This is a genomic window from Pseudomonas sp. DVZ6, assembly GCF_024259445.1.
Taxonomy (GTDB): Bacteria; Pseudomonadota; Gammaproteobacteria; order Pseudomonadales; family Pseudomonadaceae; genus Aquipseudomonas; species Aquipseudomonas peradeniyensis.
This window is the reverse complement of sequence record NZ_JANCLM010000042.1, coordinates 1-54,157: the sequence shown is the minus strand read 5'-3', so window position 1 is coordinate 54,157 and position 54,157 is coordinate 1. Positions and strand designations below refer to the sequence as shown.

At 66.2% G+C, this 54,157-nt stretch carries 41 protein-coding genes; 20 read left to right on the top strand and 21 right to left on the bottom strand.

Going from position 1 to position 54,157, the window contains the following annotated elements; genetic code table 11:
* Window positions 1-94: 94 nt before the first annotated feature.
* Window positions 95-2,185, bottom strand: coding sequence for a TonB-dependent siderophore receptor (locus tag NMG10_RS21695; protein ID WP_232854838.1), 2,091 nt, complete (start codon window positions 2,183-2,185; stop codon window positions 95-97).
* A gap of 654 nt (window positions 2,186-2,839) precedes the next feature.
* Here NMG10_RS21695 and NMG10_RS21690 point away from each other — a divergent pair.
* Window positions 2,840-4,162 carry an OprD family porin gene (locus tag NMG10_RS21690; RefSeq protein ID WP_232854839.1) on the top strand — a complete coding sequence of 441 codons (1,323 nt, stop codon included), beginning with the start codon at window positions 2,840-2,842 and terminating at the stop codon, window positions 4,160-4,162.
* Between the two features lie 30 nt (window positions 4,163-4,192).
* Here the strand turns inward: NMG10_RS21690 and NMG10_RS21685 are convergent, their stop codons facing one another.
* The 18 genes from NMG10_RS21685 to tssA all read right to left on the bottom strand — a co-directional run bounded on the left by NMG10_RS21685 (window position 4,193) and on the right by tssA (window position 27,018).
* Entirely contained in the window at window positions 4,193-5,857 is a 1,665-nt protein-coding gene (locus tag NMG10_RS21685; RefSeq protein WP_232854840.1) for an FMN-binding glutamate synthase family protein, read from the bottom strand.
* A 150-nt stretch (window positions 5,858-6,007) separates the two neighbouring features.
* Window positions 6,008-6,673: a hypothetical protein gene (locus NMG10_RS21680; protein ID WP_050703356.1), complete on the bottom strand. Its 666-nt coding sequence runs from the start codon at window positions 6,671-6,673 to the stop codon at window positions 6,008-6,010.
* A gap of 39 nt (window positions 6,674-6,712) precedes the next feature.
* Window positions 6,713-7,855: an ankyrin repeat domain-containing protein gene (locus NMG10_RS21675; RefSeq protein ID WP_254465104.1), complete on the bottom strand. Its 1,143-nt coding sequence runs from the start codon at window positions 7,853-7,855 to the stop codon at window positions 6,713-6,715.
* A 69-nt stretch (window positions 7,856-7,924) separates the two neighbouring features.
* Window positions 7,925-8,527 carry a hypothetical protein gene (locus NMG10_RS21670; protein WP_232854842.1) on the bottom strand — a complete coding sequence of 201 codons (603 nt, stop codon included), beginning with the start codon at window positions 8,525-8,527 and terminating at the stop codon, window positions 7,925-7,927.
* Between the two features lie 124 nt (window positions 8,528-8,651).
* Window positions 8,652-9,437, bottom strand: coding sequence for a hypothetical protein (locus tag NMG10_RS21665; protein ID WP_232854843.1), 786 nt, complete (start codon window positions 9,435-9,437; stop codon window positions 8,652-8,654).
* Between the two features lie 2 nt (window positions 9,438-9,439).
* Window positions 9,440-13,846 (bottom strand): RHS repeat-associated core domain-containing protein, encoded by a 4,407-nt coding sequence (locus NMG10_RS21660; RefSeq protein WP_254465103.1) that lies wholly within the window; start codon window positions 13,844-13,846, stop codon window positions 9,440-9,442.
* A gap of 8 nt (window positions 13,847-13,854) precedes the next feature.
* Window positions 13,855-14,289, bottom strand: coding sequence for a DcrB-related protein (locus NMG10_RS21655; RefSeq protein WP_232854845.1), 435 nt, complete (start codon window positions 14,287-14,289; stop codon window positions 13,855-13,857).
* A 12-nt stretch (window positions 14,290-14,301) separates the two neighbouring features.
* A complete protein-coding gene (locus tag NMG10_RS21650; protein WP_254465102.1) occupies window positions 14,302-16,239 on the bottom strand; it encodes a type VI secretion system Vgr family protein in 1,938 nt (645 codons plus the stop codon).
* A gap of 11 nt (window positions 16,240-16,250) precedes the next feature.
* Window positions 16,251-18,926, bottom strand: coding sequence for a type VI secretion system ATPase TssH (gene tssH / locus NMG10_RS21645; protein ID WP_254465101.1), 2,676 nt, complete (start codon window positions 18,924-18,926; stop codon window positions 16,251-16,253).
* Window positions 18,919-19,968 carry a type VI secretion system baseplate subunit TssG gene (gene tssG / locus NMG10_RS21640; protein WP_254465105.1) on the bottom strand — a complete coding sequence of 350 codons (1,050 nt, stop codon included), beginning with the start codon at window positions 19,966-19,968 and terminating at the stop codon, window positions 18,919-18,921. Before tssG ends, tssH begins: the two co-directional genes overlap by 8 nt.
* Entirely contained in the window at window positions 19,932-21,794 is a 1,863-nt protein-coding gene (tssF, locus tag NMG10_RS21635; RefSeq protein WP_254465100.1) for a type VI secretion system baseplate subunit TssF, read from the bottom strand. Before tssF ends, tssG begins: the two co-directional genes overlap by 37 nt.
* Window positions 21,791-22,306 (bottom strand): type VI secretion system baseplate subunit TssE, encoded by a 516-nt coding sequence (tssE, locus tag NMG10_RS21630; protein ID WP_038707176.1) that lies wholly within the window; start codon window positions 22,304-22,306, stop codon window positions 21,791-21,793. The genes tssF and tssE overlap by 4 nt, the downstream gene beginning before the upstream one ends.
* On the bottom strand, window positions 22,300-22,740 hold the full coding sequence (locus NMG10_RS21625) for a hypothetical protein (RefSeq protein ID WP_203648718.1): 441 nt from the start codon (window positions 22,738-22,740) through the stop codon (window positions 22,300-22,302). The genes tssE and NMG10_RS21625 overlap by 7 nt, the downstream gene beginning before the upstream one ends.
* Window positions 22,737-23,177 (bottom strand): type VI secretion system amidase effector protein Tae4, encoded by a 441-nt coding sequence (locus NMG10_RS21620; RefSeq protein WP_203648716.1) that lies wholly within the window; start codon window positions 23,175-23,177, stop codon window positions 22,737-22,739. The genes NMG10_RS21625 and NMG10_RS21620 overlap by 4 nt, the downstream gene beginning before the upstream one ends.
* 72 nt (window positions 23,178-23,249) lie before the next feature.
* A complete protein-coding gene (locus NMG10_RS21615; RefSeq protein ID WP_023632508.1) occupies window positions 23,250-23,738 on the bottom strand; it encodes a type VI secretion system tube protein Hcp in 489 nt (162 codons plus the stop codon).
* Window positions 23,739-23,886: 148 nt separating this feature from the next.
* On the bottom strand, window positions 23,887-25,380 hold the full coding sequence (gene tssC, locus NMG10_RS21610) for a type VI secretion system contractile sheath large subunit (RefSeq protein WP_046857484.1): 1,494 nt from the start codon (window positions 25,378-25,380) through the stop codon (window positions 23,887-23,889).
* An 11-nt stretch (window positions 25,381-25,391) separates the two neighbouring features.
* A complete protein-coding gene (tssB, locus tag NMG10_RS21605) occupies window positions 25,392-25,907 on the bottom strand; it encodes a type VI secretion system contractile sheath small subunit (RefSeq protein ID WP_023632506.1) in 516 nt (171 codons plus the stop codon).
* A gap of 73 nt (window positions 25,908-25,980) precedes the next feature.
* Window positions 25,981-27,018, bottom strand: coding sequence for a type VI secretion system protein TssA (gene tssA / locus NMG10_RS21600; RefSeq protein ID WP_254465099.1), 1,038 nt, complete (start codon window positions 27,016-27,018; stop codon window positions 25,981-25,983).
* A 397-nt stretch (window positions 27,019-27,415) separates the two neighbouring features.
* Between tssA and tagH the strand changes: the two genes are divergently transcribed.
* The 15 genes from tagH (at window position 27,416) to NMG10_RS21525 (ending at window position 46,585) form a co-directional block, all read left to right on the top strand.
* The gene (gene tagH, locus NMG10_RS21595) at window positions 27,416-28,789 is read left to right on the top strand and encodes a type VI secretion system-associated FHA domain protein TagH (RefSeq protein WP_232854851.1); all 1,374 of its coding nucleotides are present in this window, start codon (window positions 27,416-27,418) and stop codon (window positions 28,787-28,789) included.
* Window positions 28,790-28,838: 49 nt separating this feature from the next.
* Entirely contained in the window at window positions 28,839-29,339 is a 501-nt protein-coding gene (gene tssJ, locus NMG10_RS21590) for a type VI secretion system lipoprotein TssJ (protein ID WP_232854852.1), read from the top strand.
* Between the two features lie 15 nt (window positions 29,340-29,354).
* A complete protein-coding gene (gene tssK, locus NMG10_RS21585) occupies window positions 29,355-30,689 on the top strand; it encodes a type VI secretion system baseplate subunit TssK (protein ID WP_232854853.1) in 1,335 nt (444 codons plus the stop codon).
* Between the two features lie 157 nt (window positions 30,690-30,846).
* Complete coding sequence (locus NMG10_RS21580; protein ID WP_232854854.1) at window positions 30,847-32,160, top strand: DotU family type VI secretion system protein; 1,314 nt, start codon at window positions 30,847-30,849, stop codon at window positions 32,158-32,160.
* Window positions 32,157-35,663, top strand: coding sequence for a type VI secretion system membrane subunit TssM (gene tssM / locus NMG10_RS21575; protein ID WP_254465098.1), 3,507 nt, complete (start codon window positions 32,157-32,159; stop codon window positions 35,661-35,663). The genes NMG10_RS21580 and tssM overlap by 4 nt, the downstream gene beginning before the upstream one ends.
* Complete coding sequence (gene tagF / locus NMG10_RS21570) at window positions 35,660-36,316, top strand: type VI secretion system-associated protein TagF (RefSeq protein ID WP_232854856.1); 657 nt, start codon at window positions 35,660-35,662, stop codon at window positions 36,314-36,316. The genes tssM and tagF overlap by 4 nt, the downstream gene beginning before the upstream one ends.
* A complete protein-coding gene (locus tag NMG10_RS21565; protein WP_050703375.1) occupies window positions 36,313-37,032 on the top strand; it encodes a PP2C family serine/threonine-protein phosphatase in 720 nt (239 codons plus the stop codon). Before tagF ends, NMG10_RS21565 begins: the two co-directional genes overlap by 4 nt.
* Before the next feature lie 7 nt (window positions 37,033-37,039).
* Window positions 37,040-40,036 (top strand): serine/threonine-protein kinase, encoded by a 2,997-nt coding sequence (locus NMG10_RS21560; protein WP_254465097.1) that lies wholly within the window; start codon window positions 37,040-37,042, stop codon window positions 40,034-40,036.
* A complete protein-coding gene (locus NMG10_RS21555; RefSeq protein ID WP_254465096.1) occupies window positions 40,036-40,740 on the top strand; it encodes an ABC transporter ATP-binding protein in 705 nt (234 codons plus the stop codon). Before NMG10_RS21560 ends, NMG10_RS21555 begins: the two co-directional genes overlap by 1 nt.
* Window positions 40,740-41,942, top strand: a complete 1,203-nt coding sequence (locus tag NMG10_RS21550; RefSeq protein ID WP_254465095.1) for an FtsX-like permease family protein — start codon at window positions 40,740-40,742, stop codon at window positions 41,940-41,942. The genes NMG10_RS21555 and NMG10_RS21550 overlap by 1 nt, the downstream gene beginning before the upstream one ends.
* Window positions 41,935-43,701, top strand: coding sequence for an SUMF1/EgtB/PvdO family nonheme iron enzyme (locus NMG10_RS21545; RefSeq protein ID WP_254465094.1), 1,767 nt, complete (start codon window positions 41,935-41,937; stop codon window positions 43,699-43,701). The genes NMG10_RS21550 and NMG10_RS21545 overlap by 8 nt, the downstream gene beginning before the upstream one ends.
* Before the next feature lie 78 nt (window positions 43,702-43,779).
* Window positions 43,780-44,709: a type VI secretion system-associated lipoprotein TagQ gene (gene tagQ, locus NMG10_RS21540; RefSeq protein WP_198742332.1), complete on the top strand. Its 930-nt coding sequence runs from the start codon at window positions 43,780-43,782 to the stop codon at window positions 44,707-44,709.
* Window positions 44,710-44,848: 139 nt separating this feature from the next.
* Window positions 44,849-45,751, top strand: a complete 903-nt coding sequence (locus tag NMG10_RS21535) for an NAD synthetase (RefSeq protein WP_254465093.1) — start codon at window positions 44,849-44,851, stop codon at window positions 45,749-45,751.
* A 2-nt stretch (window positions 45,752-45,753) separates the two neighbouring features.
* Window positions 45,754-46,167, top strand: a complete 414-nt coding sequence (locus NMG10_RS21530; protein WP_203648664.1) for a hypothetical protein — start codon at window positions 45,754-45,756, stop codon at window positions 46,165-46,167.
* A 4-nt stretch (window positions 46,168-46,171) separates the two neighbouring features.
* Window positions 46,172-46,585: a hypothetical protein gene (locus NMG10_RS21525; protein WP_203648662.1), complete on the top strand. Its 414-nt coding sequence runs from the start codon at window positions 46,172-46,174 to the stop codon at window positions 46,583-46,585.
* Between the two features lie 31 nt (window positions 46,586-46,616).
* On the opposite strand, the gene NMG10_RS21520 is transcribed toward NMG10_RS21525, so the two are convergent.
* Window positions 46,617-47,981, bottom strand: coding sequence for a GTPase/DUF3482 domain-containing protein (locus NMG10_RS21520; protein WP_203648660.1), 1,365 nt, complete (start codon window positions 47,979-47,981; stop codon window positions 46,617-46,619).
* A complete protein-coding gene (locus NMG10_RS21515) occupies window positions 47,974-49,365 on the bottom strand; it encodes a DUF2868 domain-containing protein (protein WP_234561205.1) in 1,392 nt (463 codons plus the stop codon). The genes NMG10_RS21520 and NMG10_RS21515 overlap by 8 nt, the downstream gene beginning before the upstream one ends.
* Window positions 49,366-49,419: 54 nt before the next feature.
* Here NMG10_RS21515 and NMG10_RS21510 point away from each other — a divergent pair, with 54 nt between their 5' ends.
* The 4 genes from NMG10_RS21510 (at window position 49,420) to NMG10_RS21495 (ending at window position 54,123) form a co-directional block, all read left to right on the top strand.
* Window positions 49,420-49,938: a dihydrofolate reductase gene (locus tag NMG10_RS21510; RefSeq protein WP_110735414.1), complete on the top strand. Its 519-nt coding sequence runs from the start codon at window positions 49,420-49,422 to the stop codon at window positions 49,936-49,938.
* A gap of 154 nt (window positions 49,939-50,092) precedes the next feature.
* Window positions 50,093-50,626, top strand: a complete 534-nt coding sequence (locus NMG10_RS21505; RefSeq protein WP_232854864.1) for an RNA polymerase sigma factor — start codon at window positions 50,093-50,095, stop codon at window positions 50,624-50,626.
* On the top strand, window positions 50,623-51,606 hold the full coding sequence (locus NMG10_RS21500; protein ID WP_232854865.1) for a FecR family protein: 984 nt from the start codon (window positions 50,623-50,625) through the stop codon (window positions 51,604-51,606). The genes NMG10_RS21505 and NMG10_RS21500 overlap by 4 nt, the downstream gene beginning before the upstream one ends.
* A 123-nt stretch (window positions 51,607-51,729) precedes the next feature.
* Window positions 51,730-54,123, top strand: coding sequence for a TonB-dependent receptor (locus tag NMG10_RS21495; protein ID WP_254465092.1), 2,394 nt, complete (start codon window positions 51,730-51,732; stop codon window positions 54,121-54,123).
* Window positions 54,124-54,157 lie beyond the last annotated feature (34 nt).

The window sequence follows — 54,157 nt, the reverse complement described above, 5'->3', positions numbered from 1 at the left end:
GACGGCCCCGGCGATCTTGCATGAACGCTGAAATCCTGGGGCCGCCTTGCGGCCCTTTCGCGGCACAAGGCCGCTCCTACAAAGGCCATGTAACTTAGAAACTATACGTCCCGGTCACCACCAGGCTGCGCGGATCGCCCACCTGGATCTGCGCGGCGCTGGTGGCCGAGCTGTAGTAGGTCTTGTCGGTGATGTTGCTCAGCGCCGCGCGCACATCCCAGTCATGAGTGCGGTAGCCCGCCAGCGCGTCCCAGCGGCCATAGCCCGGCAGGATCACGGTGTTCTGGTTGTCGGCGTAGCGGTCGCCGACCAGGGTCAGGCCGGTTTCGGCGTACCAACCCAGCTCCGGTTTCCAGGTGACGAACAGGCTGGCGTTGCGCTTGGCCACGTCGTTGATGCGGTTGCCCTGCTGGCCGTTGTTGTCCTTGACGATGGTCGCATCCTGCAGGCCGATGCCGCCGCGCACATACCAGTTGCCCACCACGTTGCCGGTAGCGGTCAGCTCGATGCCGCGCGAGCGTTGCAGGCCGCTGAGCTGGATCAGCTCCGGGTTGATCGGGTCGCGGGTACGGCGGTTGTACAGCTCCAGTTCGTAGATCGCGAGGGTGGTGCTCAGGCGCTGGTCGAACCATTCGCTCTTGACCCCGATCTCCTTCTGCCGGGTCTGTTCCGGGTCGGTCTGGTTGGTGTTGCCGGCAGCGCCTGGTGTGATGCCGATGAGGCCGCCACCGACCGGAGAGTAGGTCTTGCTCCAGGACGCATAGAAGGAGTGGTCCTGCCAGGGCGTGTACACCACGCCGATGCGCGGGCTGAAACTGTTGTCCTTCTGCTTTTCCGAGATGTCGCGCAGCTTGTTGGTGGTGTCCACCTCGAACTGGTCGAAGCGTACGCCCGCCAGCAGTTGCCACTGGTCGTTGAGGCGGATCTGGTCCTGCAGGTAGATACCGGTGCTCTCGACGTCGGTGTGGTTGTTGCTGGACACCCGCATCGTGCCGTTGTGCTGCTGGCCGGCCGTCGAGCCCTGCACGGGTACCGATGGCACGCCGACGCCCTGGTGCAGCAGCGAGTTGCGGCGTTGCTCGCCCATTTCCAGGCCCACCAGCAGCGTGTGCTCAAGACCAAAGGTCTCTACATGGCCTTCCAGCTCGACGGTGTTGTAGAGGTTGCGGGTGCTCAGGTCCTGTTGCCAGCGCTGGCGATCCACCAGCCCGGCAGCCGGGCGGTAGGCGGTCAGGTAGGTGTTGTCGAAGTCGCTCTCCAGGGTGAACAGGCTGAAGGTGTGGCGCAGTTGCCACTGGTCGTTCAGCTCGTAGTTCAGGCGCGAGCGCAGCGATTCGGCGCGGTCGTTGATGTAGTCGCGCTGGGTGTCGCCGTAGGTGGTCTTGCGGCTGACATCGGCCGGGCGCCCGGTGAGCGGGTTGCCGGGGATGCCGCGATCAGGGGTGCGGTCGTAGCGGCTGTACTCGTACTGCACCAGCCAGTTCAGCTCGGGGGTGATCTGCCAGCTCATGGACGGCGCGAACAGCTGGCGGTGGTTGCCGTCGATGCCGTCGCGGAAGCTGTTTTTGTCTTCGTTGCCCAGGTTCAGGCGCAGGCTGAGGGTGTCGCTGGGGTCGGCGCTGAGGTCGGCGTACAGGCTGCGCAGGTCCTGGCTGCCGCCCTGGGCCTCGATGCTCGAGCGGCGGCCGTGCTCCGGCGCCTTGCTCACCCGGTTGACGATGCCGCCCTGGCTGCCACGGCCATAGAGCACCGCCGCCGGGCCCTTGAGCACCTCGACCCGCTCGATGTTGTGCAGGTCGCGGGTGTACTGGCTGTCGTCGCGGATGCCGTCCAGGTAGAAGTCGTTGCTGGCGTCGAAGCCGCGGATGCGCAGGCTGTCGAAGCGGGTGTCGGCGCCGCTGCTGACGTTGGGGATGCCTTCCAGCGCCTTGCCCAGGTTGCTGCTGCCGTAGTCCAGCACGTTGCGGGTCTTCACCGAGTCGATGGCCTGCGGCACATAGCGCGCCGGGGTCGAGGTGCGGGTCGCGGTGGTCACGTCCTTGACCCGCGGGTTGTCCTCTTCGCGGGTGCTGTCGGCGGTCACCGAGGTTTCCGGCAGGGTCGTGGTGGCGGCACTGGCCAGGCCGGCGCTGAACAGCAGTGACAGGCCCAGGGTCAGGGGGGAAAGGCGGCAGGGGGCAGGCATCGAAGGCGTCCAAGGAATGGAGTGAGAAATTGGGCGCGAATGGTAATGCTTGCTATTTACTGTTGCATCGACATTTGTAAAGGGTTGTCTTTACATATGTTTCAAAATGTTGCTATCTATTCGGATTGATTTTGAATTGTCTTGATATTCATGCGGATGCGCACGGGGATGACCTGTAGGAGCGGGCTTGTCCCGCGATGGCGCCCTGGCTGGACGGTGATGAGGGCATTGCCGACCTTATCGCGGGGCAAGTCGCACCGCCGCTCCCACGCTGCTCAGGGCAATTTCCGACAGGGTATCGAGAGGCCTGCGGAAGCACGGTCGTATGACGGTTTTATGGATTTCGCCCGCTTTCCACAAAAGAGACAAATTTGCGCTGACCCACGGCAGATATGCATGGAAATGCACCAGCGCCGACCTTGTTTTTGGTTATATCAACCTGCATTTCACGTTTTTTTGACATGTATGAGCAGGCAGGGCTAGGATTCGGGCTCTACGCCTGCTGGCCATTCTCTGGCCATGCGGCTGCAAGGCCCGTTGCAGACCATTGGCGGGCCTTCGGCTTGGATCCGCATAGCGTCGAACCTACGAAGGGGCGTTGGTTCCTGGCGTTCTCATGCAGAGCGTTTTTGAATACGAAATAAGGAAAATAACATGTTGAAAACCAGGATCAGCCTGGTCGCCCTGGCGATGATCGCCGCGACCCAGGCACAGGCCAATGAGCAGGCCGAAAGCAAGGGCTTCGTTGAAGACAGCCACGCCAACGTACTGCTGCGTAACGCCTACATCAACCGTGACAAGAAGCACGGTACCGATGACCAGATCGAGTGGGGCCAAGGCTTCATCGCCAACTTCTCCTCCGGTTTCACCCAGGGCACCGTGGGTGTCGGTGTCGATGCCTTCGGCCTGTACGCCGTGCGTCTGGATGGTGGCAAGGGTCACAACGGTGGCGCGGGTGTCGATTTCTTCAAACCGCACAACTCCACGAACGCCGATGGCAACGCCAGTGGTCCGCATGACCTGGCCCGTGCAGGTGCAGCCGTGAAGTTCCGCATCTCCAACACCGTGCTCAAATACGGTGACCAGATGCCTACCCTGCCAGTACTGCAGTACGACGATGGCCGTCTGCTGCCGGAAAGCTTCACCGGTACGCTGATCACCTCCAAGGAAATCCAAGGCCTGGAGCTGAACGCCGGTCGCTTCACCCAGGAGGCGCGTAAGAGTGCCGAACGCCGTGATGGCGGTGGCCTGAAGTCGATCAATGTGCTCGGCGGCAGCTACAAGTTCACCGATAACTTCACCGCGTCGCTGTACACCGCCGACAACGAAGACGTGATGAAGAAGCACTACCTGGGCCTGAACTACGTCTTCCCGATCGCCAGCGACCAGTCCCTGACCCTGGACTTCAACGGCTACAAGTCGGACATCGACAACAAGTACGTGCGTGCGGCCAAGCTCAACGGCGACTCCAACACCATCTGGAGCCTGGCGGCGACCTACGCCTACGGCCCGCACTCGTTCACCCTGGCGCACCAGCGCAGCACCGGCAGCACCGGCTATCAATATGGCTGGTATCAGAACGCGGGTGGCGTGGGTGATGGTGGTTCGACCATCTACTTGGCGAACTCCTACTGGTCCGATTTCAACGCCGAGGACGAGCGCTCCTGGCAGTTGGGTTACGGCCTGGACTTCGGTGCCTTTGGTATCCCTGGCCTGACCTACAAGCTCGCCTACGTGGTGGGTGACAATATCAACACTCGCACCGTCGGCAAGCCTGAGGGTTACGGTGAAGGTAAAGAGCGCGAAATCTTCAACCAGATTCGCTACGTGGTTCAGGAAGGCCCGGCCAAGGATCTGTCGATCAAGCTGCGTAGTTCCTTCCTGCGTACCAACAACGCCGTTCGTTATGCCGACAACTACACCGACGACGGCAACGAAGTCCGCGTATTCGTCGAGTACCCGATCAGCATCTTCTGATCCTGATCTTGCGTGACCCGCAGCCCCGGCCTATGCCGGGGCTGTTTCTTTCCGGCGCACGCTGGCCGCCGCCACCTCGATCTCCCCCGTCTCCGGTGCAAAGCTGTCGCTGCGTGCCATCCGCCACATCCGCGCATAGAACTCGCTGTCGATCGTGCCGCTGAGCAGCTCGCCCGGCTTGAGGAAGGTGTGCAGCTGCGAAAACAGGCCGATCTCGCTGGCGCTGATACGCCGCGCCAGGTGCTTGGGCTTGAGTTCAGAGGGATGGTCCAGGCCGGCGGCGGCAAGCATCTCGGCCAGGGCATGCAGGGTGTTGCGGTGGAAACTGGCGACCCGCTCGGCTTTCTCCGGCACCACCAGTGCGCGCTGGCGCAGCGGGTCCTGGGTCGCCACCCCGGTGGGGCACTTGTTGGTGTGGCAGCTCTGCGACTGGATGCAGCCGATGGCGAACATGAAGCCCCGCGCCGAGTTCACCCAGTCCGCGCCGATGGCCAGCACGCTGGCGATGTCGAAGGCGCTGACCAGTTTGCCCGCCGCACCGATGCGGATGCGCTCGCGCAGGTTCAGCCCCACCAGGGTGTTGTGCACGAACATCAGGCCCTCGCGCAGCGGCACGCCCATGTTGTCGGAGAACTCCCGGGGCGCCGCGCCAGTGCCGCCTTCCTTGCCGTCGACGACGATGAAGTCCGGGGTGATGCCGGTGGCCAGCATGGCCTTGGCGATGCCCATGAACTCCCACGGATGGCCCAGGCAGAACTTGAAACCCACCGGTTTGCCGCCGGACAGCTCGCGCAGGCGGGCGACGAACTGCAGCAGCTCCCGCGGTGTGCTGAAGGCACTGTGGGCGGCCGGCGAGATGCAGTCCTCGCCTTCGCGCACGCCCCGGGTGGCGGCGATCTCGGCGCTGACCTTGTGCCCCGGCAAAATCCCGCCATGGCCCGGCTTGGCGCCCTGGCTGAGCTTGATCTCGATCATCTTCACTTGTGGCGCGCGGGCCTGTTCGGCGAAGCGATCGGGGTCGAAGTGGCCGTCCTCGGTACGGCAGCCAAAATAGCCGCTGCCGATTTCCCAGATCAGGTCGCCGCCGTGTTCGCGGTGGTAGGGGCTGATGCTGCCCTCGCCGGTGTCATGGGCGAAGCGTCCCAGGCGCGCGCCCTTGTTCAGCGCGGCGATGGCGTTGGCGCTGAGGGCGCCGAAGCTCATGGCCGAGATATTGAAGATCGACGCCGAGTACGGCTGGCGGCACTGCGGGCCGCCGATGCGGATGCGGAACGAGGCCGGGTCGGCCATCGGCACCGGCAGCATCGAATGGCTGATGAACTCGAAGCCCGGCTTGTAGGCATCGTTGAGGGTGCCGAAGGCTTTCTCGGCGCTCTCGTTCTTGGCCCGGGCGTAGACCAGCGAACGCTGGGCGCGGGAGAACGGCAGCTTGTCGTCGTCGCCCTCGATCAGGTACTGGCGGATCTCCGGGCGGATGGTCTCGATCAGGTAGCGGATGTTGCCCAGTATCGGATAGTTGCGGCGCACGGCGTGGTGGCGTTGGCGCAGGTCGTTGAGGCCGACCAGGCTGAGCAGGGCGCTGATGACGGTGAAGGGCCAGAGCCAGGTGTGCGCAGGCAGGAACGGAGCGCTGGCGATCGTGAAGACCAGGCACAGGAACAGGCAGGCATAGCGGCTGGGGAGCGAGTCTTTCATGGGTCCATCGCAGGCGGGATGACCCGGCCTAGGATAGGCAAAGGCTGCGGGGGGAAAACCTGGGGTTTCGGTAAAAGACTGTTACTCGACGCGGAATTGCCTGGAGAGCACATGGCCAGGTTTGACTGTAGCCAGGGCCCCGGTCTCCAATCAGGTGAACTGGATGAAGAAGAAGCCGGCTTCATCGCCTTGCTTGCCGCGCCGTGCCTGCCTGTCGACATACAGGTAGCCGATACCGTCCGAGAACAATCCCACGTGCTGCCGGCTGGCGGCGGCCACATCACTGTCGAGCAGTTGCATCAGGAACAGGAAGCGCTGGGGTTCGTAGATCGGGTCCTGCAGCCAGCAAGGCCTGCCGACGGGCTTGCTCAGGTCGATACCGCTGTCCTCGTCCTCCAGTTCCTGTTCTTCTTCCTCATCGCTGAAGGGTTCGAACTGAATGTAGGCTCGGTCCAGCAGTAAGGCCGCGGCGGGCGGGGCGATCGACTGGTCGGCCAGCTCGTGCAGGATGACCCGGGCAAAACGATTGGCGCGCTTTTCGTCGAGCTCGCTCTGCTGATTGACAGTGTAGTGGCGCTGGGTGGACCGGTTGAAGGCGCCGTCTTGCTGACGCGCGGTGATGAACACCGTGATCGCCATGCCGGGTGGAATGAAGGTGACGGGCAGGAAGCGGTCGCTCAATGTCAGCAGCGGGGTCATCGGCTCATCAGTGTCCGGGCTTCGTGGCCATAGCGAGGCATCCTTGAGGCGGGCGCCGCCGCCGATCTGGCCCAGACCGTGATCCTGGCCGGAAAGCACGATTTTTTGCGAGGTCATGGTCAATAGCATCCTTTGCGTCTTACGGGTTGTTCCACTTCAGATCGGCGTCTCCAGCGCCAGGACCTTCCAGCTCGCCTTGCGTTTACGCTCGATGAGCGCGGCCAGGGCCTTGGCGGTCGGAGCACCCTTGCCGGTGAACTTCACCGGTGCCAGGGTCAGCAGGGTGACCTTCTCACGTTCGGGAATCCGCTCGCCTTCACCATGCTTGTTCCAGGGCTTGTCCACTGCCAACAGCGCATCCACCGCGCAAGGCCAGTGCAGGTCGGCAAACTGTGGATCGTCACGCTGGAACAGCATGCCCTCGGCCACCGGGCCCTGCTCGAAGGTTCTGGCGGCGAGGCGTGCCAGCATTCCTACTGGAAAATACCAGGCGTCTGGCACCGGCAATCCGGCCTGGGGCAGTGCCCAGTCACCCGGCAGGCAGAGGAACAACTCGGTCATCGGGGCAACCTGGTACAGGCCGGTGGTGAACAGCAGCTTGTAGTCGGTCTTGCTATCGATCAGGCTGACATGCAGCGTGCCGCGAGGGTCTTCACTGGGAGGGCAGAACGCGGTAGGCAGGACCCACCCAGCGGTATTGTGCACAAAGGTGACAATGGCCTGTCCGGCGCCTTCGGCATCGGCGTCCTCGACATCGTTGATGCTGCGTGCACCGTGTTCGAGCAGCAGATCGACCGTGCGCTGATGCCCCCATTCGCGCGCAGCGTCCAGTGCGCTGTCATTGGCGCGTCGGTGCAGGCGATTGACCTGTGCGCCTCGTGTCAGCAGCAGTGCAACGACCTCGTTGTGGCCCGACTGGGCCGCTGCGTATAGCGGTGGGCAGACGCTTAGTGGCAGGCCGTCGACCCAGGCACCGGCATCGAGCAGGCAAACGCAGGTTTCAAGGTGCCCTTCGCTGGCTGCCAGTTCAAGAGCACTGGCATGACCCTCGTCTACATACGGCTGGTTCGGCGCCAGGCCCAGCTCCAGGAGCAGGCCACAGCTAGCCGCCTGTCCGGCTCGAGCGGCCATGTGCAGCAGCCCCTCCTCGTCGGCCTCGCCATAGCGGGGCAGCACCAGCAGTTCGGGGTATTTCTGCGCGAACGCACGTAGCCGCTCCAGCTTGCCTTCTTCTACATCGTCGTAGAGGCGGTCGAGCTTGGTCTCATGCTTTTCGTAGAGTTGTTGCCAACCGATCATCAAATAGCGGTTCCCCGTCCGAGGGTCTGGTTCAGGTTAAGTAAGACCCTTGTCAGCCCCACGGAAATATCACTTGCCCGGGAGGGGGATCAAGGCGAACTGGAATGCTTCCGGGCAGTGCTGCTCGAGCCAGTTCTTTGCCCGTTCACTGACGAAATAGCCGCCGTGCACATCGGCCTTGAAGAAGTCGGCGTGCTCATCAGCACGGACTACCTGCAGGTAATGAGAGGGATCATTGCTCTTTACACTCTCGTCCATGCGCAAGGCGACCTTGCCAGCGACGTAGGCGCACCAGAACGCCGGCATGCGTGCTGCCAGTTGTGGGGCATGGGGGCGTGACTCGATGATCGATTCGGGCTCGTCATCCAGCTCCAGGTAGACGCTGATGTCCTTGGCCGCGTCCCATTGCTGCCAGTCGAGTTCGACAATATGGGTCTTTTCCAGATGCTCGAAGCGGCTGATGCCTTTCAGGCCAGAGTTCTCCAACGCCTTCTTTGTCGGCTCGGTCAGTACCAGCAGGCCAGAGCGGATGTAGGCGGGCGGTGTGTAGGGGCCGGTACGCTCGATGCTGTCAATGTCGGTGTCTTCGTCCCAGGCGATCATGCCGTAGGCTAGCACCTCACCCCAATCGCCCCAGGGTGCTTGTGCGTTGCTGACAAAATAGATGTTCATATCAGGCTTCACGGCTCTTGCTGTTCTGGTCGCAACGTCTTTCATAGAGCCATTGCCATGAGGGGGTCGCGCAACAGTTGTATTGCCCATGCGGCGCCCAGCGAGCAGATTGGCCGCCAAGGACTTAAACCTTGAGCAGCTCGGGATAGTCACTGAACCAATAGTCCAGGGCATCCTGATTGAGACCATGCTCACCGCGCCAGAAGTCCATCGGGTAGCTCCAATCTGACGAGCGCGCGCTACGTGGCGCCAGGCCGAGGTTGGTGTAGCGGTACAGCAGGCCTGGATGCTCTGGCGTCTGCAGTATTCCGCAGTGTCCCAGCAGGTCGAGGAACCCCCGGCCCTCTTCTTCGCTCATCTTGATACCGGGTAGTTTACGCAGCAGCTTGAGCAGGTCCTTGGGTTTGGTCACGGCAGGCACGTTACGGATCAGGTCCAGGATCGACACCATCAGCTCCAGGTTGCCCGGCTGTTCTTTCGGCCCGGCGTTATGCTCCTGCAACTGGAACGCGATATTGGAGGGGCTGCCGAAAAGCGCTGCGCCGATCAGAAAACGCACCCTGTTGAGGGCAATGAAGTTGACTTCGCGCTCCTTGAAGAAACTGCAGACCTGACAGTTCAGTTGGTCCTGCGCCGTGAAGGCGTGTTGCGGCAGGTGTGTCGCGCAAGCATAGGCCGACAGGGCCGCGCGCAGGTAGGCCTGGTTGCGCTCGACACCGGTGAGAAAGTTGGCGACCACCTCTTTCTTCACCACGGTCTCTCGCGCCTTGAACAGCCAGGTAAGCACCTGGTCATGGCTCATTCTGCGGGTCTCGGTCGCCAGGCCTGTGGCTACCAGCGCCGAGCTTGGTGGCTCGCTGGGATGCTGGGCCTTGAGGATCTTGCAAAGTTGTTCAGGAGTTGCATTCATGTTCATTTCCCGCAGGAGCTTTTGTTGGCCTTGGGGGGCAGGGCGCCACGGCTGTCGAGCACGGGCAGTTGCGTGACTTTGCTGACACCGCGTGCCTTCAGGAAGTCGTTGGCGAGCGCTATCCGCTCGAGGCCAGGGTCTTTTTTCGCCTTGGCGTCGGAGATGCCATAGATCTTGTTGCCTCGCACGTTCGGGTTCTTTCTGCCGAGCACTTCTCGCTCGCGGATCCCTGAGTCCTCGATGCCGCGTATCGTGTCGTAGTCGGTACCAATCGGTGTCACGCGGTTGATGCGGTCACCTTCCTTGAAGCGTGGGCCGTCTGCGCCCTTGGTTTCCATATGTCGGCGTACCACGCCTTCGAGCGTATCGTTGTCCGAGGCTCGCCCGTTGTAATACGGGTTGCCTTTCTCGTCGGAAAGGAAATAGCTCCAGTCCAACCCGTGCGGATCTATCCCGCCGACAGGGTTCGGCGCATAGCGGTACAGGTTGATGCCGCCTTCCAGGCCAATAGGGTCGGGCTGAGTGAAGCGGCCGCTCTGTGGGTCATAGTAGCGGAACAGGTTGTAGTGCAAGCCAGTCTCACGGTCCAGGTACTGACCTTGAAAGCGCAGGTTCTGCTGTTCGATGAAGTCCTCAGTCCTCCACTCGCGCAAGGTCATGCCCCAGGCGGAGCATTCGCCCTCCCAAGCCAGCGTGCCGTCACTGTCGGTCAGTTGCTCGGGCAGACCGTTGAGGGCGTTGTGGTAATGGAGCGTGCGTTGATGCGCACCTTGACCGTCGACACGTGCCAGGACTCTATAGCCCGGTTCATGGACATACAAAGTGAGGTGGCCGTTGCAGCGCTCTTGCAGCAATTTGAGACCGTCCCAGCCAAAGTCGGTGCTGCCCAGCAGATTGCCCTGATCGTCTTGCTCGGTCTTGCCGATGCGGCGCCCGAGAGGGTCATAGTGCAATTTGACGATGCGCTCGCGCCCGCCGCGTACAGAGCGCACCTGAACAAGGCGATGATGCTGGTCGTAGCTCATATGCTGTTCGCCATACAGCGTGCTGCGTTTTTCCGACAGGCGTCCGAAACCGTCATAGCGGTAGTGGCGATCTTTCAGCTGTAGCAACTGGTCATGGCGGGCGACTTGCCCAGCACCGGGCACACGGTTTGCCGCAGCGTCATAGAGGTATTGTTCGTTTTGGCCTGGCAACGGTCCCTGGTTGGCAAGCAGGCGATCCGTTGCGTCGTAATGCATCAGCAGCTGATGTTGATAATCGGGTTGCTGGCGCAGGTAGAGCACCAGATTGTCGCGATCATCGAAGTCGAAGCGCTGCTGCCAGGGCGCGGGCAGGTGTTCGTTGTGGTCGGCGCCCCAGCGCAGACGGGCGCTCGGCCGGCCACTGAGGTCATATTGGCTACGGGTAAGCAGCCGTCCCTGGGTTCGCGAGACCTCACGGTGCAGGCGATCGCGCTCGAAATCGCAGATCACCTGCCCGTCGATGTTGATCTGATGGAGGTGTCCCGAGCCATACACCAGGCGGTTCAGTTGGCGGCCATCGGGCAGCCGCGTCTGCAAGCGATTGTCCAGTGCGTCGTAGGTGTGCTCCAGCCTTCCGGCACTGTTGCTTTCGGCAGTGCGGCGTCCGCAGGCATCATGCTCGAACGCGACGCGTTGCACATTCCCCTGACGATCCTCGCTGATCACCTCCATCAACCGGTCCATCGGATCGAGACTGTAGGTAGTGCTGTCGTCCTCGGTAAGCAACGCAACCAGCCTGCCGGCGGCGTCACGTCGAAGGCGGTGATGGATCGGCGCCTCTCTGGCGCCCGGCGCCGGAATGAAGTCCATGGCGATGATCTGGCCGAGTCCATCGTACTGGTAGGCCTTGCGACTGCCATCCAGATTTTCATGCTCGGCCAGGCGGTTCGCCTCATCCCAGGTGAAACGATAGGACTCACCGTTGCTGTTGGTCAGTGCCACCAGTCGTGTGCAACGGTCATAGGTAAACAGCGTCGGCCGGCCGAGGTTGTCCCGCTGCTCGATGAGCTGGCCATTCAGGTCATAGCGAAAATGCTCGGCGTTGCCGAGCGGATCGATGAAGCATTCGAGCAGGCCCGAGGCGGTGTACCGGTACTGGACAATGCGCCCATCCGCCAGCTCCTGGCGTATCCGATGTCCCAAGGCATTGTGTTGGAAGTGGCTGGTCTGGCCGAGGGCGTTGGTCAGACTCTGCAAATGGCCGCGCCGGTCGTAGCGCAACCGTGTGGCGTAGCCTGAGCAGTCCACCTGCTCGATCAGCAGACCTTGTTCGTTCCAACGCTGACGTTGGCGCTTGCCCGTGGCGTCGATGGTTTCCAGCGGTAGGCCATGTTCGTCATGGCGGTAGCGCGTCACCTCGCCCAAGGGGTCGGTTTCGCGAATACAGTTGCCGTGCTGGTCGTAGCGATAGGTCCAGGTTGCCCCGGCGGCATTGGTTTCACTGCGAGGCAACGCCCAATGCTCGAGCCACTGGGTCGATTCACTGCGTCCCAACGGATCGATGGTTTCGCACAGGTTGCCGGATTCGTCGTAGCTGAAGCGCCATTCACCGCCTTCAGGATCGGTAGCGGCAAGCAGTTGACGTTCATCGTTCCAGTGGAAGCGCCAGGTTTGGCCCAGCGCGTTGCTCGACTCGATGATCTGGAACTGCGCGTTCCAGCGCCGCACACTGGTGCGTAGCAGCGGGTCGGTGATGCAGGTGATGCCAGCCTCGATATCGTATTCGAAGTGATACTCGTCGCCGGCGTTGGTCCAGTGCCGGATCACCCGCCAGTCGTCCAGTTTCTGCCACTGGTAATGGCAAAGCAGGCCATTGGCTGTTTGATGCCCGACCATGCGCCGACCTTCGTCATACATGAATCGACGCTGCAATTGCCCCAGTGCATCGTGGACCTCGGCCAGATCGCCAGCGGCGTCGTAGCGATAGCTGGCGAGTGTTTCAGCATCGTCATCGACGAACACCCGTTCGATATGGCTGACTCGACGTGGCCAAGCGTCGCTGTAGTGCAGCTTGATCCGCACGCGGTCAAAGGTGTCGCGCAGCCACATCAGGCGCCCGAGATCGTCATAGTCCAGGTGGATGCGGTTGTCGTTGCGATCTCCCAGTTTTGCCAGCCGCAGGTGGTTGGCGTCCTGTGGACTGGGTTCGAACAAACGATAGAGGCCACTGCTGATGTCTTCGATCAGCAGCTCGCCATCAAGGGCGCGTCGCACGCTGATGCCTTCGCCAGCGCTGAAGACGGCGTCGCCGAGGGCGATCATGCCCATGTCGATGACGCGAGCTTGTTCGTCGGTATAGATCAGGCGGTCGTGCTCGACCCTCACAGACACTTCGTAGGGGACGCTCCAGCTGGCACCGAACAGGCCCTCGCGGCGTTCGTCGCGACTGTTGTAGTAGCGTTGCCAGTCCAGTGGGATCATGGCCTGGAGGGTGAAGTCGAGGTCGTGTTCGTCGCTCAGGATCTTCGCGCCAGTGGGCGCGTGGACAGGGTTTGGCGAGCCGACGATGGCCGAAGTCAGGGCGGCGGTCACCTGGCTGCTGGCAAAACTGACCACGCCTCCGACGAGCATGCACCCGAACTTGCTGTAGAACTTGCCTCCACGCCCCCGCAACATCATCAACGCCGTGATCGCCAAACCGATCCCCGGCGTTTTGCCACTGCGGATTTCACGCACCACGATCGGCCCACCGCCGATGCGCACGTTGTCCGACACCAGCCCGCCATCGACGATCACCGCCTCGCAGGTGCTGCGATCGCCGCTGCGACAGGCCGGGTGGCCGTTGATCAGCACCTTGCTCGAGCCCTCGGCCAGGTACTGCGGCGGCATCGGCGGGTGCTTGGTGCACAGCACCTTGTCGTCGGGGGCTTCCTGGGTGTTGGGCGCGGGGCTGGCGACGGTCGGCCGCCACATCTGCGAGAAGAAGCCCTTGGCCATGTCGAGGAAGGTTTCTTCCTGCTCCTCGGCCTGCGCGCCACCGCCCCCGCCACTGGCCGGGGCTGAGGGAGCGGTGACCACGCCGGCCGCGCGCGCGGCGCGCATGCCGTTGGTCCTGGTGTTGGGCGAGCCACTGACGATGGTGGCCTGCACGGTCGGCGGGAACAGGGCGTTGCCGATGCCCTCGCATAATCGACTGAGCCCGGTGTCCGCGCCGGTCTTGGCCATGACCACGCCGACCACCAGGCCCACCACCGCGCCGAGCACGAAGCAGCCCAGGCCGCCGGTGACCACGGTAATGCCCAGTGCCGCGGCCACCGCGGCGGTGGCCAGGGCGCCGATGGCGACGTTGGCGGCCACTTCCAGCACGCCGCCGATGATGTCGGCCATCACCGAGGTGTGCAACAGTGCATCGCCCTCGCGGGCGGCCCAGAGTGCGTCGGACATCCGCTACGTCAGCCCAGGTTGTCGAAGGCGAGGGACTGCTTGAGCGTCGCCCAGTGCGCGGCCTCGGCCTCGCCCAGCGGGGTTGGCTTGACGTAGCTCAGGGCGAACATCTTGCGCGTGCCCGGCAGCACCAGCGCCAGCTGGTACTGGTAGACCTTCTCCTGGCCCTTGCTGAACTGGCTGCTCAGCTCGATCGCCTCGATCGGCTGGGCCGCGCCCACCTGGGTGGCGCGGGCCGGCTGGAACTGCAGGTCCTTGACCTGCTGCTGCAGGCGCTGCAGCTGGCCGTCGAAGTTGCTCTGCAGGGTCTCGCCCTCTTCTAGCAGGCTGCGGCTGACGATCAGCGAGGTGCCCAGGGCCTCGAAGCGCAGGATGTTGATACTGGTGTCGCGCACCTGCGCGTCGGGCAGGGCGAAGCGGAATTCGTTGAGGCGGTAGCTCATGGTTCGGTCTCGTTACTTGCCGGCGGCGGGGAAGAGGGCCTTCACCGCGCCGTCGATGGCCGTTTTCACGCCCTGGTTGTTCGGGGCGGTCTGCGCGCCGCTGCCCACGTTCAGGTCAAGGGTGCCGCCGGTGTTGATCTCGGCGTCGGCGTTGGCGTGGAAGCTGAACTGCTCGCAGCTGATATTGATCTGCCCGCTGGCGTTGAGCTCGATCACGCTCTTGCCGCAGACCAGGCGCAGGTTCTCGCCGACTTCGATCAGGTAGCTGGTGCTGACGCTGTCGGTCTTGCTGGCGCCGACCAGCAGCATGTCGTCGCGGCGCACGGCGCGGATGCGGTCCTGGCCGATGGTGATGGTCTCGAGCATGCCGACGGTCTGGTTGCGGTTGATGCCCACCGACAGCGTCTCGCTCTGCTCGACCACGGTGTCCATGTTGCGCTCGGCGTGCACGTACAGCTGTTCGGCGCCCTTCTTGTCCTCCATGCGGATTTCATTGAAGTTGGCCGGGCTGCCGCCCTTGCTCGAGCGGCTCTTCATGCCGCTCTGGGTGGCGCCGCCGGGCAGGTCGTAGGGCACCGTCTGTTCGGCGTTGTACACCCGCCCGGTGATGATCGGCCGGTCGGGGTCGCCTTCGAGGAAGCTGACGATGACCTCCTGGCCGATCCGCGGCACCTGGATCGAGCCCCAGTTCTTGCCCGCCGTGGCTTGCGACACGCGGATCCAGCACGAGCTGTTCTCGTTGGACTGGTCGTGGCGGTCCCAGTGGAAGTGCACCTTGACCCGACCGTACTGGTCGGTCCAGATCTCCTCGCCGGACGGGCCGACCACCACGGCGGTCTGCGGCCCCTTGACGATCGGCCGCAGGGTGCTGCCCACCGGGCGGTAGCTCTGCTGCGCGTCGATGCAGCTGAGGTTGCTCTCGAACTGCGCCGCGCCGCTGCCGCCACCGCTTTCCAGGCGCTCCTGGTGCACGTAGTAGCGGGCGGCGACGATCAGGTACTCGCGGTTCTGGTCCTGGCGGCTGAAGTTGCTCAGGCTGAACAGGTGACCGCTGCCCAGGCCCCGGGCATTGCCGCGCAGCTCGACCCGCTCGTGCAGGCTCTGCAGCGACTCCAGGCGGGTGCGCGCGTAATGCTCGCCGTCCTGGGTCTGCTCATAGGCGCCGGGGTAGTCGTACAGTGGGTAGTCGCTGGCCTGGTGCGGGCGCGGCATGGCCGAGCGCACGTCGATGCGCGCGCTGGGGCGCTGGAAGTCATAGTCGTTGAGCTCCAGGGAGCCCGGCTGGACTTCCTGGGCCAGGTGCCAGTCGTTGATATGGTCGCGCTCGCGGTGCTGGCCGTCCGGCGGGTAGTAGGGCACGGTCTCGTAGCCCGGCGCCTTCTGGTGCGCGCCGTAGGCGTCGGCCAGCACCAGCACGTGGCGTTCCTGCTCGTGGCGGAAGAAGTAGTAGATGCCTTCTTCTTCCATCAGGCGGCTGACGAAGTCGAAGCTGGTCTCGCGGTACTGCACGCAGTACTCGCGCTCGCGGTAGTTGCGGCTGAGCAGGTCCTCGAAATCCGAGAAGCCCAGGTCGCGAAACACCTGCTTGATGATCTGCGGCGCGCTCAGGTGCTGGAAGATCCGGCAGTCGCTGGTGCGCGTCAGCAGCCACAGCCACGGACGCAGGGTGACCCGGTAGGCGGCGAACTGACCCTGGTCCACCGACTGGCTGCAGCGGGCGACGATGCCGTGGAAGTGCCGCGAGCTGCCGACGCTCTGCTGCACGCTCAGGCTCATGGGCTTGCCCAGCAGCTGGTTGAGGTCGATGGCCGGGTCGTCGCTGGTCAGCTGCAGCTCGTAGTCGAACAGGCGGCCGAGCTCCTCGCTGCCGCCCATCTCGGCAAGGATCAGCTTGTCCGGCCCCAGGGGGCTGTTGATCTGCGCCAGGCGCGTGAACTGCTTGAACAGCATGGTCGGTCCTGTCAGTCGGCGGCGCCGAAGTCATAGTGCAGGTCGTTGTCGCGGCGGCTGATGCTGACGCTGGCCAGCGGCTTGCCCTCGAGCAGGCGGGTCAGGAACTCGCGGCTCATGTCCGGCAGCAGGCCGTTGGTGAGGATGGCGTCGATCATGCGGCCCCCGCTTTCGGTCTCGGTGCAGCGCGAGACGATCAGCTCGACGACGCCTTCGTCGTAGGCGAAGCCGACCTTGTGGGTGCCTTCCACGCGCTTGCGGATGCGCTCCAGCTGCAGGCGGGTGATGGCCTTGAGCATCGCGTCGCTGAGCGGGTAGTAGGGGATGGTCACCAGGCGGCCGAGCAGCGCCGGCGGGAAGATCTCCAGCAGCGGTTTGCGCAGCGAGGTGGCCACGGCCTCAGGGTCGGGCAGGGCCTGCGGGTCCTTGCAGATGTTGGCGATCAGCTCGGTGCCGGCGTTGGTGGTGAGCAGGATCAGGGTGTTGCGAAAATCGATCTGGCGGCCTTCGCCGTCTTCCATCACGCCCTTGTCGAACACCTGGAAGAAGATCTCGTGCACGTCGGGGTGGGCTTTTTCCACCTCGTCCAGCAGCACCACGCTGTACGGGCGGCGGCGCACCGCTTCGGTCAGCACGCCGCCCTCGCCGTAACCGACGTAGCCGGGTGGCGCGCCCTTGAGGGTGGAGACGGTGTGGGCTTCCTGGAACTCGCTCATGTTGATGGTGATCAGGTTCTGCTCACCGCCGTACATCGCTTCGGCCAGGGCCAGCGCGGTCTCGGTCTTGCCCACCCCGGAGGTGCCGGCGAGCATGAACACGCCGATCGGCTTGTTCGGGTTGTCGAGGCCGGCGCGGGAGGTCTGGATGCGCTTGGCGATCATCTTCAGCGCGTGGTCCTGGCCGATGATGCGCTTGGCCAGGTGGCTGTCGAGGTTGAGCACGGTCTCGATCTCGTTGCGCGCCATGCGGCCCACCGGGATGCCGGTCCAGTCGGCGACCACCGAGGCCACCGCCTGGTAGTCCACGGTCGGCAGGATCAGCGGGCTTTCGCCTTGCAGCTGGCTCAGACGCTGCTGCAGGTCGACGAGTTTTTCGCGCAGTTCATGGCTGCCCTGCACGTCCACTTCCTGATCGACCACGCCGATCTGTTCACGTAGTTGCGCGCGGGTGGCCAGCAGCTCGTCGACCAGGGCTTTCTCTTCGGCCCAGCGGCTCTCGAGGGCGGCCAGGCGCTCGCGTTCCTCGGTCAGCAGGTTGTCGGCCTGGGCCTGGCGCTGCTCGGTCTTGACGCCGATGGCGGCTTCGCGGGCAATGATCTGCAGTTCCACCTCCAGCGCCTCGATGCGCCGACGGCTGTCGTCCACCTCGGCCGGCACCGCGTGCAGGCTGATGGCGACGCGGGCGCAGGCGGTGTCGAGCAGGCTCACCGACTTGTCCGGCAGCTGGCGCGCCGGAATATAGCGGTGCGACAGCTTCACGGCGGCTTCCAGCGCTTCGTCGAGGATCTGCACCTGGTGGTGCTTCTCCATGGTCGAGGCCACGCCGCGCATCATCAGCAGCGCCTTGGCCTCGCTCGGCTCGTCGACCTGGACCACCTGGAAGCGGCGGGTCAGGGCCGGGTCCTTCTCGATGTGCTTCTTGTACTCGGCCCAGGTGGTCGCGGCCACGGTGCGCAGGCTGCCACGGGCCAGGGCCGGCTTGAGCAGGTTGGCGGCGTCACCGGTGCCGGCCGCGCCGCCGGCGCCGACCAGGGTGTGGGCTTCGTCGATGAACAGGATGATCGGCTTGGGCGAGGCCTGGACGTCCTCGATCACCTGGCGCAGGCGCTGCTCGAACTCGCCCTTCATGCTGGCGCCGGCCTGCAGCAGGCCGACGTCCAGGCTGCGCAGCTCGACGTCCTTCAGTGCCGGCGGCACGTCGCCGGCGACGATGCGCAGGGCGAAGCCTTCGACCACGGCGGTCTTGCCGACGCCGGCCTCGCCGGTGAGGATCGGGTTGTTCTGGCGGCGGCGCATGAGGATGTCGACCAGCTGGCGGATCTCCTCGTCACGGCCGACGATGGGGTCGAGCTTGCCGCTGCGGGCCTGCTCGGTGAGGTCGACGGTGAAGCGCTTGAGCGCTTCCTGCTTGCCCATCGCCGCCGGGGCCACGGCGCCACTGGCCTCGCCCGGCGCGGCGGCGCTGAAGCCGTCGCTGGCGGCCAGGTTGTTTTCCGGCGAGTCGCCGACGTATTCGTCGAAGCGCTCGCTCAGGGCTTCGATCTTAAGCTTGGCGAACTCGCTGGACAGCCCCAGCAGCGCATTGCGCAGGCTCGGGGTCTTGAGGATGCCGACCAGCAGGTAGCCGGTGCGCACCTGGCTTTCGCCGAACATCAGGCTGCCGTAGACCCAGCCGCGCTCGACGGCTTCTTCCACCTGGGAGGACAGGTCGGTGATCGAGGTCGAGCCCCGTGGCAGGCGGTCCAGGGCGTCGGTCAGGTCGCGGGCCAGGCGCGCCGGCTCGACGTTGAACTGGCGGATGATGCGGTGCAGGTCGCTGTCCTGCAGTTGCAACAGCTGGTGCAGCCAGTGCGCCAGCTCGACATAGGGGTTGCCCCGCAGCTTGCAGAACACCGTGGCCGCCTCGATGGCCTTGTAGGCGACGCTGTTGAGTTTGCCGAACAGCGCGGCGCGGCTGATTTCACCCATGGTCCTGACTCCTTGTGAGGGGTGCTGCGACCGGCTGGTCGGCGTAGTACCGGGCCAGCTTCAGGTCGCGTGCATCGTGCGAGGGGCGGCCGAGCCAGGTGTCGAACCCCAGGCGCTGACCGGCATTGAGTTGCAGCGCGGGCACCTGGCCCTGCGCGAGGATGAGGTTGAGGTCCCAGTCCAGTTCCTGGCCCAGGTACTCGGCGACCCAGGCCGCCAACTCGATAAACGCCTGCCCGCCGGGGAGCAGGGCGTGGTACTGGTCGAGGGTCAGCGGGCCCAGGCACAAGCGGAACTTGTGCTGGCGGTCCCAGACGTAACGGCCCAGGCACAGGTCCACTCCGAGGCGGTTGGCGCGCACGCCCAGCTGGCTGCGCTCGGGCAGCTCCAGCCACTGGCCGACGTATTCCTCGAGCTGCACCGGCACGCCGAAATAGCTCGACAGGATGCTGCACAGGCCGTCCGGGTAGCGGGTCTGCGCCGCCAGGTGGCCGGACCAGTGCAGCTTGGCGGTGTCGGCCAGCGGCCCCTGGCCTTGCAGTTCCGGCTGGCCGCGGCCACTGAGGGCGGCCAGGCGCGCGGCCCAGTAGTCGTCGCCGGGGCGGTCGTGGCTGACGGTCGGCCGGGCCTCGGCCCAGGCACGGTAGAACAGGCTCAGCAGGCGATGGTGGAAGATGTCGAGGAAGCGCTTGCTGGTCGGGTCGGCGTGGTTGCGCTGGCGTTCGCGCATGTACTCGGTCAGGTGCAGCGGCAGTGGGCCGTTGGGGCCGCCGAGGCCGAAGAAGAACTGCTCCAGGCGCGCCGGCTGATCGTCGTTGGCCGTGACCGAGGCCAGCGTTGCCGGGGCGAAGCTGCAATCCAGGCGCTGGCCCAGGCGCACCGGCTCATCGGCCAGGCGCAGCGAATGGCCGAAGCGCGGCAGCTCGGGGTTTTCCGCCTCGAGGCGGCGCAACGCCTGGAAGAAGTCGTACTCCCAGGGCTCTGCCTGCATGGCCTGTAGCGTGTTCACAGGGTCGGCCTGCGCCCGGGCCTGGCTTTCCAGCGCATGATCTCGCCACGTTCGCTGGTGCGCAGCACGGTTTCGGTGAAGCTGTTGATCGACACGTAGCGGGTCAGGAAACGCTCGAACACCGCGCCCAAAAGGAACACGCCGGTGCCGCGGAAGGCGTTTTCGTCGAACGTCAGGGTGATCTCCAGGCCACGGCCGAAGACGATCGGCCCAGGCATCGGCAGGCGCCGGGTGCAGGGCTTGCAGCTGACCTCGCGCAGGCCGTCGATCTGCAGTTGCAGGGCACTGTCCTGCTGGTCGCCGTACAGGCGCAGCAGTTCGCGCAGGGCGGCGGCGCCCTGGCCCTGTTCGGCCAGGGACAGGTAGTTCAGCGACAGTTGGCTGATCAGGCGCCAGGCCCGGTTGTCGTGGGCATGGCTGGCCTTCGGTCGGCTGGGGCCGGCCAGGCAGCGCACCGCGGACACCGGCGCGCTGTCGGCCAGGCTGAAGTCGCTGCGCCCATCACCGACGTTCATGAACAGCGGCAGGTCGCGGTTGCTGCACAGCGCGCTGATGCCCAGCTGGCGCAGGTCGTGGCGGTACGGCGCCTGGTGGCCGTCGACCAGGCTGATGAAGGTCTCGCTGCCCATGTAGCTGGAGCGCGTGCCGTTACGTCGCTGCTCGCTGGACAGCACCCGTGGCTCGCGGCGGACGATGTAATAGGCCTGGTCGCGGCCATAGCGCGACGGGTCGCGCACGGCGTAGAACGGCAGGAACGCCTGGTCCGGCCCGGTGCCGTGACCGCTGACCTGCTGCAATGAGTGGATCTCGAAATCGGTGGGCCGGGTGCGGTCGGCGATCACATGGTGCTCGTGGACCCGGTCGGTCAGGTGGATGCGGTCGACCCGGCGCGGGAACAGGTTGATCGCCGGGGTGCAGAACGGCACGAACTGCGCGCTGCCCACGCTGCTTTCCAGCGCGGCGTCGAAGCGCTCGAACAGCACCAGCAGCTCCAGTTCCTGGCCATCGCAACGTTTGACCGCGCGCTCCAGCCCGGCGAAATCGACGAACAGGAAACGCTGCGGCAGGGCGAAGTACTCCTGCAACAGGCGATAGCCCTGGAACGCCTGGGGGACCACCGGCAACGCCGCTTCGCGGTCGTCGAAGCCGCACGGCAGCAAGGCCTGCTCGACCGGGATGCGCTCGACCCAGTCGGCCCCCGGCTGACGCACGAACACCGCGCAGGCGCTGCCCAGCAGTTGCTCGTACAGGCGGAAGGGCGTTTCGTCGGCGCCGTTGAGATACAGCGGCAGGTGCGTCAGCGGCAGGCTGTTGAAGGGGATTTCCGCGCCGCTGCGCAAGGTCAGGCGCAGCCCGGCGCGGGCCTTCGGTTCGCTGGCGGCCAGGCGCCCGAGCACGGCGCCGGGGTTGCCGAAGTATTCGGCGCGGGCCACCTGCAGCGGCCACAGGGTCACGTCCTGGGTGCTGCGGAATTCGCACGGCGTCTGCGAGTTGCGGCCGAGGTTGGCGCGCAGCACGCTGTAACGGGGCAGCTGGAAACCGGCGGCCAGCGAGCCCTCGTCGGGGTCGGTCTGCAGTTGCACCACGGTCATCGACGGGGTCGGCGCCAGGTAGTGCGGGTAGGCGATTTCCAGCAGGTTGTGGGTGAAGGTCGGGTATTCGGCGTCGAGTTTCAGCTGCACCCGCGCGGTGAGGTAGGCGAAGCCTTCCAGCAGGCGCTCGACATAGGGGTCGGCGCATTCGATCCCGGACAGGGTCAGGCGCCCGGCAATCTTCGGGTATTCCTTGGCGAACTCGGCGGCACCCTCGCGGATGTGCTGCAGTTCCTGGTTGTACAGTTCGAGCAGGCGCGGGTTCATGCGCGTCTCCGGCGGTCGGCGGGGGCCACGCGCACGTGCCCGGACTCCAGGTCCACGTCGGTCTGTAACAGCAGCGGCAAGGCCGCCGGCTGGGCCCACAGGTCGCCTTCGATCTCGAAGCTCAGGGCGTTGGCGTTCATCTCGCCGGGCGCGGCCTGGGCGCGCACCTTCAGGGTATGGGCGAGGATACGCGGCTCGTAGGTGGCGATGGCCTGGTGGATGATGCGTTCGAGCGCGTTGAGGTCGATGTTCGACGCGCTGTTGCCGGCCAGGGCCGGCAGGCCGTAGTTGATCACCGAGGCGCCGGCCGGGGAATTCAGCGTGGCGCCGGTGTCGAGCAGCGAGGTGGTGTTGAGCAGCCAGGCCAGGTCGCGCAGCACCGAGGCCTTGAGCTGCTGCAGGCTGAGCACGCGCTTGTCGGGGGCTTCCTGCGGGTTGCCCGGGTCGTCGTCGGTCAGGCGATCCAGCAGCGAGGGCTGCAGGCGGTCGCGGGTGGCGATCTCGGCTACCACTGGAACAGCCCCACGAAGTCCTTCTGATCTACAGGGCCTGTCGAGCAACTGCCACCCTTCGCGAGAATCGAAGGCTCAAGGCTGGCCCCTACCAGGCGTACGGCCTGATACTGGCTATTGCACCGGCCGGGCTGCGACGGGTCGGCCTCCACATGGCTGACGATGATGATCTGCGAACCATTGAAATGCTCGACACGAGGCTTGCCAGTCAGCCGCTCCGGACTGAGCTGGCAGGGCCAAGGCATGTCCAGCTCAAGCAACGACTGATCGGCCTTGCGCAATGCGCAGCGACCTTCGTGGTTCACCAACGACAGCGTCTGGGCCGCAAGATTGACCTGAAGGTCTTGGGGGGTGCCAGTCGAGCTCTGCTGAGCGCATGCATTCAGGGCAAGCGCGATCAACAGGCCAGGGACGACTTTGCGCAGTCTTTTCATTTCAGCTCCCAGAACCATACAGCCTTGGAGCGATGGGCCTGGTCGGCAAAGTAGCCGGTTACCCGACCTCGATCCCAGAGGTCGATGTGATCGCCGGTGCGGTTCTCGTATGACTGCCCTGCACGGGCGAAGCAGTCCTTGAAAAAGATGATGCCGCGTTTCTCATTGAGTTTCAGACGGTCATTCGCACTGCCACTCAGTTGCAGAGGCGCGCCGAGATGGTGTTTCCACAGCCAGTTCGCCAGTGACTCCGCGCCCCTGGCGTGGTCATGGGCACAGCGTGGCTCGCTGTAGGTTCTGGCATTGACCTTGATCGTGTGTTCACCATTGAGGGCGATGCTCATGCGGATGGCGCACTGGTTGTCCCAGCCTCCATCGCAAGGCGAGGATTCGCTCGGATAGGCATTCCACAGATTGATGAAGGAAGGCTTGGCCATGATGTTCACCGTGGGCGGGTGAGGCGTGGGGAAGGGCGCCCGCGCCGCCTGGGGCGGCACGGGCGCGGTCGGTCAGATCTTGACGTTGGAGCGGATGTTCCAGCCGTACTTGATCGGGCCGCCTTCCTTGGTGCCGTCGGCCTTCTGCGGCTGGTAGTCGACAGTGACCTTGGCGAAGTTCAGGGTCACGTTCTCGGTCAGGCGGTCGTCGCTGCCCGAGCCGCCGGTGCTCAGCGAGCTGATGATCACCTCTTCGAGGTTGATGATCAGGTACTCGACCTGGCTTTCACCACCGGCCTTGCGCACGGTCAGCTTGACCTTGTCGATGTGCTTGCCGCTGGAGCAGTGGGCCATCAGGTTGGGGCTGGATTTATCGATGTACTTGGTGATCGACAGGTCCTGGATGTTGACCTTGCCCGAGCCGCCACCGCTGCCCAGGTGCATGTTGCCGGACTGGGACATGCCCCAGCTCCAGTTGAGCACGTCGATTTCGTCCTTGTGGGCCTTGTCGTGGGACTCGCCCTTGATGTCGCCGATCTTGATGAAAATATCTACAGCCATGATGTCCTCGGAATTTCCAGTCGGTTGGCGGTGCTATTGGGGCTGCTGTGCAGCCCATCGCGGGACAAGCCCGCTCCTACAGGATTTGTGCAGCCTTTGTAGGAGCGGGCTTGTCCCGCGATGGGGCGCGCAGCGGCCCCGTTCAGGCTTAGGCCCCTTTGGCCGAAGGCAGCTTCGACACCAGGCGCAGCGACACGGTCAGCCCTTCGAGCTGGTAGTGCGGGCGCAGGTAGAAGCGCGAGTTGTAGTAACCCGGGTTGCCTTCGACTTCCTCGACCACCACTTCGGCGGCCGCCAGCGGGTGCTGGGCCTTGGTGGTCTCGGTGGAGTGCGCCGGGTCGCCGTCGACGTAGTTGAGGATCCAGTCCTGCAGCCAGCGCTGCATCTCGTCCTTTTCCTTGAACGAGCCGATCTTGTCGCGAACGATGCACTTCAGGTAATGGGCGAAGCGGCAGGTGGCGAACAGGTACGGCAGGCGCGCGGCCAGGTTGGCGTTGGCGGTGGCGTCCGGGTCGTCGTATTCGGCCGGCTTCTGCAGCGACTGGGCGCCGATGAAGGCGGCGAAGTCGGTGTTTTTCTTGTGCAGCAGCGGCATGAAGCCGTTCTTCGCCAGCTCCGCCTCGCGGCGGTCGGAGATGGCGATCTCGGTCGGGCACTTCATGTCCACGCCACCGTCGTCGGTGGGGAAGGTGTGCGCCGGCAAGCCTTCGACTTCGCCGCCGGATTCCACGCCGCGGATACGCGAGCACCAGCCGTAGTGCTTGAACGAACGGTTGATGTTCACCGCCATGGCGTAGGCGGCGTTGGCCCAGGTGTACTTGCTGCTGTCGGCGCCGTCGGTGTCTTCCTCGAAGGCGAAGGCCTCCACCGGGTCGGTCTTGGCGCCGTAGGGCAGGCGCGCCAGGAAGCGCGGCATGGTCAGGCCGATGTAGCGCGAGTCTTCCGATTCACGCAGCGAGCGCCAGCCGGCGTATTCCGGGGTGGTGAAGATCTTGGTCAGGTCGCGCGGGTTGGACAGCTCCTGCCACGAGCCCATGCCCATCACCGTCGGCGAGGCGGCGGAGATGAACGGCGCGTGCATCGAGGCGCAGACCTTGGACACTTCGCCCAGCAGCTCGACGTCGGGTGGCGACTGGTCGAAGTAGTAGTCGCCCACCAGGCAGCCGTAGGGCTCGCCACCGAACTGGCCGTATTCCTCTTCGTAGAGCTTCTTGAACACCGGGCTCTGGTCCCAGGCGGTACCCTTGAACTTCTTCAGGGTCTTGTGCAGGTCGTTCTTCGAGATGTTGAGCACGCGGATCTTCAGCTGCTCGTCGCTCTCGGTGTTGTTGACCAGGTAGTGCAGGCCGCGCCAGGCGCTTTCCAGTTTCTGGAAGTCATCGTGGTGGATGATCTGGTTGACCTGGGCGGTGAGCTTGGCGTCGATGGCGGCAATGATCTGCTCGATCGAGCCGATGGCATCGTTGGAGACCAGGCTGGTCTGCGCCAGGGCCTGCTCCGCGAGGGTGCGCACGGCGCTCTCGACGGCTTCCTTGGCCCGCTCGGTCTTGGGCTTGAATTCCTGCAGCAGGAGACTGGCGAACTCGCTCGGGTCCTGGGTGGCCGCCTGCGGGGCCTGGCTGTCGCGCAACGGATCGTTCATGGTCGGTCTCCTCAGGCCTTCGGCTCGGTGTCGGCAGGTTTCGGCGCGCTGGCCAGGGCCTGGAGCAGGGCCGGGTCCTTGATGGCCTTGAGGATGATGTCCTCGGCGCCGGTCTTGCCGTCCATGTAGGTCAGCAGGTTGGCCAGCTGGGTGCGGGCCTCGAGCAGCTGGTTCAGGGCATCGACCTTGCGCGCCACGGCGGCGGGGCTGAAGTCGTCCATGCTCTCGAAGGTGATGTCCAGGCTCAGGTTGCCTTCACCGGTCAGCTCGTTGGGCACGTTGAACGCCACGCGGGGCTTCATGGCCTTCAGGCGCGAGTCGAAGTTGTCGACGTCGATCTCCAGGAACTTGCGGTCGGCCACGGCCGGCAGTGGCTCGGCGGGCTTGCCGGCGAGGTCCGAGAGCACGCCCATGACGAAGGGCAGCTGGACCTTCTTCTCGGCGCCGTACAGCTCGACGTCGTATTCGATCTGCACTCGCGGCGCACGGTTGCGCGCGATGAATTTCTGGGAGCTGTCTTTCGCCACGTTGTTCCTCCTGGTCGCCGGTACGGCGGCTCTGTTTGTTGCGGGCGTCGGTGTTTAGGCGGCCGGAACGACGTCAGTCGTGTTCCGGGCCACGCAGGTTCTCGAATTGCGACATGCCATCGGGGATCAGGTCGCGGACAATGGTCGCGAAGTCGGCGTCGACCAGCTTCTTCGCCCGGCGCAGCAGCACCGGCAGCGGGCTGGAGGGCTCGTGGCGGGCGTAGTACTGGAGCACACGCTCGAGGCTCTGCAGCACGTCATCGCGGCTGTTCACCTCGCCGGGGCGCGCCGCGACAGCCGCGGCACGTGGCGCGGCGACGGGCTGCGGGTCGTCATTGGCGCCGGGCGCCGTCACTTCGTCCATGCTCGCGCTGACCGGCGCCGAGCCTTCCGGGCTGTAGTCGGTCAGCACCTGCTGGACCTGGCGCAGCGGCTGGCGCAGGGCGGACAGGTCAACGCCGCTGGCCGAACCGACCTGGTCGTTGACCCGGCCCTCGATGGTGTCCAGGGCTTCGCGGGCCAGCTGCAGGGCCTGGCGACATTGCGCGAGCTGCTCGGGGTCGGCGTCGCGCAGGGCGGCGGCCAGTTCCTCGGCGCTCAACTGCTCGCTGGCGAAGTGCTGCACGCCCGCCGCATGCAGGGCGGCACGCAGGGTGACCGGGCCGAAGGTGCGCGAACGCACCAGCACGGCGTCGCGCAGCAGGGCGATGTTGGTGTCGCAGGTGAGTCCGGCCAGGGCGTTGACGCGCACGGTAGGGTCGTTGTCGTCGGCGGCGTCCAGCTGCGGGTGCAGGTGCAGCCAGTATTCGCCCAGCAGGTCGCGGATCAGTTCGAGGCTCGCGGCCAGGCCCGGCAGGCCGTGCAGGGCCAGGTTGGCCTGGACCAGAAAGTGGGTGATGCGCAGGTCCTTGCTGCGTTGCAGCAGGCCTGTGCAGGACTGTTCGATGGCGCGCCACTGCGGCGGTTCGGCCGGCTGAACGGCGTCGCCCATCACACGCTCGGGGCGGCCCTGGGCATCACGTTCCAGTTGCAGGAAATCGGCATCGTATTCGAGGTCGTCGCCGCACGGAAAGTCTGCGGAAACAGCGGCGAGCAGCTGCGGTGAGTTCACCAGAAATCGATCTCCATATCGGCCCTTGGTGAGGGCGTCGTTTGCGCCAAGTTGCAAATGTGAAATGGCGCACAAACTTGTCAAAGAATGCGAAGTTGATATCACCGTGATATCACTTTGGCACTCTTAAGTTGCGCATTTATGGTTTATTTCCAAATTGCTGTCAAGGTAAGCTACGCGCCGCGAAGGGCGACTGTGAACCAGTTGGCAGGTATTCGTGTCCATTGGTCAGGTGCCATCAAAGTGCCTTGCCGATAGGGTTTAATACGACCTTTCCGGGAAGCGAATTTCGGTGTGAGGCCCAGTATTTACAAGGGTTTAGCCGGAAAGCGGGGTCGGGCTCGCGAATCCACTCAAATGGATGTGTGAGTGTTTCATATATATGCAAGGAGGCGTGATGGCACTTTGCCTGACCATTACCAGTTATCACAAGATCACCCCTGGGCAATGCCCGGAGAAGTTGCTGGAAAACGGTGCCATCAGCGTAGGTCGTGCGGCGGATAATGACTGGGTACTTCCCGATCCGGAACGCCTTGTTTCTTCGAAACATTGTGTGATCCAGTTCAAGGATGGCCGCTATTACTTGACCGATAACAGCACCAACGGCGTGGAACTGGTGCATGCCGGTATTCGCCTGCGTCGCGGTAACAGCGAGCCGCTGATGGATGGCGAAGTTATTCGAATTGGCGATTACGAAATCCAGGCGCGCATCGACGCAGGCCTGTCGATTCCGCTCGCCGGGCAGCCGCAAGCCCACAGTTTCGAAGCCCTGATGGCCAACCAGGTGGCCGCCCCGAGCGCGCCCATCGTCGGCGCGCCGGCCGCATTCCTGCAGGGGGCGTCGAGCCACGATACCCTGCCGGACCTGTTCGACTTTCTTGGCCCATCCACTGTGCCTCCGGTCAGCCAGCCGGATCATGTCCCCGCCCAGCAGCATGACTTCCGTCCGCCCACGCCAGTGGCGCCGCCGCCTGCGCCAGTGCCGGCCGCCATGCCCGCCGCGCCGGGCATGATCCCCGATGACTGGAACCTGCTCGACGAAACGCCGGTCGTTGCTCCCCAGCCTGCGCCTGTCATCGCGCCGCCCCTGCCAGAGCCGGAAGCGCCGGTGGCACCGGTCGTCACGCCTATGCCGGCGCCCACCGCCGTGTCGGCACCTGCGCCCGACCCGGTTGGCGCCGGCGATGCCTTGCTGCAGGCCTTCCTGCGTGGCGCGGGCATCGAGCACCTGCGCATCGACGCGGCCGATGCCGCCGCGCAGATGGAGGCGGTCGGGCGCAGCTACCGCCTGATGGTCGAGGGTCTGATCGACGTGCTGCGCGCGCGCAGCAGCCTGAAGGGCGAGTTCCGCATGCAGCAGACCACCATCGCCCCGGTGCGCAATAACCCGCTGAAGTTCGCCCCCAACGCCGACGAAGCGCTGCTGTTGCTGCTGCGCGAGGGCAACCAGGCGTTCATGGCCCCGGACCAGGCGGTGCGCGACAGTTTCGACGACCTGCGCGCCCACCAGCTGGCGGTGATGGCGGGTGTCGAGGCGGCCATCAAGCACCTGCTCGAGCGCTTCGAGCCGGCCCGCCTGGAGCAGCGCCTGGCGCCCGCCGCCGGGCTGGCCAAGCTGTTCGGCGGTTCGCGCCAGGCCCACTGCTGGCAGCAGTTCACCGAGCTCTACAGCCAGATTTCCCGGGAAGCCGAAGACGACTTCCAGGACCTGTTCGGTCGCGAGTTCAGTCGCGCCTACGAGGCCCATAGCCAACGCATTCAACGCTCCTGAGGCTAACGCCTGGAGCACAGGAAGAACACAGGACGTCATGAGGACGAGGATGAGTGCAACGAGACTGATCGCAGCCCTGGCCATGGTGCTGCTCAGTGCCTGCAGCAAGGACAGCCCGGTCGAGCCCGCCGTTACCGACGCGGCGCCGGCGGCCACGGGCATTACCCTGTACTTCAGTGCCGCGGCCGGGCTCAACCCGGGCGCTGGTGGCACGCCCGCGCCGGTGCGGGTACGCATCTACGAGTTGAAGAACAGCGCCGCCTTCGCCCGCGCCGACTATTTCGCCCTGGCCGAGCGTGCCCAGGCCACCCTGGCCGCCGACCTGATCGACCAGGACGAGGTCCTGCTCCAGCCCGGCGAGCAACTGCGCCTTGAGCGTCCGCTCGACCCGGCCACGCGCCAGGTCGGCCTGGTGGTCGGCTACCGCGAGGTCGACCAGGCCCAGTGGCGCAGCGTGCTGCCGGTGCCGCCTCGTGACTATCAGATCAGCCTCGATGCGCGCGCCGTGCGCAGCGCCGTGGCCACCCCACAACCTGAGCCTGCCCGCTAGGCAGTCGGAGAACCCATGTCCTGGAACAATCGCGTGGTCTGGTCGGAAGGGATGTTCATCACCACCCAGCACTTCCAGCAGCACGACCGCTACCTGGAAAATTTCGTCGACGCCCGCAACCGGCCGCTCAGCGCCGCCGCCTGGGGTTTTTCCGAGCTGTTGGTCGACCAGGGCCTGCTGGCCCAGGGCAAGCTGGCGATCCTCAGCGCCCGTGGCCTGTTGCCGGACGGCACGCCGTTCGATATCCCGCGTGACGACCTGCCGCCTGCGCCGCTGGAGATTCCCGACGACCTGCGCAACGGCGTGATCTACCTGGGCCTGCCGCTCAAGCGCGCCGGTGCCCGCGATACCGTCGACGACGGTGAAATACCTGATGGTGCGCGCTATGTCAGCCGTATCAGCGAAGTCCGCGACGACAACGCCCCGTTCGAGAACCGCGCGCCGTTGGCCCTGGGCAGCCGCGCCCTGCGCCTGCTGCGCGCCGAGGACGGCCTGAGCGACTATGCCGCGCTGGGCGTGGTGCGCATCCGGGAGAAGCGCGCCGACCGCGCCCTGGTGCTGGATGACGGTTACATCCCGCCGCTGCTCGATGTGACCGCCAGCAACCTGCTGTCAGGTTTCCGTGGCGAGCTGCTCGGCCTGCTGCACCAGCGCGGCGAGGCCCTGGCCGGGCGCGTGGTGGCATCGGCCAACGGCGGTGCCTCGGAGATCGCCGACTTCATGCTGCTGCAACTGGTCAACCGCGCCCAGCCGCTGGTCGAGCACCTCAACCAGTTGACGCCGCTGCACCCCGAGCGGCTGTACAGCGAGCTGGTGGCCCTGGCCGGCGAGTTCGCCACCTTCACCCGCGAAGGTCGCCGCCCCGAGGCATATCCTGTGTACCAGCACGACGACCTGGCGGCCACCTTCGCCCCGGTGCTGGCCGCCCTGCGCGAGGCCCTGTCGATGCTGATCGACAGCAAGGCCGTGGCCATCCCACTGGTCGAGAAGGCCTACGGCATCCATGTCGGCATGCTGGCCGACCGCAGCCTGCTCGACAGCGCCAGCTTCGTCCTGGTGGTGCGCGCCGACGTGCCCAGCGAGACCCTGCGCAGCCGCTTCGGCCAGCAGAGCAAGATCGGCGCGGTGGAGCACATCCGCGACCTGGTCAACCTGCAGCTTCCGGGCATCAGCCTGCTGCCGTTGCCGGTGGCGCCACGGCAGATTCCGTTCCATGCCGGCTCCACCTACTTCGAACTCGACCGGGGGAGCGAACACTGGAAGCAGCTGCAGCATTCCGGTGGTTTCGCCTTTTACGTCGCCGGCGAGTTCCCCGGCCTGAACCTGGCCTTCTGGGCGATTCGGGGATAACGCGATGGCGTTCGATCATGTCGCAACCTCGTGGGAGCGGGCTTGCCCCGCGATGCAAGCGACGCATTGCCTGGCACCGGCTGCGCCGGTGATCGCGAGGCAAGCTCGCTCCCACGCTGAACCTACCCGCTATCCAAGGACCGGAGACTAAGCCGCGATGCAATCGGACGATCCGCTCGCCAATGACCGCACCCAGTTCATGCCGCGCCCCGGTGGCCGAGGCCCGCAACCGGCCGCGCCCGGACCTGCGCAGGCGCCACCGCCGCCACTGAATGTGCCGGCCGAACCACTGGCGCCGGGCCAGGCGGCGGGCCTGAACCCGCTGGAGCAGGCTGCCGGCCCGCTGCTGGCGCTGCTCACCCGCCTGCGCAACACCATCGCCCACCCGGCGCCGGCCAGCCTGCGAGCGCAGCTGCTGGCCTACCTGCGCCAGTTCGAGGAGCGCGCCGAGGCCGCCGGGGTCGCGCGCAACGAGGTGCTGCTGGCGCGCTACGCGCTGTGCACCGCGCTCGATGAAGCAGTGCTCAGCACGCCATGGGGTAGCGCCAGCGACTGGGGTAAGCAGAGCCTGCTGATCACCGTGCACAACGAGGCCTGGGGCGGCGAGAAGGTGTTCCAGCTGATGGAGCACTGCCTGCAGAGTCCGCGTGAGCGCCTGCACCTGCTGGAGCTGTTGTACCTGTGCACCAGCCTCGGTTTCGAAGGCCGCTACCGGGTGATGAACGGTGGCCGAGCCCAGCTCGAGGCCCTGCGCGAGCGCACCGCCGCGACCATCCGCAGCGCCCGTGGCGACATCGAGCGCGAGCTTTCGCCGCACTGGCGTGGCGTCACCGTGACCCGTGACCGCCTGGCGCAGTTCGTGCCGCCCTGGGTCGGCCTGGCCCTGGCCCTCGCGCTGCTGTTGCTGGTGCTGTTCGGTCTGCGCCTGAAGCTGGCCGCTGACGCCGAACCGGTGTTCCGTGGCATCCATGCCCTGGGCGAGATCCCGGTGCAGGCCATGGACCGCCCGGTGGTGCAGCCAAAGCCTGTCGAGCGCCCGCGTCTGGCCGGTTTCCTGGCCGAGGACATCAAGGCCGGCCGGGTCGCCGTGGAGGATGCGGTGGACCGCTCGGTGGTGACCATCCGCGGCGACGAGCTGTTCGCCTCGGCCAGCGCCAGCATCAAGGGTGACTTCGAACCGCTCATGCTGCGCATCGCCGAAGCCGTCGCCAAGGTCAAGGGCAACGTGAAAGTCACCGGCCACAGCGACAACCAGCGCATCGCCACGCTGCGCTTCCCGTCCAACTGGGCGTTGTCCCAGGCCCGTGCCGAGGAGGTGAAGAACCTGCTTGCCGCCCGCACCGGCCAGCCCGGGCGTTTCAGCGCCCAGGGCCTGAGCGACACCGAGCCGCTGGCGTCGAACGACAGCGCGCAGGGCCGGGCGAAGAATCGCCGGGTTGAAATCACCGTTCTGGCGGAGGGCGTCGAGTGAAGGCGTTTTTCAGTTTTGTCATTCGCTGGGTGGTCCCGGTGCTGGGCCTGCTCGCCCTCAGCCTGATCATCTGGTTCCTTGGTCCGCTGCTCGATGCGCTGGTGCCGGTCGCGCCGCGCCTGGTGCTGATCGTCCTGCTGTTCGCGGTGTGGATTGCCTACCGCGTGTGGCGCATCGTCCAGGCCCGGCGCCAGGCGGCCAAGGTGATGCAGAGCCTGGCTGCCGAGACCGCGCCTGACCCTGCCGGCGTTGCCACCGCCGAAGAGCTGGCGACCCTGCGCCAGCGCATGGATGAGGCCCTGACGCTGCTGAAGAAGGCGCGCCTGGGCGGTGATGAGCGGCGCAACCTGTACGAGCTGCCGTGGTACGTGATCATCGGTCCGCCCGGCTCGGGCAAGACCACCGCGCTGGTCAACTCCGGCCTGCATTTCCCGCTGGCGGCGCAGCTGGGCGAGGGCGCCATCCGTGGCGTGGGCGGTACGCGCAACTGCGACTGGTGGTTCACCGACCAGGCCGTGCTGCTGGACACCGCCGGCCGCTACACCACCCAGGACAGCCATGCCCAGGTGGACAAGGCGGCCTGGCTGGGCTTTCTCGACCTGCTCAAGACCCAGCGTTCACGCCGGCCCATTGACGGTGCCTTCATCGCCATCAGCCTGTCCGACCTGCTGCTGGGCAGCGACGCCGAGCGCGCCGCCCACGCGGCGGCGATCCGCACCCGCATCCAGGAGCTGTACAGCCAGCTGGGCGTGCGCTTCCCGATCTACCTGATGCTGACCAAGCTCGACCTGGTGCCGGGCTTCATGGAGTTCTTCGACAGCCTGAGCAAGGAAGAGCGCGCCCAGGTGTGGGGCATGACCTTCCCCCTGGATGACGGCCAGCACGGCGATGGCCCGCTGGCCCAGTTCGGCAGCGAGTTTGCCCTGCTCGAGCAGCGCCTCAACCAGCGTCTGGTCGAACGCCTGCAACAGGAACGCGACCCGGCGCGGCGCGACCTGGTCTACGGCTTCGTCCAGCAGTTCGCCGCCTTGCGCGGCAACCTCAAGACTTTCCTCGACGGCATCTTCAAGCCCAACGCCTTCGAAGCGCGCGCCCTGTTGCGCGGTGTGTACTTCACCAGTGGCACCCAGGAAGGCAGCCCCATCGATCGCCTGATCGGCAGCATGGCCCAGAGCATGGGCCTGGACCGTGCCCACCTGGCGCGGCAGAACGGCACCGGGCGCAGCTATTTCATCGAGAAACTGTTCAGCGCCGTGGCCTTCGCCGAGCGTGGGCTGGTCGGCAGCAACCCCAAGGTCGAGCAGCGGCGCAAGTGGATCGCTCGCGGCGCCCTGGCCCTGAGCGTGGCCCTGGTGCTGGTGGTCGGCACCTTGTGGACCCTGAGCTATCGCGCCAACCAGCAGTACATCGCTGAAGTCGATGGCCGTCTCAAACCACTGGGCAAGAGTGTCCAGGAGCTGAGCCCGGCCCAGCGCAACGTGGTCGACGTGCTGCCGCTGCTCAACGGCGTGCGCCGCCTGGCCGAGGATCCGCCCGGCTGGGCCGAGGGCCTGGGGTTGTACCAGGGCGACATGCTTGAAGGCGAGTCGGACAGCGTCTACCGCAAGCTGCTGATCGCCATCTTCGCCCCGCGCCTGGTTACCCGCATCGAGGAGCAGCTGTACGCCGGCGGCCCGTCCGACTATCTCTACGAGGGGCTCAAGGCCTACCTGATGCTGGCCGACGGCGAACACTACGACGCCGAGTTCATCAAGGCCTGGGTCACCCTCGACTGGGAGCGCAGCCTGCCCCGCGACCTCGCTCCGGACCTGCGCCAGGCCCTGGAGCAGCACCTGGCGGCGCTGTTCGACAAGCGCCCGCCCAATGCCCGTCTTGACCAGCGCCTGATCGACGACACCCGTCGCCAGTTGCAGCAGCTGCCGGTTGCCCAGCGCGTCTACGATCGGGTCAAGCGCCAGAAGCTGCCGGCCGGGGTCGGCGACTTCCGGGTCAGCGACGCCGCCGGTCGCGACGCCGCGCTGGTGTTCCGCTTCAAGAACGGCAAGCCGCTGAGCGAGCCGCTGCCGGGTATCTTCACCGTCGAGGGCTACCGCAAGGCGTTCCTCGCCGCCAGCCTGGCCCACAGTGAGACCCTGGCCGAGGAGCGCTGGGTGCTGGGCCGTGAGGCCAGCGAATCGGGCGATGCCAAGCGCCTGGCCGACGATGTGCTGCAGCTGTACTACCAGGACTATATCCGTCATTGGGATGCGCTGTTGGCGGACCTGGACTTCGTGCCGATCACCAGCGTCGGCCAGGCCGCCGATGTGCTGCGGGTGCTGTCCGGGCCGACCTCGCCGATGAAGAAACTGCTGCAGGCGGTCGCCAAGGAGACCAACCTGGCGCAGCCGACCACCCTCGACAAGGTCCAGGCCAAGGCCGAGCAGGCCGGTGTCGACCAGCTGCGCCAGCGCCTCGGCGGCCTGCTCGGCGATGCGCCGCTGCCCAGCGACAACCCGGCTGCCCGTGAGGTCGACCCGGTGACCGCGCACTTCGCCGAACTGGCTGCGCTGGTGGAAACCGGCGAAGGGCAGCCTGCGGCCATCGACGGCCTGCTCACCGACCTCAACGCCCTGTACGTGCAGGTCAGTGCCATGGTCGGCGCCAGCGGCGACGCGCTGCTGGGCGAGGCCAAGAACCAGGCCCAGGCCGCCGCGCAGCGTGTCGCCCTGGGCGCCGCGCGCCAGCCCAAGGTGGTGCAGAACCTGGTGGGCTCGGTGCTCGGCTCGACCCACAACATCGTCATGGGCGGCGTGCGCAACCAGCTCAACGCCGCCTGGACCAGCGAAGTGGTGAACGTCTACCGCCAGTCCCTCAGCGGCCGTTATCCGCTGGTGGCTGGCAGCGCGCGGGACGCCACCCTGGAGGACTTCGGCCTGTTCTTCGGCGTCGGCGGGGTGATGGACAACTACTTCCGCAAGTACCTGCAACCCTACGTCAACACCTCGAGCACGCCGTGGAGCTGGCAACCGGGCGCGGCGCAGAAACTGGGGATCAACAGCAACGTGCTGTACACCTTCCAGCGCGCGGCGAGCATCCGCGATGCGTTCTTCCGCAACAGCAACGGTGTGCAGCCGGGCGTGCGTTTCGAGCTCAAGCCGGTGGCGATGGATGCGACCATCACCCAGTTCCTGCTTGACCTCGATGGCCAGCAGGTCAGCTACGACCACGGACCGAGCCGGCCGGTGGCGTTGCAGTGGCCGAACCCCAACAGCATCGGCGTGGTGCGCCTGTCGATCTCGCCGCCCTCGGCCACCGGCCGTTCCGGCCTGACCGTGGAAGGCCCCTGGGCCTGGTTCCGCCTGCTCGACCAGTCCGACCTGGTGGCCGGCAGCTCGCCGGAACGCTTCAACCTGCGCCTGCGCGTCGATGGCGCCAGCGTGTCCTACGAGCTGCGCGCCAGCAGCGCCTTCAACCCGTTCCGCAGCCGAGTGCTCAGCGGTTTCAGCCTGCCGGAGCACCTGTGAACGACGTGGGTTTCTACGGAAAACTGGCCAGCCGCGGCGACTTCGTCAGCCGCGGCCTTCCAAACAGCTTCATCCAGCCCTGGGACCAGTGGCTGGCGGCGGGGATGCAGGCGAGCCAGCAGGCGCTGGGCGAGCGATGGCTCGAGGCCTACCTGGTCAGCCCCTTGTGGCGATTCGCCCTGGCGCCGGGGCTGTGCGGACCCGAGGCGGTCATTGGTGTGCTGATGCCGAGCATCGACCGGGTCGGGCGGTATTTTCCGCTGACCGTGGCCCAGGTGCTGGAGCCGGAGCAGCCGTTGGCGCCTGTGGTGGCCGGGGCCGAGGAGTGGTTCGAGGCGGTCGAGGTGGCATTGCTGGCGACGCTTGAGCCTGGGGCGGCCTTTGAGGGTTTTGAGGCTGCTTTGCAGCCTTTTCGCGGCGCGAGGCCGCTCCTACAGGGACCGCGTGTGACTGTCGGTGGGGTGCAGCGGTTGGATGCGACCACGCCGCAGGGGCGTGCGCTGGCGTTGGCCGAATGCGCCTGTGAGGGCATGAGCCTTTGGTGGGGCAGGGGTTCCGAACGTATCGCCCCGGGGTTGATGCGCTGCGCGGGTCTGCCCCGCAGCGAGGATTTCGCCGGGTTTCTACTGGGTAGCGAGGCGCGGACCGAATGACCGACATGCAGTACACAGCGGCCAGCTACAGCCATGTCGGCATGGTGCGCAAGATCAACGAGGACGCCTGCCTGGAGTTGACCTGGGCAGGCCTGTGGGCGGTGGCCGACGGCATGGGCGGTCATGCGGCGGGCGACTATGTCAGCAGCCTGGCCATGGACAGCCTGCGCAGCCTGCCGATGCTCGACTCGCTCGACGACTTCAGCGGCGAGGTGCGCGACGGTCTGGCCTGGGTCAACGGCATCGTGCGCGAGGAAACCGTGCGCCGCGGCGTGGCAATGATGGGCAGCACGGTGGTGGTGCTGGCGGCGCGTGGCGACCAGGCCATTGGCCTGTGGGCCGGCGACAGTCGCCTGTACCGCCTGCGCGACGGCCGTATCGAGCGCCTCAGCCACGACCACAGCTACGTCCAGGAGCTGCAGGACAGCGGCTTGCTCAACGAGGCCGAGGCGCGGGTGCATCCGCGCGGCAACATCGTCACCCGCGCCATCGGCGTCGAGGACGACCTCGACCTGCAGGCCGTGGCCCTGCAGGTGCGGCCCGGCGACACCTACCTGCTGTGCAGCGATGGCCTGAACAAGACCGCCGAGGACCACGAGATCGCCGAAGTGCTCGGCCACGCCGACCCTTACGAGGTGGTCCGCAGCCTGGTGCACCTGGGGCTGACCCGTGGCGCGCCGGACAACATCACCGCAGTGGTCGTCAAGGTGAACTGAAGACATCATGGACATGCAGATCCCCGGATTCGATATCGATCGCGAGCTTGGCCAAGGCGCCATGGCCAGCGTGTACCTCGCCACCCAGCGTTCCCTGGAGCGCAAGGTGGCGCTGAAAATCATGGCGGCGAGCCTGGCCGCCGACCCGACCTTCTGCGAGCGCTTCCTGCGCGAAGGGCGCACCCTGGCGCGGCTGGCACACCCGAACATCGCCACCATCCACGACATCGGCAATGTCGGCGAGCTGTACTACATGGCCATGGAGTACCTGCCCAGCGGCACGCTCAAGGAGCGCATTGCCGATGGCCTGACGCCCGAGCAGGGCCTGGCCTACGTGCGCCAGATCGCCCTGGCTCTGGGTTATGCCCATGCCCAGGGCCTGGTGCACCGCGACGTCAAGCCGGCCAACATCCTGTTCCGCGCCGACGGCACCGCGGTGCTGTCGGACTTCGGCATCGCCAAGTCACTGGATGACCGCACCCAGTTCACCCAGGCCGGCTTCGCCGTCGGCACGCCGAGCTACATGAGCCCGGAACAGGCGCGCGGCATGGAGATCGACGGCCGCGCCGACCTGTATGCGCTGGGCGTGGTGCTCTACGAGATCCTGGTCGGCAAGCTGCCGTACAGCGGCACCGACGCGCTGTCCACGGCGCTGGCGCACCTGACCGAGCCGCTGCCGGAACTGCCCATCGAGCACGGCCGCTACCAGGACATCCTACGTGGCCTGCTGGCCAAGGATCCCAACGAGCGCTTTGCCGACGCGGCGGCGTTGCTGGCCGCGCTGGACCGCCTGACGGTGCAGGTACCGGTCGAGGACAACGACAGCACATTGGTCCGCCCGCTGCCGCTCCCGCCGCCGGCCACCCCGCAACCGGTGTCCATCGACATTCCGCAGGCCCTTCCCGTGGGCGAGCCTGCCCGGCGGCCCGAACCCAAGCCCGCGCCCGTCGTGAAGTCCGGATCGAACAAACCGGCCAAGGCCGTGCTGGCGGTGGCGATCGCGGCGGCGCTGGGTTTGGGGGGCGCTTTCTTCTGGCTGCTCGGCGGCAGTGACGCGCCCGCGCCTGAAACGCCGGTGGCGCAGACGCCCGCCACCAGCGTGGCCCCCGCCGAACCCAAGATCACGCCTGTTGCCGCTTCGGACGATGGCCGTCCATTGCTGATGCCCGGCAAGAAGACCCTGTTCCAGCGTGTGCTGACCAAGCCCGACGCCCAGCTGGTGGCCGAGCCCGGCGATGCCTCGGGCGAGAAACTGCCGGCCTTCTCCGTGCTCTACGTCTACCAGCGCAAGGATGTCGGCGGCCAGGCCTGGGTCCAGGTCGGCGCCGCCAGCGACGGCCAGCGCGATGGCTGGCTGCCGGCCGCGCAGACCAGCGACTGGAAACAGAGCCTGGTGCTCAATTTCACCGAGCGCTCGGGCCGCTCGCCGGTGATGTTCATGCGCCAGGTGGACGATGTGCAGCACCTGCTCGACGACACCGCCCAGGCCCGCGACAACCTGCTCAAGGCACAGAACCATCCCGACCAGGTGCCGCAGGTGGTGGCCCTGGAGCCGACGGCCAGCGCCGTGCCGCAGAACCAGTTCTACCTGATGCCGATCTTCGACTACCGCGAAAGCTTCGACGTCGGCGGCCAGCCGGTGCAGTTGCTCAACATCGCCTCGATCGACCCCGGCGCCAGTGCCCGCGACAGTGCGCCCAAGGCGGCCGGCGTGACGGCGGTCGGCGACAACAGCTTCCGCACCGGCATCGTCCTGGTGGTGGACACCTCGGTGTCCATGCAGCCCTATATCGACCGAGTGCGCCAGGTGGTCAGCGAGCTGCAGCAGCAACTGGCGGCCCGGGGCGAGCTGGACAGCGTCAGCTTCGGCCTGGTGGGGTTTCGCAACAGCGTCAAGCGCACCCCGGGCCTCGAGTACCTGAGCAAGACCCTGGTCAGCCTGGAGGAGGGCCGGGATCCGGCGCGCTTCCTCAAGGCCGCCTCTCAGGTCAGGGCCACCAGCGTTTCCAGCCATTCGTTCAACGAGGACGCTTTCGCCGGGGTGATGCAGGCGGTCGAGGGCATGGACTGGTCCGGCTACGGCGGGCGCCTCATCCTGCTGGTCAGTGATGCCGGCGCACTGCGCAAGAACGACCCGTTCAGCAGCACCCAGATGAACGAGGCCGAAGTGCGCCAGGCGGCGCTGAGCAAGCAGATCAAGATCTACGCCCTGCACCTACGCACTCCGTCCGGGGTGAAGAACCACGGCTCGGCCGAAAGCCAGTACCGCGTGCTCACGGCCGACAGCAATCCGCAGATCGGCGATCTCTACGTCGGCGTGCCGGGGGGCGAGGTCGGCGCGTTCGGCGAGCGCGTGCGCGAGATTGGCTCGACCTTCGCCGAGCTGGTGCACCAGGTGCGCAACCGGCAACCACAGCCGGTGCCGCTGCTGACCTCGGCCTCGGGGCTGGCGGCCAAGTCCCAGGCCATCGGCTACGCCATGCACATGGACTTCCTTGGCCGTCATGGCGCCAGCCAGGCGCCGCAGCTGGTCAGCGCCTGGACCGCCGACCGCGACCTGACCAACCCGACGCTGCCGACCCTGCAGGTGTGCGTGATGCTCACCAAGCTGCAGCTCAACGACCTGCAGCAGTCGCTCAAGCTGATCGTCGATGCCGCGCGCAAGACCCGCAGCTCGCCGGGCGATTTCTTCAACGAGATCGCCAGCGCCAGCGCCTACATGAGCCGCGACCCCGGCGCCCTGCGCAAGGGCGCCAACCTGGCCCAGGGCGGGGTGCTCGGCGAGTACCTCGATGGCCTGCCGTACCGCAGCAAGTCCCTGAGCATGACCCAGGACCTGTGGCTGTCGCTGTCGGTGGCCGAGCAGGAGGACTTCATCGACGAGCTGGACTCGAAGATCCGCCTGTACGAAACCTTCCACAACGACATGGCCAACTGGGTGCGCTTCGGAAAAGCCGAGCCGGGTGACGCCCTGTACCGTGTCCCGCTGTCGACGTTGCCGTGATGATCCGCCTGGACGGGGTGCGCAAGACGCGCGGGCAGGGTGCCCAGCGTTACAGCCTGCAGGTCGACCGGCTGCACCTGGCCGTGGGTGAGCGGGTGGCGCTGGTCGGCCCCAGTGGCTGCGGCAAGAGTACCTTGCTCGACCTGCTGGCGCTGGTGCTGGCGCCGGATGCGGCAGAGGGTTTCGTCCTCGGCGGCGAGGATGTCGCCGGGCTGTGGCGCGGCCGACAGCTCGACCGCCTGGCCAGCTGGCGTAGTCGGCACCTCGGCTACGTGCTGCAGGCGGGCGGGCTGCTGGGCTTTCTCGATGTGCGCGGCAACATCCGTCTGCCGCGCCAATTGCTGGGGCTCGACGATGACGGCAGCGTCGAGCGCCTGGCCGAAGCGCTGGACGTGCACGATCAACTGGGCAAGAAACCCGCCGCCCTGTCCCTCGGCCAGCGTCAGCGGGTCAGCTGCGCCCGTGCCCTGGCCCATGCCCCTACGCTGCTGCTGGCCGACGAGCCGACCGCCGCGCTGGACCCGGTCAACGCCGAGCGGGTGATGCAGCTGTTGCTGCGCGAGGCCGAGGCGCGCCAGGTGACCTGCGTGGTCGCCACCCACGACGAAGGCCTGGCCCGCCAAGCCGGGCTGACGGTGCTGCGCATGGCCTGCCGGCGCGAGGCCGACGGCGGCGTCACGGCAACCCTGGAGAGGGCCGCCTGATGCGCCCGCTGCTGATCGCCGGGCTGGCCTGGCAGGACTACCGCAACGATGCGCGGCTGTCGGCGTGCGGCGTGCTGGCGCTGGTGGCGGTGATTGCGCCGCTGCTGGTGCTGTTCGGCCTGAAGTTCGGCCTGGTCGGCAGTCTGACCGAGCGCCTGCAGCGCGACCCGGGCGTGCGCGAGATCATTCCCCTGGGCGGTGGACGCTTTCGCGCCGAGTTCATCGACGAACTGGCACAACGCCCGGGGGTGGCTTTCGCCATCCCGCGTACCCGACAAATCGCCGCCACCGCCGAACTGCTGTTGCCCGCCCACGGGCGTGGCCTGACGGTTGAAATGCTGCCCACCGCAGAGGGCGATCCCTTGCTGGCGCAGGTCGCTCCTCCGGCGGGGCTGCAACAGGTGGTGCTGAGCTTTACCGCCGCGGAAAAGCTCGGCGCCAGGGCCGGAGACGAGCTGCAGGCCAGCTTCAGCCGCCAGCAGGCCGGGCAGATGCAATGGCGCCAGACGCGCCTGCAGGTCATCAGCGTGTTGCCCCTGGCCGCGTTCGAGCGCGATGGCCTGTTCGCATCGTTGCAGTTGCTCGAGGCTGTCGAGGACTACCGCGATGGCCGCGCGGTGCCGGCACTGGAGTGGCAGGGCGAGGCGCAGGGCTCCGTGGCGCAACGGGTGTACCCGGCATTTCGTCTGTATGCCCGCGAACTGACCGACGTCGAGCCGCTGCGCCAGTTCTTCGCCGAACGCAAGCTGCTGGTCTCGACCCAGGCCGCACAGATCGCCCAGGTGCAGTCGCTCAGCCGCAACCTCGACCTGGTGTTCTGGATCATCGCCAGCCTGGCCGTGGCCGGCGCCGTGGCGGCCATCGCCGCGGGTGCGGTGGCGGCGGTGGAGCGCAAGCAGCGCGAGCTGGCGGTGCTGCGCCTGCTGGGCTTCGGCACCGCCACGCTGCTGTTGTTCGTGGTGCTCCAGGCGCTCTACAGCGGCCTTTTGGCTGCCGCCGTGGCGGGGCTGTTGTACCTGCTGGCCGAACACGGCCTGAACCGACTTTTCATGCAGGTGCCCGGCGAGTTCGCCAGCCACCTGCTGCCCATGCACTACCTCGTTGCGTTGTGTGCCGTGCTGCTGGCCAGCACTGCCGCCGCCGCCCTGGGCGGCTGGCGGGTGGCGCGCATCGAGGCCTGCCAAGGAATACGTGATGTCTGATCGCCGTCTCGGGGCTGCCGCCATGATCCTCACCGCACTGAGCCTGGGGGCCTGCTCCCAGGCCGATGGCGACGACAAGGCCAAGCCGGCCGTGCAGCCCCAGGCCGGGGCCGACAGCAAGTTCGACAACCCCAAGCCGTTGCCGGGCGATATCAGCCTGCCGCTGCCCTGTGGCGGTGAGCTGGTGCTGCGCAGCGTCTACGTATTGGCCCAGGGCAGCCTCGACGACCGCGAGGTCAACCTCGGCTACCCGTTCAGCGAAGGCGAGGCCGGCTACAAGCAGTCATTCATTTCTGGTTACCGGCGCGACTTCATCAATGGGCAGTTCAGCCTGCAGGACCTGGCGCCGCAGTGGCAGAAGGCGGTCGGTCCGAGCCTACCGAAGGTCGACAAAGGCAGCCCGCTTACGCCGATGATGTACTTCATCGGCAAGTACGAAGTGACCGCCCGCCAGTACGCCCAGGTGATGGCCCAGGCGCCGTCGCTGGCCGGCGGCGACGCGGCGCCGGCCTGTGAGGCGAACAACGACGCGGCGGGGCGCCTGCCCAAGGTCAAGCTGTCGCGCTTCGAGGCCGAGCGTTTCGCCGCCGTCTACAGTGCCTGGCTGATGAAGCACCATCGCGACCTGCTGCCGGTCAGTGGCCGTGGCAGCAAGGCCGAGGACGGTGGCACCGGTTTCGTGCGCCTGCCCACCGAAGTGGAGTGGGAGTTCGCCGCCCGTGGCGGTTCGGCGGTCAGCCGCCAGGAACTGGAAGGGCGGCTGTTCCCGCGCAAGGTCGAAGGTGCCGACAGTGAAGGGCCGCTGGCCGACTTCGCGGTGTTCAACCAGGTCGCCGGTGGCACCGGGCAGGCGGCGCGGCTGATGCCGATTGGTACCAAGCAGCCCAACCCGCTGGGCTTGTTCGATGTGATCGGCAACGCCGCCGAGATGGTCCAGGAGTCGTTCCAGCTGGTCAACGCCGGGCGTCTGCAGGGTGCCTACGGTGGTTTCGTGGTCAAGGGCGGCAACTACCTCGAGGGCGAGGGCACCCTGTTCACCGGCATGCGCCGCGAATACCCGCTGTTCGGCGCCGACGGCACCGAGCAGCGCAACGAGACTACTGGCTTTCGCGTAGCCATCGGCGCCCTGTCGGCGCCGCGTTCGCGCTACCAGGAGCTGTTCGAGCAGTGGCAGAAGGAAGGCCGGCTGGCCGGCCTGACCGACGACATCGACGCCGCCCAGGACCCGACCAAGCGCCTGGACAGTATCATCGCCGCCGCCACCGACCCGCGCCAGCAGGCCGAGCTCGGCCTGGTCAACGAAGAGCTCAAGCGCAACGTCTCGCTGATCGCCCGTCAGCGTGAAGAGGCCGCCGGCAACCTGATCCAGTCCGCCGCCCTGGTGGCCGAGACCGTCAACAACTACAACATCCGCCTGACCAACCTGCAGAACACCCAGGCCAAGGCCGAGGCCTCGGGCGACCAGACCAGCGCGCGCATGTACGGCGCCGCCATCGCCAATGGCCGCGCCGCCCTCGACGGCGCCGTGGCGATCTACATCGACAACCTGGCCAGCGGCACGCGCTACACCGACGCGGTGATCCAGGCGCAGTTCCAGCGGGTCAGGGAAGAGCTCAATCGCAAGCCGGTCCTGGGCAACAGCCTGGTGACCCGCGCCACCCTGTTCGTCCGCCACGTCGGGGAGTACCGCCAGAACCGGCGGGCCGATCCGGCGACGATCCTCAAGGAGCTGCTGGCATCGGCCGCCCCGCGACCCTAAGGACAGCTTCGACAGAAAGGACTCCCGGGTGGCACGAAGCCCCCGGATACCGAGAAACCCAAGAAGAGAAACCAGACCATGTTCACCCGCAAACCCCTGATCACTGCATCCCAGGCCCGTACCGCGCTGCTGCTGGCAGCCGGGTTCAGCACCGTGCTGTTGAGCGGTTGCGCCAGCTCGCCCGTGTCCAAGGTCGGCGCCACGACCAAGGTCGAGTACTACCCCAACTGCTACGAGCCCGTGCAGCACCTGCGCTCCACCGACGGTGACATGACCCGCTCGGTCGCCACCGGCGCGCTGCTCGGCGCGGTCGGCGGTGCCCTGACCGGCGCCCTGGTCGACAAGGAAAACCGTGGTCGCAATGCTGCCATCGGTGCCGCCGGTGGCGCCCTGGTCGGTGGCGCGGCCGGTTATTACACCGAGCGTCAGAAGCAGATCAGCGACGACAAGCAGCGCATCGCCTCGTACGCCACCGATATCGACAAGAGCGCCGCCGACCTGGACCGCACCACGGCCTACGCCAAGTCGTCGCAGTCCTGCTACCAGCGCGAGTTCGCCAGCCTGATCCAGAACCGCAAGTCCGGCCGCATCAACGACACCGAGGGGCGCAAGCGCCTGGCCGAGATCGTCGCCGGCCTGCAGGAGTCGAACAACCTGCTGACCACTGTGAACGGGCGTCTGGGTGAAAACCTGAACAACTACACCCAGGCCTACGAGCAGGACCTCAAGCAGGTTGGCGTCGCGCGCACCGACGTGGTTGCCGTGGCCGAGCCGCCGAAAGTGGCGACCACCGGCAAGAAGAAGGACGTGAAGAAGGTCCAGCCGGCCAAGAAGGTGACCAAGGACGTGCCGCAGGAAGCCGTGGCCACCGAGAAGACCCTGCAGAACGCCAACGGCAAGAAAGCCGAGGCCCAGCAGGTGGCCAAGGCCGGTACCGACCAGGTTAACGCCATGTGCCGCAACCCGGACATGGGTGACTGGGCGCCGGTGCCGTGCCCGAACGTGTGATCCGTTAAAGCCGCTCGCCGACCTGTGTAGGAGCGGGCTTGCCCCGCGATTGCGATGGTGAATGTACCGGCGCAATCGCGGGCAAGCCCGCTCTCACAAGGGTGCGATACAGCCGCTATTTGTGTAAGGAAACCACCCCGTGACAGATCTTCTGGTCAACTCCCTGGCCAACAACTCCCAGTTCCTCGCACGCCAGCGAATCCAGGGGCGGATCAACCTGCCGCAGATGTTCGCGGCCATCGACGCTGATCCGCGTATCGTCGGTGCTGGTGTGGTGTACATCGACGCCGACTACAACGTCGTCACCCTGCGTGAGTTCCAACCGATCTGCAGCATCCGTCCCAAGCGCGTGATCTTGCGCGAGATCAAGAAGTACCAGACCCCTGACCAGTACACCCAGCAATTGCAGCACAATCCGCGCGAGTCGCGGGTGGTCAAGGAGGCGGTCAATACCACCCTCTCTTGTGCAGGCGCGGTGATCGGCTGGTTCGTGGTGTTCAGTGGCACCATTGCCGCGCCCTTTTCCGGCGGCACCAGCCTGGTGCTGACCTACATCGGTGGCGCCGCAGCCACCGCCAGCAGCATCCAGTGCGGTATCGGTGTGATGCGCACGGTACGCGAAGTGACCAATCCGGCGGCCAACGATGCCCTCGATGAGAGCGAGTGGTACCAGGCCGCCTCGAAGGTGCTGGATGGCGTCTCGCTGCTGGGTGTCGGCGCGTCGGGCCTGAGCACGTTGAAATACCTGCAGGTGCACAAGGCCGCGACCGGGCGTAGCTGGCTGGAATTGTCCAGGAGTCTCAGCCGTCAGCAGCGCAAGGCGCTGACCGACGAGCTGCTGTCGATCAGGCATCCGAGCCTGACGGCCAAGCAGATCAAGTTGCGGCAGTCGGCAGGGACCATGACCAAGCGCTACACCCCGACCGAGATCAGCCACGCCACGAAGACCCTGATGCGTGACTCCCTCGGCGCTACCTTCGGCCTGGCTGGCAGTGCCACGGTACAGAGCATCGCCGTGGGGCTTTACGAGGAGGTCGAATAACGATGAAGCCTGCAGCGTTCCAGACCTTCATGCGACGTTACTTTCCGACGTTCTTGCTGGGCTTTTTCATTTGCCTCATGTCGGCGGCGTTGTCAGCGACCCTGTGGATTGACAGTCACTGGCGCAATCATCCGGACAATCCGTCGTTCACCATGATATCCAGTGCAGTGCTGATCTTGCTGCTGTGCGCCGGGCATTTCGCGATGGTCCGGGGCTTCACTTGGGCTGTATGGGTGGTGCTCCCTGTGCCGACTGTCGCTTTGCTGATGGCGTTGAGCTTGCTCGGTAGTGGTGTGAATGCTGTCTTGCTGGCAATCCTGCTGGCGCTGCCATTACTCGCGCTGCTGGTGTTCAACAGCCAGCGGCATCGGGAGATGCGGCAGCGGTTGGTGGAACTGCGCAGGGTGCGGCGTTAGCGCAATGACGCTCAAGCCTTTTCTGAAGCGTTACTTCGGTGTATTCATCGGCGCCTACTTCTCGTCGATCATTGCCGTGGCCTGGACGTTTGCGTTGGTGTGGAGCACGTACTGTCGGAACTGTCCAAGGGACGGAGTCTTTGCTTCGAGCCTGTTCCTGATGCTGGCAGTCTTCATGTTGGCCCATGGCGCTGTGGTTCGAGGGCGGGCATGGGGGACGTGGCTCGTGGCGGGGATGTGTCTGGCCAGTCTGGTGATCGCGCTGCCGACTTTTGGGTACCGACCCAACATGTTCATCTACACGAGCAGCCTTCTGGCAGCCTTGGTTGCTTTGCTGTTGCTCAATAGCAATAGATACAGAGAAATGCGCGTTCTCCTGACGCAGTACCGGAAGCAGAGGCGTAAGGCTAATCACTAGCCATCATCGCGGGTTCGCGCCGCGAACGGCGCTACAGCTCTGCCATCAGGGCTTCCAGTTGCTCCTGTCGCTCGGCCTGGCTGACCCGCGCCCCGGTATTGAGCGTGGACCACTGCGGATGCGCCCTTGCCCTGCGCAACGCCTCGGGCAGTTTGCCTTCGCGCCAGCCCTTGTCGTCCGCGGGCGCCAGGCGAATGCTGTCCTGCGCTGCGTGGCCTCGCCCTTCCAGGGCGGTGATCAACTGCTGCTGACGCAACGCCAGCAGGCGCAGCACGGCGTCATCCACCGTCAACTCACGCTGGCCCTTGAGCTTGCCCATCAGGCGCGAGCCGTAGTTGCGCGCGGTCTGCAAGGCGCCGCCGGCGATGGCGCCCGCGAGCGCGGCGGCGCCCAGGGTCAGGCCGCCCACCAACAGGTCCACGCCCGCGCCCGCCGCGGCACCGGCCGCCACGCCGCTGCCCAGGCGCACGCCGAGCAGCTTCAGGGTCTCCGGGTTGAACAGGTCGTCGCCCCAGCGGCCGTCAAGCAGCGGCAGGTCACCGGCATTGGCGTCCTCGCGGCGGAATGCATAGAGCTTGAGCAGCGCCTCGACACAGCGCTGTTCGCGCTGGCGCACATCCTGGCGCAGGGCTTCGATGGCCCGCGCCTCGGCGGCAGGCTCCGCCTCGACGCTGCGCCGGCAGGCGGCGCAATCGAGCAGCAGCTCGGCGACCAGGCGCTTGCTGCTGTGGCGGCGGGCCAGGCGTTGGGCCTGTTGGTCGTCGATCAGCCGTTGCAGCGCCGGGCGGGCATCTTCCAGCAGCAGTGCCAGGCTTTCGTAGAGGCGGCGCTCGCCGTCCTCGGGTGGGGCCACGCTGTCGAAACGCACCAGCGCATGCAGGCCCAGGCGCGCCAAGGCCTCGCGCCATTCGGGCTCGCGGTGCTGGCTGCTGGCGACGAAGTTGAGCACCGGCAGCAGCGGCTTGCCGCAACCGGCCAGCACTTCCAGTTCGTCGCGGTACTTGGCCAGCACTGGTTCGCGGGCGTCGATCACATAGAGGCCGGCGTTGCTCGCCAGTAGCTGGCGCAGCACCTTGGCTTCCTGTTCGAAGCGCTGGCGCGCCTCGCTGCCCTGGAGGAAACGCTCCAGGCGGGCTGGGCCGTCCAGGCGCTCGCCCGGGCGTTCGAGGCGCTCCAGGTAGTCGAGCAGGGCGATGGCGTCTTCCAGGCCAGGGGTGTCGTACAGCTCCAGCAGCGGCTCGCCGTCCACCGACAGGCGTGCGCCTTCCACATGCCGGGTGGTGCTGGGGCGGTGCGAGACCTCGCCGAAGCCGACGTCGCGGGTGAGGGTGCGCAGCAGCGAGGTCTTGCCGACGTTGGTGTGGCCGACCACGGCCAATTTCAGCGGCTCAGTCATGGCCATGCTCCAGCCAGGTCACGGGCGAAGTGTCGGCGTGGGTCAGGCCCAGGCGGTCGAGGGCCTCGTGCCAGTCGCCCAGGCGTGCTGCGTCCAGGGCCTGGCCCGGTTGCGCCTGCAGCAGCCAGATACGGGTGGCACCGGCATTGCGCGCCAGCTCGGCGAGCAACGCCAGGCTGCCGCGATCTGGCGAGCGGCGTGGGTCGCAGGCGATGGCCAGGCGCGCCGGAGGGAAGCGGCCCAGTTGCTCGAGCAGCTTGTTGCGCGATTCGCGGCTGTCGAGCACGCCGGCGTGGGTGACCGACCGAGGCAGGGTGGGTGGCCATGGGCGCTGGTCGTCCAGCTCCAGGCCGACCAGCAAGGCGCCGCTGCTGCCGCTTTCCAGCTGGCCTGCTTCGAAGCGCGGCAGGGCGTCGGGGGCGGGGTCCTGCACGCCGATGCGTTCGCTGCGCGGCATCAGCGCGTCGCGCAGTTGGGCGTAGCCGGGCAGGTCGAGGTCCAGCGCCAGCCGCTCGCGGCCCTGGCGCCAGCGCCACAGGCACAGCGCGGCCAGCGCCAGGCGCGGCAGCAGGCCGTAGACCAGGACCACGCCAAGTAGCCAGCTGGCCCAGGCCTGGCGTGCCAGATCAAGTGCCGGCAGGGTGTCGCCGCTGGCGCGGATCATGGTTTCGTCCGGCACGGCAAAGCCGAGCAGGGAGGGCAGGGCGCCAAGGGCCTGGGTCAGGCTGATGAAGGGTTCTGCGGCGAGCAGCGTGGTTTCCCAGACGAACCCGTAGCGTCGGGTCGCCAGCAGGGCCAGGAGCATGCCCAGCGCGGCGAGCATCGCCAGCAGCCACAGGCCATGCACCAGCAGGCCGAGCAACCAGCGGTTCAGGCGCTGGCGCTGCAACAGCACCAGCAGCGCCGGGGCCAGTTGCGCGGCCTTGGCGTCACGGGCCAGGCGCTCGCTCAGCCACAGCCACAGGCGGCCCAGCGCTGCGCCTTGCTCGCCGGCGAAAAAGAAGCCCACGGCCCAGCCGAAGAGCAGTATGAGGTTAAGCCCAAGCAAGCTGCCCAGGGCCCAGAATACGTTCACCGGGCGCTGCCCGTCGCCCAGGGCCGCCAGGCCCAGGCCGGCGCCGCTGAGCACGGCCAGGACCATCAGCGCCAGGAGCGCCAGGCGCGCGCCCTGCTTCCAGTGGCGCAGTGCCGTGTCCATGCCGTCGCGTTCGGCCAGCCACAGGGCGCGGGCCTCGATGCGCGTGGCCAGGTCGCCGCCTTGCTGGCGGGCGCGACGGTTGGCTTCCTGGTCCTCCAGGGGACCGGCGTGTTCCTCGCGCAGGCGTATTGCTTCGGTTAGCCAGCGCTTGTCGAGTGGAGTCGGTGCCGTCACAAGCTCTTCCATTGCACAGGTCAGGGGAGAAGCATAACCCACGCGCCCGGTGCTATCCTCGCCGGCATGAACACATCACTCCCCCTCAGCCTGATCGCGGCGCTCGCCGAGAACCGTGTGATCGGCATCGACAACTCCATGCCCTGGCACCTGCCGGGGGATTTCAAGTACTTCAAGGCCACCACCCTGGGCAAGCCGATCATCATGGGGCGCAAGACCTGGGATTCGCTGGGCCGGCCGCTGCCGGGGCGGTTGAATATCGTCGTCAGCCGTCAGTCCGGGCTGCAACTGGAAGGTGCCGAGGTGTTCGCTTCGCTGGAAGAGGCACTGGTGCGCGCCGAGCAGTGGGCGCGGGAGCAGGGCGTCGGCGAGCTGATGCTGATCGGTGGCGCGCAGCTGTATGGGCAGGCGCTGGATAAAGGGCTGGTGAGCCGGATGTACCTGACCCGGGTGGAGCTGTCGCCGGAGGGCGATGCCTGGTTCCCAGCGTTCGATCGCGGACAGTGGCAACTGAGCTCGAGTGAGCCGCAACCTGCCGAGGGGCAGGGGCCGGTTTATCACTTCGAAGTCTGGGACAAGGTCTGAAAACCTGGGGCTGCTGCGCAGCCCATCGCGGGGCAAGCCCGCTCCTACAGGTTTGCGCTGGGCGGCCGTGGTGAAGCGCGGTAGTTACAATTGCGAACAAATATCATCTTCTGCTAGCGTTCGCTCCTCTTGAGACTCAGAGCCAGGATGTGCCGTGTCTTCGTGGAACAAGCAGATCGCCCGGTTGTTCACCGAGCACAAGAAGGCCCTCGAGGCGTTCGTTGCACGGCGCACCGGCAGCACCCAGGTGGCCGCCGACCTGACCCAGGAGTCCTTCCTGCGTCTGGCGCGGCTGCCCGCCGACAAGCAGATCGACAACCTGCCGGCCTTCCTCTTCACGATTGCCAGCAACCTGGTGCGCGATCATCAGCGCCAGGCCATTCGCCGCGAGCGCCTGGATGGCGGCGAGCCCAGCGAGGAGCTGGCCAGTGACACACCCGGTGCCGAAGACCAGCTGGCCGCGCAGCAGGAACAGGCGCTGATGCAGGCGGCGATCCAGGCACTGCCCGAGGCGACCCGGCACATCTTCCTGCTCTATCATGTTGACGGTTGCACCTACCGCGAGATCGGCGAGCGCCTGCAGGTCACGCCACGCAGCGTCGAGTACCAGCTGCGGCGGGCGTTGCTCGACTGCCGTGCCTTCATCCAGGCTCGGCTGGCCGGTGACGCGAGGGGGCAACGTCCATGAGCCGTCATCCCGAGAGTGCGACCGATCCCATGAGCGACCTGCCCGAAAGCGAGCGCCTGTTCGCCGAAGCCACGGCCTGGTATTACCGCCTGCACGCCGAGGACGTCACCCTGGCCGAACGCCAGGCGTTCGCCGTCTGGCGGGCGCAGGGGCAGGCTCATGCCAAGGCCTGGGAGGAAGTGCTCGACCTGCTGGGCGCCCTGCAAGCCCCGGCCAGGCGCCTGCGCGAGCAGCAGCAGACCGCCTGGCGTGCTCCCCGGCGGCGCACTTGGCCCAAGCTGGCGAGTGCTGCCGCGGCCGTGCTGCTGCTGGGAGTTCTGGTCGTCCAAACACCCTGGCCAGACCGCTGGCGCGCCGATTACGCCACCACCACTGGCGAGACGCGCAGCTTGCAGCTGGAGGACGGCTCGCGGATCCAGCTCAACACCGACAGCGCCCTGCAGGTCGAGCTGGCTGCGGACGAGCGGCGTGTCCGTTTGTTGCGCGGCGAGGCCTGGTTCGAGGTGACCCGCGACCCGGCCCGGCCGTTCGTGGTGCGGGCCGGCGAGGGCTGGGTGCGGGTGGTCGGCACGCGTTTCAGCGTCGCCGAGGCGGATGGACAGACCCGTGTGCAACTGGCCCAGGGCAAGGTCGAGGTCCGTGCCGGCGCCGGCCAGGGCGTGTTCCTCGAGCCCGGGCAGGCGGTGGAGTACACGGCCAGCGGGCCGGGTGTGGTGCATGGCTTCGAGCCTGGACGGGCTTTCGCCTGGCGTGAGCGGCAACTGGTGTTCAGCCAGCAGCCTTTGGGCGCAGTGGTTGCCGAGCTCAACCGCTACTGGCCCGGGCAGACCCTGGTGCTGGGCGACGGCCTGCGCCAGCGCAAGGTTTCCGGGGTGTTCGACATCGACAAGCCGGATGCCGTGCTCAAGGCCCTGACCCACACCTTGGGCGTGCGCGCCGAACAGTACACGGCCTACCTGCGCATCCTTCGTGAAGGCTGACTGAAAATATTTTCGGGGATTCCCGCTCGACCGACGTCCTTGATTTCGTAGGCGCAAATAATAAGCACTCTCAGACAGTGCCGCGCCAGTCGATGACTTGAATGATCTCGGGGAGCCTCACTGATGAAAACCACCGCCACTCGGGCCGTGCTCGGCCTTGCCATCGCGCTTGGCAGCACCGCGCTGCCCGGACCTGGACAGGCCCAGGCCCAGGCCGCCGCCCAGGCGCAGGTCTACCGTTTCGACATTCCGGCGCAGTCGCTGGACTCGGCCCTGGCGGCCTTCAGTGCGGTCACACGGATCCAGGTCCTGGTACCGGGCGAATTCACCCAGGGTCTGCGCTCATCGGGGCTGAGCGGCAGTTATCCACAGGACCAGGCGCTGGCCCGCCTGCTTCAGGGCACCGGCCTGAGCGCCGCCTACATCGACGGTGACAGCGTCACCCTGGAGCGCCAGCGCACCTCGGGCGACAACCCACTGCAACTGGGTGCGGTGAAGATCGACAGCAGCCAGCTGGGCGCCACCACCGAAGGTTCGGGTTCCTACACCACGGGTGCGCTGACCATCGGCAAGGGCGAGCAGAAGCTCAAGGATATCCCGCAGTCGGTCTCGGTGATGACCCGCCAACGCCTGGACGACCAGAACATGAACAGCCTGCAAGATGCCATGCGGCAGGTGACCGGCACCACGATCAAGAGCTACAACACCGGCTCCAACCTCAATGACGTGTACATGCGCGGCTTCCCGGTCGACATGGTGCAGGTCGATGGTGTCACCCAGCCCACCGGGCAGGGCGACATGGCCACGGCCTTCGACCTGGCGATGTACGACCGCGTCGAAGTGCTGCGCGGGCCGTCCGGCCTGTATCAGGGCGCGGGCGAGCCCGGCGGCACCATCAACCTGGTGCGCAAGCGCGCGCTGGGGCAGTTCGCCCTGTCCGGCGAGCTGTCGGCGGGCACCTATGACCGCTACCACTCCACGGTGGATGTCACCGGGCCGCTGAACAGCGACGGCAGCCTGCGCGGGCGCTTCATCACCGCCTACGAGAACAACCAGGCCTTCGTCGACTACGCCCAGAACGAGCGCCCGATGATGTACGGGCGCCTGGAATACGACCTGTCGCCGGCCACCACCCTGACCCTGGGCGGCGCCTACCAGCGCAACAAGTCGGTGCCCGCGTTCGGCCTGCCGGCCTACGACAGCGGCAAGCTGCTCGACGTCAAGCGCTCGACCTTCGTCGACGCCAAGTGGAACGAACTGGACGAGCGGGTCTGGGAAAGCTTCTTCGAGGTCGATCATGCGCTGGACGACGGCGGCCAGTTCAAGACTTCGTTGACCTACCGCGACGCCGAGACGCCAACGCGCGACTTCACCTGGACCGATGGTTCGGTGAACCCCGAGACCGGTGCCAGCTCGGCGGTGGCCTACAACTACTACACCCACATCAAGACCCTGGGCCTGGACAGCTTCGTGACGCGACCGTTCGAGGCGTTCGGGCGCACCCACGAGCTGACGGTGGGTGCCGACTACCAGCATGTGGACAAGGATTTCCGCTACGGTGGCCGGGAGTGGTTCGACATCAACGTGTTCGACCCGGGCAGCATCGACATCCCCAGGATCGATTACGTGATGGACAACGGCAACTCGTCCAAGTCGAACCAGTACGGGCTGTATGCTCGTACCAAGGTCAGTGCCAACGACTGGCTGGACGTGATCCTCGGCAGCCGGGTGATCTGGTTCGACAGCGATGGCCACAACGCCAACCCGTTCTTCAACGAATTCTCCGACCCACACAGTAGCGTTCGGCGCAAGGTGATCCCCTACGGTGCGCTGGTCGCCAAGCTCACCCCAGAGCTGTCGGCGTATGCCAGCTACACGACCGTCTACAAGCCGCAGACGCAGATGGCCGGCGGCAACAGCACGGTGGAGCCGCGCGAGGGCAAGCAGTACGAGCTGGGCCTGAAGCGCGAGTTCTTCGACGGTCGCCTGAACGGCAGCATGTCGGTGTTTCGCATCTACGACGAGAATCGCGCCCAGCAGATCGGCCAGACGCCGTTCTACGAGGCCCAGGCCAAGGTGCGCAGCCAGGGTTGGGAAACCGAGCTGTCCGGCAACCTGACCGACAACTGGAGCGTCAGCACCGGCTACGCCTTCACGCGGCTGGAGTCGGGGCGCCAGGCCGACTATCAGGGCATCAGCATCACGCCCAAGCACAACTTCAACGTGTGGACGCGCTATGCGTTCGCCGATGGGCCGCTGGAAGGGTTCAGTGTCGGTGGCGGCGTGCGGGTGGTCAGTTCCACCTACTACACGCGCAATGGCGTGGACTTCGTCCAGGGCGGCTACAGCGTGGCCACGGCGCAGGTGGGGTATCGCTTCAACAAGCATCTGTCGGCGACGCTGACCGCCAACAACCTGTTCGACCGGGTGTACTACGAGCGTGTGGACAGTGCGTGGGGCTCGAACTTCTATGGCGAGCCGCGCAACTTCACGTTGTCGTTGCGGGCGGCGTACTGAGCCTGGATCGCCGGGGCTGCTTTGCAGCCCTTTC

Excerpts from the sequence above, each read along its gene's own strand:
- NMG10_RS21565 (WP_050703375.1), top strand. The coding sequence starts at position 36,313 with ATGACCGACATGCAGTACACAGCGGCCAGCTACAGCCATGTCGGCATG.
- NMG10_RS21620 (WP_203648716.1), bottom strand. The coding sequence starts at position 23,177 with ATGGCCAAGCCTTCCTTCATCAATCTGTGGAATGCCTATCCGAGCGAA.
- NMG10_RS21690 (WP_232854839.1), top strand. The coding sequence starts at position 2,840 with ATGTTGAAAACCAGGATCAGCCTGGTCGCCCTGGCGATGATCGCCGCG.
- NMG10_RS21655 (WP_232854845.1), bottom strand. The coding sequence starts at position 14,289 with ATGAGCTACCGCCTCAACGAATTCCGCTTCGCCCTGCCCGACGCGCAG.
- tagH (WP_232854851.1), top strand. The coding sequence starts at position 27,416 with ATGGCACTTTGCCTGACCATTACCAGTTATCACAAGATCACCCCTGGG.
- tssH (WP_254465101.1), bottom strand. The coding sequence starts at position 18,926 with ATGGGTGAAATCAGCCGCGCCGCGCTGTTCGGCAAACTCAACAGCGTC.
- tssF (WP_254465100.1), bottom strand. The coding sequence starts at position 21,794 with ATGAACCCGCGCCTGCTCGAACTGTACAACCAGGAACTGCAGCACATC.
- NMG10_RS21500 (WP_232854865.1), top strand. The coding sequence starts at position 50,623 with ATGAGCCGTCATCCCGAGAGTGCGACCGATCCCATGAGCGACCTGCCC.
- NMG10_RS21560 (WP_254465097.1), top strand. The coding sequence starts at position 37,040 with ATGGACATGCAGATCCCCGGATTCGATATCGATCGCGAGCTTGGCCAA.
- NMG10_RS21580 (WP_232854854.1), top strand. The coding sequence starts at position 30,847 with ATGCAATCGGACGATCCGCTCGCCAATGACCGCACCCAGTTCATGCCG.
- tssC (WP_046857484.1), bottom strand. The coding sequence starts at position 25,380 with ATGAACGATCCGTTGCGCGACAGCCAGGCCCCGCAGGCGGCCACCCAG.
- NMG10_RS21545 (WP_254465094.1), top strand. The coding sequence starts at position 41,935 with ATGTCTGATCGCCGTCTCGGGGCTGCCGCCATGATCCTCACCGCACTG.
- NMG10_RS21555 (WP_254465096.1), top strand. The coding sequence starts at position 40,036 with ATGATCCGCCTGGACGGGGTGCGCAAGACGCGCGGGCAGGGTGCCCAG.
- NMG10_RS21520 (WP_203648660.1), bottom strand. The coding sequence starts at position 47,981 with ATGACTGAGCCGCTGAAATTGGCCGTGGTCGGCCACACCAACGTCGGC.
- NMG10_RS21660 (WP_254465103.1), bottom strand. The coding sequence starts at position 13,846 with ATGTCCGACGCACTCTGGGCCGCCCGCGAGGGCGATGCACTGTTGCAC.
- NMG10_RS21510 (WP_110735414.1), top strand. The coding sequence starts at position 49,420 with ATGAACACATCACTCCCCCTCAGCCTGATCGCGGCGCTCGCCGAGAAC.
- tagQ (WP_198742332.1), top strand. The coding sequence starts at position 43,780 with ATGTTCACCCGCAAACCCCTGATCACTGCATCCCAGGCCCGTACCGCG.
- tssK (WP_232854853.1), top strand. The coding sequence starts at position 29,355 with ATGTCCTGGAACAATCGCGTGGTCTGGTCGGAAGGGATGTTCATCACC.
- NMG10_RS21665 (WP_232854843.1), bottom strand. The coding sequence starts at position 9,437 with ATGAATGCAACTCCTGAACAACTTTGCAAGATCCTCAAGGCCCAGCAT.
- NMG10_RS21695 (WP_232854838.1), bottom strand. The coding sequence starts at position 2,185 with ATGCCTGCCCCCTGCCGCCTTTCCCCCCTGACCCTGGGCCTGTCACTG.
- tssJ (WP_232854852.1), top strand. The coding sequence starts at position 28,839 with ATGAGTGCAACGAGACTGATCGCAGCCCTGGCCATGGTGCTGCTCAGT.
- NMG10_RS21525 (WP_203648662.1), top strand. The coding sequence starts at position 46,172 with ATGACGCTCAAGCCTTTTCTGAAGCGTTACTTCGGTGTATTCATCGGC.
- NMG10_RS21530 (WP_203648664.1), top strand. The coding sequence starts at position 45,754 with ATGAAGCCTGCAGCGTTCCAGACCTTCATGCGACGTTACTTTCCGACG.
- NMG10_RS21675 (WP_254465104.1), bottom strand. The coding sequence starts at position 7,855 with ATGATCGGTTGGCAACAACTCTACGAAAAGCATGAGACCAAGCTCGAC.
- NMG10_RS21680 (WP_050703356.1), bottom strand. The coding sequence starts at position 6,673 with ATGACCTCGCAAAAAATCGTGCTTTCCGGCCAGGATCACGGTCTGGGC.
- NMG10_RS21685 (WP_232854840.1), bottom strand. The coding sequence starts at position 5,857 with ATGAAAGACTCGCTCCCCAGCCGCTATGCCTGCCTGTTCCTGTGCCTG.
- NMG10_RS21615 (WP_023632508.1), bottom strand. The coding sequence starts at position 23,738 with ATGGCTGTAGATATTTTCATCAAGATCGGCGACATCAAGGGCGAGTCC.
- NMG10_RS21670 (WP_232854842.1), bottom strand. The coding sequence starts at position 8,527 with ATGAACATCTATTTTGTCAGCAACGCACAAGCACCCTGGGGCGATTGG.
- NMG10_RS21515 (WP_234561205.1), bottom strand. The coding sequence starts at position 49,365 with ATGGAAGAGCTTGTGACGGCACCGACTCCACTCGACAAGCGCTGGCTA.
- NMG10_RS21650 (WP_254465102.1), bottom strand. The coding sequence starts at position 16,239 with ATGCTGTTCAAGCAGTTCACGCGCCTGGCGCAGATCAACAGCCCCCTG.
- NMG10_RS21495 (WP_254465092.1), top strand. The coding sequence starts at position 51,730 with ATGAAAACCACCGCCACTCGGGCCGTGCTCGGCCTTGCCATCGCGCTT.
- NMG10_RS21625 (WP_203648718.1), bottom strand. The coding sequence starts at position 22,740 with ATGAAAAGACTGCGCAAAGTCGTCCCTGGCCTGTTGATCGCGCTTGCC.
- NMG10_RS21550 (WP_254465095.1), top strand. The coding sequence starts at position 40,740 with ATGCGCCCGCTGCTGATCGCCGGGCTGGCCTGGCAGGACTACCGCAAC.